The sequence below is a fragment of the Streptomyces sp. M41 genome (genome assembly GCF_043673425.1).
Lineage (GTDB): Bacteria > Actinomycetota > Actinomycetes > Streptomycetales > Streptomycetaceae > Streptomyces.
The window spans coordinates 1-57,671 of the sequence record NZ_JBIMKE010000020.1 but is presented as its reverse complement, the minus strand read 5'-3'; the positions used below and the strand labels follow the sequence as shown (position 1 = coordinate 57,671).

General features: G+C 71.3%; 49 protein-coding genes and 1 riboswitch (1 of these 50 running past the window's edge). Of the genes, 17 read left to right on the top strand and 32 right to left on the bottom strand.

From position 1 onward, the window contains the following. Positions 1-523 carry the 3' portion of an alkaline phosphatase D family protein gene (locus ACHBTE_RS23360; protein ID WP_394725984.1) on the top strand. Its footprint begins 1,139 nt before the window's first position, so 523 of the gene's 1,662 nt are visible here — the last part of the coding sequence; its start codon lies off the left edge, out of view; it ends in the stop codon at positions 521-523. Positions 524-589: 66 nt separating this feature from the next. On the opposite strand, the gene ACHBTE_RS23355 is transcribed toward ACHBTE_RS23360, so the two are convergent. Beyond that, positions 590-1,159: a dienelactone hydrolase family protein gene (locus ACHBTE_RS23355; RefSeq protein WP_394725983.1), complete on the bottom strand. Its 570-nt coding sequence runs from the start codon at positions 1,157-1,159 to the stop codon at positions 590-592. A gap of 95 nt (positions 1,160-1,254) precedes the next feature. Here ACHBTE_RS23355 and ACHBTE_RS23350 point away from each other — a divergent pair, with 95 nt between their 5' ends. Beyond that, positions 1,255-2,373, top strand: coding sequence for a mechanosensitive ion channel family protein (locus ACHBTE_RS23350; RefSeq protein ID WP_394725982.1), 1,119 nt, complete (start codon positions 1,255-1,257; stop codon positions 2,371-2,373). Between the two features lie 18 nt (positions 2,374-2,391). Here the strand turns inward: ACHBTE_RS23350 and ACHBTE_RS23345 are convergent, their stop codons facing one another. The 6 genes from ACHBTE_RS23345 to ACHBTE_RS23320 form a co-directional block, all read right to left on the bottom strand. Continuing rightward, positions 2,392-3,132 (bottom strand): SDR family NAD(P)-dependent oxidoreductase, encoded by a 741-nt coding sequence (locus ACHBTE_RS23345; RefSeq protein WP_394725981.1) that lies wholly within the window; start codon positions 3,130-3,132, stop codon positions 2,392-2,394. A 38-nt stretch (positions 3,133-3,170) separates the two neighbouring features. Then, positions 3,171-4,754, bottom strand: a complete 1,584-nt coding sequence (locus tag ACHBTE_RS23340) for a Na+/H+ antiporter (protein WP_394725980.1) — start codon at positions 4,752-4,754, stop codon at positions 3,171-3,173. Between the two features lie 84 nt (positions 4,755-4,838). Continuing rightward, positions 4,839-5,399, bottom strand: a complete 561-nt coding sequence (locus ACHBTE_RS23335) for a GNAT family N-acetyltransferase (protein ID WP_394725979.1) — start codon at positions 5,397-5,399, stop codon at positions 4,839-4,841. Further along, positions 5,396-6,340: an RluA family pseudouridine synthase gene (locus ACHBTE_RS23330; protein ID WP_394725978.1), complete on the bottom strand. Its 945-nt coding sequence runs from the start codon at positions 6,338-6,340 to the stop codon at positions 5,396-5,398. The genes ACHBTE_RS23335 and ACHBTE_RS23330 overlap by 4 nt, the downstream gene beginning before the upstream one ends. A 79-nt stretch (positions 6,341-6,419) precedes the next feature. Then, on the bottom strand, positions 6,420-7,025 hold the full coding sequence (gene lspA / locus ACHBTE_RS23325; protein ID WP_394725977.1) for a signal peptidase II: 606 nt from the start codon (positions 7,023-7,025) through the stop codon (positions 6,420-6,422). A gap of 90 nt (positions 7,026-7,115) precedes the next feature. Further along, entirely contained in the window at positions 7,116-9,437 is a 2,322-nt protein-coding gene (locus ACHBTE_RS23320; RefSeq protein ID WP_394725976.1) for a TraR/DksA C4-type zinc finger protein, read from the bottom strand. 594 nt (positions 9,438-10,031) lie between these two features. On the opposite strand from ACHBTE_RS23320, the gene ileS reads away from it, so the two are divergent. Then, a complete protein-coding gene (gene ileS, locus ACHBTE_RS23315; RefSeq protein ID WP_394725975.1) occupies positions 10,032-13,175 on the top strand; it encodes an isoleucine--tRNA ligase in 3,144 nt (1,047 codons plus the stop codon). A 220-nt stretch (positions 13,176-13,395) separates the two neighbouring features. Here ileS and ACHBTE_RS23310 read toward each other — a convergent pair whose 3' ends face one another. The 16 genes from ACHBTE_RS23310 to rsmH form a co-directional block, all read right to left on the bottom strand. After that, on the bottom strand, positions 13,396-14,523 hold the full coding sequence (locus ACHBTE_RS23310) for a DivIVA domain-containing protein (RefSeq protein WP_394725974.1): 1,128 nt from the start codon (positions 14,521-14,523) through the stop codon (positions 13,396-13,398). 55 nt (positions 14,524-14,578) lie between these two features. Continuing rightward, positions 14,579-14,866 (bottom strand): YggT family protein, encoded by a 288-nt coding sequence (locus ACHBTE_RS23305; protein WP_004001943.1) that lies wholly within the window; start codon positions 14,864-14,866, stop codon positions 14,579-14,581. Between the two features lie 56 nt (positions 14,867-14,922). Then, entirely contained in the window at positions 14,923-15,564 is a 642-nt protein-coding gene (locus ACHBTE_RS23300) for a cell division protein SepF (protein WP_394725973.1), read from the bottom strand. A 122-nt stretch (positions 15,565-15,686) separates the two neighbouring features. After that, the gene (locus ACHBTE_RS23295; protein ID WP_394726075.1) at positions 15,687-16,406 is read right to left on the bottom strand and encodes a YggS family pyridoxal phosphate-dependent enzyme; all 720 of its coding nucleotides are present in this window, start codon (positions 16,404-16,406) and stop codon (positions 15,687-15,689) included. A 6-nt stretch (positions 16,407-16,412) separates the two neighbouring features. Next, complete coding sequence (pgeF, locus tag ACHBTE_RS23290; protein ID WP_394725972.1) at positions 16,413-17,141, bottom strand: peptidoglycan editing factor PgeF; 729 nt, start codon at positions 17,139-17,141, stop codon at positions 16,413-16,415. 10 nt (positions 17,142-17,151) lie between these two features. Further along, the gene (gene ftsZ, locus ACHBTE_RS23285) at positions 17,152-18,369 is read right to left on the bottom strand and encodes a cell division protein FtsZ (protein WP_394725971.1); all 1,218 of its coding nucleotides are present in this window, start codon (positions 18,367-18,369) and stop codon (positions 17,152-17,154) included. 287 nt (positions 18,370-18,656) lie between these two features. Further along, on the bottom strand, positions 18,657-19,454 hold the full coding sequence (locus tag ACHBTE_RS23280; RefSeq protein ID WP_394725970.1) for a cell division protein FtsQ/DivIB: 798 nt from the start codon (positions 19,452-19,454) through the stop codon (positions 18,657-18,659). Between the two features lie 24 nt (positions 19,455-19,478). Further along, positions 19,479-20,570 (bottom strand): undecaprenyldiphospho-muramoylpentapeptide beta-N-acetylglucosaminyltransferase, encoded by a 1,092-nt coding sequence (murG, locus tag ACHBTE_RS23275; protein WP_394725969.1) that lies wholly within the window; start codon positions 20,568-20,570, stop codon positions 19,479-19,481. 6 nt (positions 20,571-20,576) lie between these two features. Beyond that, entirely contained in the window at positions 20,577-21,935 is a 1,359-nt protein-coding gene (ftsW, locus tag ACHBTE_RS23270) for a putative lipid II flippase FtsW (protein ID WP_394725968.1), read from the bottom strand. 103 nt (positions 21,936-22,038) lie between these two features. Continuing rightward, complete coding sequence (murD, locus tag ACHBTE_RS23265) at positions 22,039-23,463, bottom strand: UDP-N-acetylmuramoyl-L-alanine--D-glutamate ligase (protein WP_394725967.1); 1,425 nt, start codon at positions 23,461-23,463, stop codon at positions 22,039-22,041. Next, positions 23,445-24,518 (bottom strand): phospho-N-acetylmuramoyl-pentapeptide-transferase, encoded by a 1,074-nt coding sequence (mraY, locus tag ACHBTE_RS23260; protein ID WP_394725966.1) that lies wholly within the window; start codon positions 24,516-24,518, stop codon positions 23,445-23,447. Before mraY ends, murD begins: the two co-directional genes overlap by 19 nt. Beyond that, entirely contained in the window at positions 24,515-25,930 is a 1,416-nt protein-coding gene (gene murF, locus ACHBTE_RS23255) for a UDP-N-acetylmuramoyl-tripeptide--D-alanyl-D-alanine ligase (RefSeq protein WP_394725965.1), read from the bottom strand. Before murF ends, mraY begins: the two co-directional genes overlap by 4 nt. A gap of 4 nt (positions 25,931-25,934) precedes the next feature. After that, positions 25,935-27,464, bottom strand: a complete 1,530-nt coding sequence (locus ACHBTE_RS23250; RefSeq protein WP_394725964.1) for a UDP-N-acetylmuramoyl-L-alanyl-D-glutamate--2,6-diaminopimelate ligase — start codon at positions 27,462-27,464, stop codon at positions 25,935-25,937. A gap of 226 nt (positions 27,465-27,690) precedes the next feature. Continuing rightward, positions 27,691-29,670: a peptidoglycan D,D-transpeptidase FtsI family protein gene (locus ACHBTE_RS23245; RefSeq protein WP_394725963.1), complete on the bottom strand. Its 1,980-nt coding sequence runs from the start codon at positions 29,668-29,670 to the stop codon at positions 27,691-27,693. Further along, on the bottom strand, positions 29,667-30,263 hold the full coding sequence (locus ACHBTE_RS23240; protein WP_394725962.1) for a septum formation initiator family protein: 597 nt from the start codon (positions 30,261-30,263) through the stop codon (positions 29,667-29,669). Before ACHBTE_RS23240 ends, ACHBTE_RS23245 begins: the two co-directional genes overlap by 4 nt. Before the next feature lie 78 nt (positions 30,264-30,341). Then, a complete protein-coding gene (gene rsmH, locus ACHBTE_RS23235; RefSeq protein WP_394725961.1) occupies positions 30,342-31,298 on the bottom strand; it encodes a 16S rRNA (cytosine(1402)-N(4))-methyltransferase RsmH in 957 nt (318 codons plus the stop codon). 417 nt (positions 31,299-31,715) lie between these two features. Between rsmH and ACHBTE_RS23230 the strand changes: the two genes are divergently transcribed. The 4 genes from ACHBTE_RS23230 to ACHBTE_RS23215 all read left to right on the top strand — a co-directional run bounded on the left by ACHBTE_RS23230 (position 31,716) and on the right by ACHBTE_RS23215 (position 37,341). Further along, complete coding sequence (locus ACHBTE_RS23230; RefSeq protein WP_394725960.1) at positions 31,716-32,264, top strand: beta-class carbonic anhydrase; 549 nt, start codon at positions 31,716-31,718, stop codon at positions 32,262-32,264. A gap of 282 nt (positions 32,265-32,546) precedes the next feature. Further along, positions 32,547-33,587 (top strand): AAA family ATPase, encoded by a 1,041-nt coding sequence (locus ACHBTE_RS23225; protein ID WP_394725959.1) that lies wholly within the window; start codon positions 32,547-32,549, stop codon positions 33,585-33,587. After that, a complete protein-coding gene (locus ACHBTE_RS23220; protein WP_394725958.1) occupies positions 33,587-34,960 on the top strand; it encodes a DUF58 domain-containing protein in 1,374 nt (457 codons plus the stop codon). Before ACHBTE_RS23225 ends, ACHBTE_RS23220 begins: the two co-directional genes overlap by 1 nt. Beyond that, positions 34,957-37,341 carry a DUF3488 and DUF4129 domain-containing transglutaminase family protein gene (locus tag ACHBTE_RS23215; RefSeq protein ID WP_394725957.1) on the top strand — a complete coding sequence of 795 codons (2,385 nt, stop codon included), beginning with the start codon at positions 34,957-34,959 and terminating at the stop codon, positions 37,339-37,341. Before ACHBTE_RS23220 ends, ACHBTE_RS23215 begins: the two co-directional genes overlap by 4 nt. A gap of 748 nt (positions 37,342-38,089) precedes the next feature. Here ACHBTE_RS23215 and ACHBTE_RS23210 read toward each other — a convergent pair. The 3 genes from ACHBTE_RS23210 to ACHBTE_RS23200 all read right to left on the bottom strand — a co-directional run bounded on the left by ACHBTE_RS23210 (position 38,090) and on the right by ACHBTE_RS23200 (position 40,564). Further along, on the bottom strand, positions 38,090-38,485 hold the full coding sequence (locus ACHBTE_RS23210) for a DUF3040 domain-containing protein (RefSeq protein ID WP_019758916.1): 396 nt from the start codon (positions 38,483-38,485) through the stop codon (positions 38,090-38,092). 291 nt (positions 38,486-38,776) lie between these two features. Then, positions 38,777-39,604, bottom strand: a complete 828-nt coding sequence (locus ACHBTE_RS23205; RefSeq protein ID WP_394725956.1) for a class I SAM-dependent methyltransferase — start codon at positions 39,602-39,604, stop codon at positions 38,777-38,779. 363 nt (positions 39,605-39,967) lie between these two features. After that, entirely contained in the window at positions 39,968-40,564 is a 597-nt protein-coding gene (locus ACHBTE_RS23200; RefSeq protein WP_394725955.1) for an SAV_6107 family HEPN domain-containing protein, read from the bottom strand. 167 nt (positions 40,565-40,731) lie between these two features. On the opposite strand from ACHBTE_RS23200, the gene ACHBTE_RS23195 reads away from it, so the two are divergent. The 5 genes from ACHBTE_RS23195 to ACHBTE_RS23175 all read left to right on the top strand — a co-directional run bounded on the left by ACHBTE_RS23195 (position 40,732) and on the right by ACHBTE_RS23175 (position 46,845). Continuing rightward, the gene (locus tag ACHBTE_RS23195; RefSeq protein WP_394725954.1) at positions 40,732-41,556 is read left to right on the top strand and encodes an ATP-binding cassette domain-containing protein; all 825 of its coding nucleotides are present in this window, start codon (positions 40,732-40,734) and stop codon (positions 41,554-41,556) included. Next, positions 41,528-43,612 carry a YhgE/Pip family protein gene (locus ACHBTE_RS23190; protein WP_394725953.1) on the top strand — a complete coding sequence of 695 codons (2,085 nt, stop codon included), beginning with the start codon at positions 41,528-41,530 and terminating at the stop codon, positions 43,610-43,612. The genes ACHBTE_RS23195 and ACHBTE_RS23190 overlap by 29 nt, the downstream gene beginning before the upstream one ends. A 23-nt stretch (positions 43,613-43,635) precedes the next feature. Beyond that, positions 43,636-44,265 carry a TetR/AcrR family transcriptional regulator gene (locus tag ACHBTE_RS23185; protein WP_394725952.1) on the top strand — a complete coding sequence of 210 codons (630 nt, stop codon included), beginning with the start codon at positions 43,636-43,638 and terminating at the stop codon, positions 44,263-44,265. Between the two features lie 395 nt (positions 44,266-44,660). After that, positions 44,661-45,275 (top strand): DUF4126 domain-containing protein, encoded by a 615-nt coding sequence (locus ACHBTE_RS23180; protein WP_394725951.1) that lies wholly within the window; start codon positions 44,661-44,663, stop codon positions 45,273-45,275. A 55-nt stretch (positions 45,276-45,330) separates the two neighbouring features. Next, positions 45,331-46,845: a phytoene desaturase family protein gene (locus ACHBTE_RS23175; protein WP_394725950.1), complete on the top strand. Its 1,515-nt coding sequence runs from the start codon at positions 45,331-45,333 to the stop codon at positions 46,843-46,845. Positions 46,846-46,879: 34 nt separating this feature from the next. Here the strand turns inward: ACHBTE_RS23175 and ACHBTE_RS23170 are convergent, their stop codons facing one another. The 6 genes from ACHBTE_RS23170 to ACHBTE_RS23145 all read right to left on the bottom strand — a co-directional run bounded on the left by ACHBTE_RS23170 (position 46,880) and on the right by ACHBTE_RS23145 (position 52,164). Next, positions 46,880-47,851: a hypothetical protein gene (locus tag ACHBTE_RS23170; protein ID WP_394725949.1), complete on the bottom strand. Its 972-nt coding sequence runs from the start codon at positions 47,849-47,851 to the stop codon at positions 46,880-46,882. A 57-nt stretch (positions 47,852-47,908) separates the two neighbouring features. Further along, the gene (gene metF, locus ACHBTE_RS23165; RefSeq protein ID WP_394725948.1) at positions 47,909-48,832 is read right to left on the bottom strand and encodes a methylenetetrahydrofolate reductase [NAD(P)H]; all 924 of its coding nucleotides are present in this window, start codon (positions 48,830-48,832) and stop codon (positions 47,909-47,911) included. A 260-nt stretch (positions 48,833-49,092) separates the two neighbouring features. Next, positions 49,093-49,758 carry a thiamine phosphate synthase gene (thiE, locus tag ACHBTE_RS23160; protein ID WP_394725947.1) on the bottom strand — a complete coding sequence of 222 codons (666 nt, stop codon included), beginning with the start codon at positions 49,756-49,758 and terminating at the stop codon, positions 49,093-49,095. A 351-nt stretch (positions 49,759-50,109) separates the two neighbouring features. Further along, the gene (locus ACHBTE_RS23155; RefSeq protein ID WP_394725946.1) at positions 50,110-50,475 is read right to left on the bottom strand and encodes an Rv2175c family DNA-binding protein; all 366 of its coding nucleotides are present in this window, start codon (positions 50,473-50,475) and stop codon (positions 50,110-50,112) included. Positions 50,476-50,551: 76 nt separating this feature from the next. After that, positions 50,552-51,781: an NAD(P)/FAD-dependent oxidoreductase gene (locus tag ACHBTE_RS23150; protein ID WP_394725945.1), complete on the bottom strand. Its 1,230-nt coding sequence runs from the start codon at positions 51,779-51,781 to the stop codon at positions 50,552-50,554. A 32-nt stretch (positions 51,782-51,813) separates the two neighbouring features. Then, positions 51,814-52,164, bottom strand: coding sequence for a hypothetical protein (locus tag ACHBTE_RS23145; RefSeq protein WP_394725944.1), 351 nt, complete (start codon positions 52,162-52,164; stop codon positions 51,814-51,816). Between the two features lie 52 nt (positions 52,165-52,216). Beyond that, positions 52,217-52,328, top strand: a riboswitch (TPP riboswitch). Here ACHBTE_RS23145 and thiO point away from each other — a divergent pair. From thiO to ACHBTE_RS23120, 5 genes are all read left to right on the top strand, one after another. Further along, positions 52,326-53,492 (top strand): glycine oxidase ThiO, encoded by a 1,167-nt coding sequence (gene thiO, locus ACHBTE_RS23140; RefSeq protein ID WP_394725943.1) that lies wholly within the window; start codon positions 52,326-52,328, stop codon positions 53,490-53,492. (Overlaps the previous riboswitch by 3 nt.) Then, positions 53,489-53,725 (top strand): sulfur carrier protein ThiS, encoded by a 237-nt coding sequence (thiS, locus tag ACHBTE_RS23135; protein ID WP_394725942.1) that lies wholly within the window; start codon positions 53,489-53,491, stop codon positions 53,723-53,725. The genes thiO and thiS overlap by 4 nt, the downstream gene beginning before the upstream one ends. A gap of 3 nt (positions 53,726-53,728) precedes the next feature. Further along, positions 53,729-54,523 (top strand): thiazole synthase, encoded by a 795-nt coding sequence (locus ACHBTE_RS23130; protein WP_394725941.1) that lies wholly within the window; start codon positions 53,729-53,731, stop codon positions 54,521-54,523. 119 nt (positions 54,524-54,642) lie between these two features. Further along, entirely contained in the window at positions 54,643-56,589 is a 1,947-nt protein-coding gene (pknB, locus tag ACHBTE_RS23125; protein ID WP_394725940.1) for a Stk1 family PASTA domain-containing Ser/Thr kinase, read from the top strand. A gap of 115 nt (positions 56,590-56,704) precedes the next feature. After that, on the top strand, positions 56,705-57,598 hold the full coding sequence (locus tag ACHBTE_RS23120; protein WP_394725939.1) for a deoxyribonuclease IV: 894 nt from the start codon (positions 56,705-56,707) through the stop codon (positions 57,596-57,598). The last annotated feature ends 73 nt before the right edge of the window (positions 57,599-57,671 follow it).

Genomic DNA, 57,671 nt, shown 5'->3' with positions numbered 1-57,671 from the left:
GGAGCTGCTCAAGCCGCTCGCCAAGCTGCTGGGCCTGCCGCAGGAAGGGCTCGCCCTCAACACCGACCAGTGGGACGGCTACACGGACGACCGCCGCGAACTCCTCGCCCACCTGCGCTCGAACGCCGTCCGCAACACCGTCTTCCTGACCGGCGACATCCATATGGCGTGGGCCAACGACGTGCCGTACGACGCCGGTACGTATCCGCTGTCCGCCTCCGCCGCCACGGAGTTCGTCGTCACGTCGGTCACCTCCGACAACCTCGACGACATCGTGAAGGTCCCCGAGGGCACGGTCTCCGCGGTCGCCTCACCGCTCATCAGGGCCGCCAACCGGCACGTCCACTGGGTCGACACCGACCGGCACGGCTACGGCGTCTTGGACATCACGGCGGACCGGGCGCAGATGGACTACTACGTGCTGTCCGACCGGACGAAGGCGGACGCGACCTCCAAGTGGACCCGTTCCTACCGCACCCGCAGCGGCACCCAGAAGATCGAGCGGACGTACGACCCGGTCTGACCCGACCCGCCCAGGAGGCCCTCCAGCGGACTGGAGGATCTTGAGGGTCTATAGGGCTAGAGGGGCCTAGAGGGTCTCGAGGAAGCCGAGCGCCACCCGCCAGGTGGCCTCGGCGGCCTCCTCGTCGTAGTCCGGCAGGCCGGGGTCGGTGTAGAGATGACCGGCCCCGGCGTATCTGTAGACCTCGACGTCGGCGCCCGCCCTTCCCAGCTGGAGATACCAGGCGCTGAGCCAGTCGTCCGTCTCGAACGGGTCCGGCTCGGCGACATGCAGCTGCACCGGCAGCTCGTCCACCGCGGCGTTCGGCGCGATGTCCGACGTGCCGTGCAGGAGCAGCAGGCCACGGGCCTTCTCGTCGCCGAGCGCGAGGGTCTGGGCGATGGAGGCGCCGAACGAGAACCCTGCGTACACGAGCCCTCGCTCGGAGTAGGGCGCGGCGGCCAGCACGGCCCGCTTCAGCAGCTCGTCCTTGCCGGTCCGCTCGTTGAACTCCATGCCCTCCTCGACCGTCTCGAACGTGTGCCCCTCGAAGAGGTCCGGCGTCCACACCTCGTGTCCGGCGGCGCGCAGCCGGTCCGCGGCCTGGCGCACCGCGGGCCTGAGGCCATAGGTCGAGTGGAAGAGCATGATGTTCATGAGGCCATGGTGCCAGCCGGGTACGACAACGCCGTGACCACCGCCTCATGGACGCACATGTTCATGACCCCCCTTGGCTGGTTACGTTCGAGGGCATGGAGAACATAGTCCGCCCGCTGATCGTGATCGGCGGCTCGGTTCTGCTCACCCTGATCATCGGGTGGGCCTCCGACCGTCTGATGCGCAAGGCCGACGAACGGCACAGTGAGACCCCGCTGTGGGGTCTGCTGCGTCGCGCCCGCATCCCCTACCAGCTCGTTCTGTGTACGGCCCTGCTCAGAGGGTCCTACGACGAGGCGCAGCTGCTGGTGGCGCACCGGGTCGCCCTCGGCCGGGTGCTGACGCTGGTGCTGATCGGCGCGGCGGCCTGGCTGGCGATCCGTATCGCGGCGGCCGTCGTGGAGACGACGTACACGCGCTATGCCCGCGCCCACCGTGACGCGGCCCGCGTCCGGCGGGTGCGCACCCAGGTCTCGCTGATCATGCGGGTGGTGACCGCGGTCGTCGGTGTGGTGGCCGTGGCGGCGATGCTGCTGACGTTCCCGGCGTTCCGTGCGGCCGGTGCCTCGCTGCTGGCCTCGGCAGGCATCCTCGGCATCGTCGCCGGTGTCGCGGCGCAGTCCACGCTGAGCAATATGTTCGCCGGGTTCCAGATCGCCTTCGGTGACATGGTGCGCCTCGGGGACACGGTCGTGGTGGACGGCGAGTGGGGCACCGTCGAGGAGATCACGCTGACGTTCCTGACCGTGCGGACGTGGGACGAGCGCCGGATCACCATGCCGGTGTCGTACTTCACCTCGAAGGCGTTCGAGAACTGGTCGCGCGGCGGCGCCCAGATGACCGGCACCGTCTTCCTGCACGTCGATCACGCGGCGCCGATGGAGAAGATGCGCGACAAACTCCGCGACATCCTGCGCGAGTGTCCGGCGTGGGACGGCCGGGACTACGGGCTGGTCGTCACCGACTCGACGCCGAGCACGGTCGAGGTGCGGGCCCTGGTGACCGCGAAGGACGCGGACGACCTGTGGACGGTCCGGGTCACGGTGCGCGAGCAGCTGATCCGCTGGCTGGCCGACGAGCACCCGTACGCCCTGCCGCGCGTCAACGCGGCGGACGCGGCCCTGCCGCCCGGCTTCCCGGTCCCCGGCCGGATCCCGGCCCGCCGCGCCTTCCAGCACGACCACCAGCCGGCGGCCAGGCCGGAGCGCCCCTGAGCGCCCCGGCCCGCCCGGTCAGTGGCCACGCTCGGCGCCACCGTTGACCTGGATGATCTGCGAGGTGATGTGCCCGGCGCCGTGGGACGCCAGCCAGTGCAGGGTCGCGGCGACGTCCCCCGGCGTGGCGGCCCGCCCGGTCGACGTCTCGGCGACGAGCCGGGCACGCCGCTCCTCGTCCATCGCGCCGCCGAAGAACTCGGTGTCCTCGACATAGCCGGGCGCGACCACGTTCACGGTGATGCCGCGCGGACCCAACTGCCGGGCCAGAGCATGGGCGTACGGATGCAGCGCCGCCTTGGACGCCGCGTACGCCACGTTGCCGGAGCCCCGGAAGGCGGCGATGGAGCCGATGAACAGCACCCGCCCGCCGGGGTCGGCGAGCCGGTCCTTGAGCGCCTCGGTGAGCAGGGCCGCGGTCAGGGTGTTGAGGCCGAAGTTCAGCGTCCAGTTGTGCAGGACGACATCGAGCGGTTCGTCGCTGTCCACCTTGGGCTCGAGGTGACCGGCGCCTCCGGCGCTGTGGATCAGCACGTCCACCGTGCCGAGCTCCGCGGCCACGAACCGCTCCACGCCCCGCACGCCGCGTGGCTTGCTCAGGTCCGCCGCACAGGTGAGGGCGCCGGGGACCCCGGCCTGCTCCAGCACCTCGGCGCGCCGGCCGAGCAGCAGCACCTGATCCCCGTCCGCCGCGAACAGCTGTGCCGCCGCGAGCCCGATCCCCGTACCCCCACCGCTGATCACCACATTGCGAGCCATGATCAGAGCCTACGAAGGGACCGTCGGCGACGCCCACTTCAGCGCAGACTGCGCACGTCCAAATGCCGCAGCACCCGGTCCACCACCTCCGGATCGGCCCCCGGCTCACTGCGGGCCGCCACGATCTCGTGCCGCGCCGCGCTGAGCATCTCGGCCTGGATCCGCCGCACCCGCTTCAGCCGCCGCACCCGGTGCTCATAGGCCTCCTTGCGCTCCTCCTCGCCGAGCTCCGGGCTGATCCGCACCCCGATCTCGAACGCCCTGCGCAGCATCTGCTCGGACAACTCCTCGGGCAGCTCCTCGGCGTCCTCGATCTCCCGCAGCCGTCGTTTCGCGGCCGTGGCCGCCCGCACCGCCAGCTGCTTCTCGAACTCCTTCTCCCGCTCGCTGTCGGCGCGCACCCCGAGCCGTTTCACCAGCCACGGCAGGCTCAGCCCCTGCACCACCAGCGTCGCCATGATCACGCCGAACGCGATGAACACGATCTCGTTCCGGTCGGGGAAGGCGGCCCCCGAGTCCGTCTCCAGCGGGATGGCCAGGGCCAGGGCAACCGAGGCGACGCCGCGCATCCCCGCCCACCACATCACGACGGTCTCCCGCCAGCTCATCGGGATCTCCTCGTAGTCCCGCTCGGCGTGCATCCGTTTGGCGAGCCAGGTGGCCGGCAGCAGCCACAGCAGCCGTACCAGGACGACGACCACGACCACCACGGCCGCCCAGGTGAGCATGTCGCTCCACCGGCCGGACGCCGTCCGCAGCGCGTTGTGCAGTTCGAGCCCGATCAGACCGAACGCGACGCCGGTGACGAGGGTGTCGACGATGTCCCAGAAGGTGTGCCCGGCGAGCCGTGTCATCACGTCGTCGGGGTCGGTGGCGTACTCGGCGAGGAAGAGGGCCGTGACCAGCACGGCGAGCACACCGGAGCCCTGGAGCTCCTCGGCCATCACATAGGAGGCGTACGGCACCAGCAGCGTCAGCCCGATCTGGAGGGTGGCGTCGCCCAGCAGGTCCATCAGCTTGTTGGCGCCCCACCCGAGGGCGAGCCCGACGGCCAGCGCCACCACGGCGGAGAGGAACAGATCGAGTCCGGCCTGCCACGGCGAGAAGCTGCCGCTGACGACGGCGGCGATCGCCACGTGGTAGAGCACGATGGCCGTCACGTCGTTGAAGAGCCCCTCGCCCTCCAGGATGGACACCATGCGCCGCGGCAGCCCGAGTTGTCCTGCGACCGCGGTGGCCGCCACGGGGTCGGGCGGCGCGACCAGCGCGCCCAGGGCGAACGCGGCGGCCAGGGGCAGCCCCGGCACGATCGCGTGGGCCGTGGCGGCCACGCACAGCATCGTGACGAACACCAGCGCCACGGCCAGCAGAAGAATGGGCCGTACGTTCGCCGCGAACTGCCGCCAGGAGGTCCGTCGTACGGCGGCGTACAGCAGCGGCGGCAACAGCAGCGGGAGAATGAGGTCGGGCGGGATCTCGACGTTCGGTACGAACTCGAGCAACGCGAGGACGATCCCGAGCAGCGTCATCAGCACCGGCGCCGGCAGCCCGAACCGGTCCCCCACCGGGACGCTCACCAGGGCCCCGAGCAACAGCACGAACAACAGGGCCAACTGATCCACGGTCAGCGCTCCGGGAAGGTCGACATTCACACGACAGGACTCAAGCCTGCCACGCCGACTTCCTCACCAGCTCTTACAGCCCGGCTACAGAGCGCGCCGCATCGCCCGGTGCGGTATCCCGGCGTCCGGGAACTCTGGCCCGTACGCCACGTACCCGAGCCGCTCGTAGAACCCCAGCGCATGCGTCTGCGCGTGCAGATCGACGGCCGCGAGCCCACGCGCGCGTGCCGCCTCCTCGACGGCCCGCACCAGGGCGGCCCCGACGCCGAGCCCGCGCGCCGCCCGGGTCACGGCGAGCCGCCCCAGCGACCCCACCGTCGGATCGCCGTCGACCTTCGCGGCTGCCGCCTCACCGTGCAGCAGCCGGCCCGTGCCGAGCGGCAGCCTGTCCTCGCGGACGGCCAGGACATGGACGGCACCGGCGTCGTAGGCGTCGTACTCGATCTCCTGCGGGACGCCCTGCTCGACGACGAAGACCTCCTTGCGCACCGCGAAGCACGCCTCACGGTCGGCGGGGCCGTCGGCGACCCGCACGGCGTACGGCCGGCCGTTGGCGTCGGACGGGCCGACGGATGAGCCGGAAAGGGCGGACGGGCCGGAGAGGGCGGACGGGCCGACGGACGGGACGCTCCGGGGAGCGCTCATGCCCAGGTCTCCTCGCGGACCTGGTCCAGGGCCTTCTGGAGGTCGGCCGGGTAGTCGCTGGCGAACTCCGCCCACTGCCCGTCCCCGGGGTGCTCGAAGCCCAGTCGCACGGCGTGCAGCCACTGGCGGGTCAGCCGGAGCCGCTTGGCGAGCGTCGGGTCGGCGCCGTAGGTCAGGTCGCCGACGCAGGGGTGCCGGTGGGCGGCCATATGGACGCGGATCTGGTGGGTGCGGCCGGTCTCCAGCTTCACATCGAGCAGCGAGGCCGCGCGGAACGCCTCGATCAGGTCGTAGTGCGTGATCGACGGCTTGCCTTCGGCCGTGACCGCCCACTTGTAGTCGTGGTTGGGGTGGCGGCCGATCGGCGCGTCGATGGTGCCGCTGGTCGGGTCGGGGTGGCCCTGGACCAGCGTGTGGTACCGCTTGTCGACCGTGCGCTCCTTGAACTGGCGCTTGAGCGACGTGTACGCGTACTCGGACTTGGCGACGACCATCAGTCCCGAGGTGCCCACGTCGAGCCGGTGCACGATGCCCTGGCGCTCGGCGGCACCGGAGGTCGAGATCCGGTAGCCCGCCGCGGCGAGGCCGCCGATGACCGTCGGTCCGGACCAGCCGGGGCTCGGGTGGGCTGCGACGCCGACCGGCTTGACGATCACCACCACGTCGTCGTCGTCGTGCACGATCTCCATGCCTTCGACCGGCTCGGCGACGATCTGCACCGGCGCGGGCGCCTGCGGCATCTCCACCTCGAGCCAGGCGCCGCCGTGCACGCGCTCCGACTTGCCGACCACCGACCCGTCGACCATGACCTTCCCCGCCGCGGCGAGCTCGGCCGCCTTGGTCCGGGAGAAGCCGAACATCCGGGAGATGGCGGCGTCGACGCGCTCGCCCTCCAGGCCGTCGGGCACGGGCAGGGTACGGATCTCGGGAATCGTGCTCACCCATCGAGTATGCCGGACGGCGCCGACACCCCCGTACGGAGCCTGTGGACAACTCGGGCGGGCGGCCCCGGGCGCGGACTCAGTCCTTGTGGACGGTGCCGTCCGGGTCCAGGCCCTTGAACGACAGCAGCACGATCAGGATGCCGCCGCACACGATCGCCGAGTCGGCCAGGTTGAACACGGCGAAGTGCTTGGGCGCGATGAAGTCGACGACCGCGCCCTCGAAGACGCCGGGCGAGCGGAAGATCCGGTCGGTGAGGTTGCCGAGGGCACCGCCGAGCAGCATGCCCAGCGCGATCGCCCAGGGCAGGCTGTACAGCTTGCGGGCGAGCCGGGCGATCACCACGATCACGGCCGCCGCGATCACCGTGAAGATCACGGTGAAGGCCTCGCCGAAGCCGAAGGCCGCGCCCGCGTTGCGGATCGCCTCGAACTTCAGCCAGTCACCGATGATCTCGATCGGCGGGTGGTGCTCCAGCTTCTCGACCACGATGATCTTGCTGATCAGGTCCAGGAGGTACGCGAACGTGGCCACCCCGAAGAGCACGGCGACCCGGCGCCGGCCGCGGGGCCGCTCCGCCGTGCCGTCCGCGGCGTCCTTCGCCTGCCCGTCGGGCTGCTCCGGCTCGGCTCCCCCCGCCTCAGGGGTGTCCGGCGTACCGATGATGCGCTCCGCCTCTGCCACGTGAGTCCCTCAACCTAGGTACCTGACTGAGGACGAGAGTACGGCACGTCCGAAGGCACCCGCGTACCGGCCAGTACCGCTCAGAACGGCTCAGTACCGCCGTTCCTGCTTCTGCTTGCACTCCACGCACAGGGTCGCGCGCGGGAAGGCCTGCATCCGTGCCTTGCCGATCGGGTTGCCGCAGTTCTCGCACAGGCCGTAGGTTCCCGCGTCGAGCCGCTCCAGGGCCCGCTCGGTCTGGATGAGCATCTCGCGCGCGTTGGCGGCGAGCGCCAGCTCGTGCTCACGCGTGATGTTCTTGGCGCCGGTGTCCGCCTGATCGTCGCCGGCTCCGTCCCCCGAGTCCCGCATCAGACCGGCCAGCGACCGCTCGGACGAGGTGATCTCGTCGCGCAGCCGCGTCTCCTCCGCCTGGAGCTCCGCGCGCGCCTCCTCGACCTCCTGCGGGGTCCAGGGGTCCTCACCGGGGCGCACCGCGAGGTCGCCGGGCTCCGCCGCGGCGATGCGTGCCTTGGGAACGGCGGTCTTCGCCGTCGTGGCCGTGCCAGGAGTCTTCTTCGCAACCACCGTCGTGGCTCCCGTCTGCTCCGCGGCCTGCGCCGCGCCCGCCTTCTTGGCCCTGCTCTCGACGACGGCCCTCTGACCGGCCGTTCGCTCCACACCCACACCCTTCGCGGTGGCCCGCTTCCTGACCGCCCGCCCTTGAGAGGCGCCCTTCCCGGCGGCACCCGCCTTCCCACCCGCGACGCCCACCACTACGTCGCCGGCTCCCTCTCCAGCGCCCTTCCTCCGGCCGCCCTTGACCCCGGCCGCCGCCTTACGGGCCCCACCCCGCCCGCCTGCCTCCCCCTCGACGGCCGCCTTCGTCCCGCTGCCTTCCAGGACGGCTTTCCTGGATGCCGCCTTGTTGCCGGTGCCCTTGCCCGCCGCCTTCTCGGTCACCGCCGCCCTGGCCGCGTCTCCTTCGGCCGCCTCTGCCGTGTCCGCCGCCGCTGCGACCGCCGCCTTCTTACCCGCGCCCTTACCGGCCGCCGCCTTCCCGGTCACCGCCGCCGTGGCGGCCACATCTTCGGCCGCCGCCCTGGCCGCGGCTCCTTCGGCCGCCTCTGCCGTGCCCGCCGCCGCTGCGACCGCCGCCTTCTTACCCGCGCCCTTACCGGCCGCCGTCATCTCGCTCACCGCCGCCTTCTCGGTGGCCGCTTTCCCGGTCGCCGTGCTTTTGGCCGTGCCCTTACCGGCCGCCTGACCGGTCGCAGCCGCCCTGGCCGCCGCCTTGTCGGTCGTTGCTGCCGTGGCCGCCGCTGCTTCGGCCGCCGCCTTATCGGTCGCCGCTTTCCTGGCCACCGCCTTCTTGCCGGTGCCCTTGCCGGCCGCCGCCTTGTCGGTCGTTGCTGCCATGGCCGCCGATTCTTCGGTCACCGCTGCCGTGGCCGCCGCCCTGGTCGCCGCCACCTTTTCGTCGGCCGCTTTCCCGGCCGCCGCCCGCCTGGTGGCGGCCTTCTCTGCCGTCGCCTTCCTGGTGCCGGCCCTTTCCGTCGCCTTCTTGATGGCCGCTTTCTCTGTCGACGCCTTCTTGCCCCCGGCGCCCGCCGCCACCGCATCCCCACCGACCGCTGCCGCTGCCCGACCGCCCGCCTTTTCCCCGACGACCGCCTTCACGGCCGGCTTCTTCACGGCACTTTCCTTCGCCACGGCCCTCTTGACCGCGCCCTTCTTGGCGGCGCTGCGCTTAGCCTTGCTGCGCGTCACCGCGCTGCTCTCAGCCTCACCGCTCGTCGCCACGCCGCTCTTTGCCGCATGCCTGTCGGCAGCGCTCCTTTCGGCAGCGCTCTTCCTGGCCGACGCCTTCGCGCTCACGGCGCCCACGGCGCCCACGCCAGCAGTCCCCTCACCGCCAGCCACCCCTGCGGTGGCCTTTTTGGCGGTGGCCTCCTTGGCGGTGGCCTTCTTGACCGCGACCTTCTCAGCGGCGCTCTTCATGGCAGTGGCCTTCTTGGCAGTGGCCTTCTTGGCGGTGGCCTTCTTGGCCGCAACCTTCTTGACCTCAGCACTCCTGCCACCGGGCCCCATCCCCGCGGCCCGTCCTCCCCGTCCCCCGCTCCCCTCCCCCTCGACCGCCTTCTTGGCCGGCGCGCCCTTGGCCCCGGCTGCCTTCCTCGACACGGCCTTCCTCGCCGCCTGCGCCCCGCGCGCCCCAGCCCCGCCCCCGGCGGCTCCCCGGACCGTCTTCACCGGCTTCTCGCCCCTCGCCCCCGCGGAAACCGACCGTGCGCTCTTCTTTCCGCCCACATCCTTGGCCGCACCGCCGGAGGCCCTGGCACCGCCGGAGGCACCCGCACCGCCGCCGGAGGCACTCGCATGTGTGGACCTGCTCGACGCCGACTGCTCTTCGGCGGTCTTCTTCGCCACCATGCCGCGGCCCCTTCACATATTGTGATCTTGCTCGCGAATCGTGCTGGGACGATAAATCGACTTGAGTCCCGCGGCAACGGGGCACACCGCCCGATTCGCCCGCCTCGCGCATGTCGCGCGGGAGACCTGCATCCGTTGTGCCCAGCTCCCCGCGGGGTATGCCGCCGAGTCGAACGTCCCAGAATCCGAACACACGTACCGCCCCATTCGGGTCATCCCGGCGAGAAGACCACCCCTTCCCCCACGTGCCGGAAATCCGGTCGGCCGCTGTCGCCCCGGCGCCGTACACTGGGCGGAGCGAAAAGCGTGGATGGGGACGAGTAGCGGCGTACGCAGCCCAGAGCGACCCGGGGACGGTGGAAGCCCGGGGGCGAGCGCGACGTGAAGATCACCCCGGAGCCGCCGGAAGAAAGCCCGCACCGGGCGAGTAGAACCGGTATCGCGACCCCAATGAGGGGGCTCACCGACGCACACCCCGCGTCGGCGGGTCAAGGAGGGTGGTACCGCGGGAGCGCGCCGAAACCGGCGTACGGAAAGACTCGGCTCTCGTCCCTCCGGACGGAAGGCAGCAAGTCCGCCGGAGGAAGCCCGCTGATGACATCGCCGACGTACCGCCAGGTACCCGCCCAGGTCGACCTGCCCGCCCTCGAGCACGCCGTGCTCGACTTCTGGCGCGAGCAGAAGATCTTCGCCAAGAGCCTGGAGCAGTCCGAGGGCCGCCCCGAGTGGGTGTTCTACGAGGGCCCGCCCACCGCCAACGGCATGCCCGGCGCCCATCACATCGAGGCCCGCGTCTTCAAGGACGTCTTCCCCCGCTTCCGCACCATGCGCGGCTACCACGTGGCCCGTAAGGCCGGCTGGGACTGCCACGGCCTCCCGGTGGAGCTGGCGGTCGAGAAGGAGCTCGGCTTCAGCGGCAAGAAGGACATCGAGGCGTTCGGCATCGCCGAGTTCAACGCCAAGTGCCGCGAGTCCGTGCTGCGCCACACCGACGCCTTCTCCGACCTGACGACCCGCATGGGCTACTGGGTGGACCTCGACGACGCCTACGTCACGATGGAGCCCGAGTACATCGAGTCCGTCTGGTGGTCCCTGAAGGAGATCTTCAACAAGGGGCTGCTGGTCCAGGACCACCGCGTCGCCCCCTGGTGCCCCCGCTGCGGCACCGGCCTGTCCGACCACGAGCTGGCGCAGGGCTACGAGACGGTCGTCGACCCCTCGGTGTTCGTCCGTTTCCCGCTCACCTCCGGCCCGCTCGCCGGCGAGGCCGCGCTCCTGGTGTGGACGACCACGCCCTGGACCCTCGTCTCCAACACGGCCGTGGCCGCGCACCCCGAGGTCACCTACGTCGTGGCGACCGACGGCGAGGAGAAGCTCGTCGTAGCCGAGCCGCTTCTCGCCAAGGCCCTCGGCGAGGGCTGGGAGACCACCGGCCAGACCTTCACGGGCGCCGAGATGGAGCGCTGGACGTATCAGCGGCCGTTCGAACTCGTCGAGTTCCCCGCCGAGGCGCACTACGTCGTCAACGCCGAGTACGTCACCACCGAGGACGGCACGGGTCTGGTCCACCAGTCCCCCGCGTTCGGTGAGGACGACCTCAAGGTCTGCCGCGCGTACGGCCTGCCGGTGGTGAACCCGGTCCGCCCCGACGGCACCTTCGAGGAGGACGTCCCCCTGGTCGGCGGCGTCTTCTTCAAGAAGGCGGACGAACAGCTCACCGAGGATCTTCAGCAGCGCGGTCTGCTCTTCAGGCACATCCCGTACGAGCACAGCTATCCGCACTGCTGGCGCTGCCACACGGCGCTGCTCTACTACGCGCAGCCGTCCTGGTACATCCGCACAACCGCCGTCAAGGACCGACTTCTCGACGAGAACGAGAAGACCAACTGGTTCCCCGACACGGTCAAGCACGGCCGCTTCGGCGACTGGCTGAACAACAACATCGACTGGGCCCTGTCCCGCAACCGCTACTGGGGCACCCCGCTGCCGATCTGGCGCTGCGAGGACGACCACCTCACCTGCGTCGGCTCCCGCGCGGAGCTCAGCGAGCTGACCGGCACCGACCAGTCCGGTCTTGACCCGCACCGCCCGTTCATCGACGACGTCACCTTCGCCTGCCAGAAGGACGGCTGCGGCAAGACGGCCACACGCGTGCCGGAGGTCATCGACGCCTGGTACGACTCGGGTTCGATGCCGTTCGCGCAGTGGGGCTACCCGTACAAGAACAAGGAGCTCTTCGAGAGCCGCTACCCGGCGCAGTTCATCAGCGAGGCCATCGACCAGACGCGCGGCTGGTTCTACACGCTGATGGCCGTCGGCACGCTCGTCTTCGACAAGTCGTCGTACGAGAACGTCGTCTGCCTCGGCCACATCCTCGCCGAGGACGGCCGCAAGATGTCCAAGCACCTCGGCAACATCCTCCAGCCGATCCCGCTGATGGATCAGCACGGCGCGGACGCGGTGCGCTGGTTCATGGCGGCCGGCGGCTCACCCTGGGCAGCCCGCCGCGTGGGCCACGGCACGATCCAGGAGGTCGTCCGCAAGACGCTCCTGACGTACTGGAACACGGTCGCCTTCCAGGCCCTGTACGCCCGTACGTCGAACTGGGCGCCCTCCGCGGCCGACCCCGCCCCCGCCGACCGCCCGGTCCTGGACCGCTGGCTGCTGTCCGAACTGCACGCGCTGACCGACCAGGTGACCCAGTCCCTGGAGGCGTACGACACCCAGCGCGCCGGCAAGCTCCTCTCGGCGTTCGTCGACGACCTGTCTAACTGGTACGTCCGCCGCTCGCGCCGCCGCTTCTGGCAGGGCGACAAGGCCGCGCTGCGCACCCTGCACGAGGTCGTCGAGACGGTCACCAAGCTGATGGCCCCGCTGACCCCGTTCATCACCGAGCGGGTCTGGCAGGACCTGGTCGTCCCGGTCACGCCGGGCGCCCCGGAGTCGGTGCACCTGGCTTCCTGGCCTCAGGCCGACCTGTCGGCGATCGACCCCGAGCTGTCCAGGCAGATGGTCCTGGTCCGTCGGCTGGTCGAGCTGGGGCGCGCCACGCGCGCGGAGTCGGGCGTCAAGACCCGGCAGCCGCTGTCCCGGGCCCTGATCGCCGCGACGGGCTTCGACGCCCTCGACCGTGAGCTGCACGCGCAGATCACGGAGGAGCTGAACGTGAGCTCGCTGGCGTCCCTCTCAGAGGTCGGCGGCAGCCTGGTCGACACCACGGCCAAGGCCAATTTCCGCGCCCTGGGCAAGCGGTTCGGCAAGCGCGTCCAGGACGTGGCGAAGGCCATCGCGAACGCGGACGCGGCGGTGCTGTCCCTGGCCCTGCGCGAGGGCACGGCGTCCGTGGAGCTCGACGGCGAGACGGTCGCGCTCGCTCCGGACGAGGTGATCATCACGGAGACCCCGCGCGAGGGCTGGTCGGTGGCCTCCGACTCGGGTGCGACGGTCGCCCTGGACCTGGAGATCACGGAGGAGCTTCGCCGGGCGGGCCTGGCCCGGGACGCGATCCGCCTGATCCAGGAGGCCCGCAAGAACAGCGGCCTGGACGTTGCCGACCGCATCGCCCTGCGCTGGACGGCGACGGACGAGGCCACGATCGCGGCGCTGACGGAGCACTCCGGGCTGATCGCCGACGAGGTCCTGGCCACGGACTTCGCCCAGGGCGAGGCGGACGACAACTACGGCTCCCCCTTCGAGGACGAGGGCCTGACCCTGACGTTCCGCCTGCGCAAGGCGTAGCGAGGCTCGGCCGGGCATGCGAAGGCCCGGGACCGCCAAAGAATCTTGGCGGTCCCGGGCCTTCGGCGTTGTGTACGTCGGACACCGCACGCGACTGCCGAACAAACGCCGCAGGCCGGCGTGCACGGGCGTGCGCACGCGTGGCAAAAGGGCGGGGCCCCGGATCGAATCCGGGGCCCCGCCCTGAACGCTGCCGACGCCTACGGCGTACTACCAACCGTCAGTTGTCGTCCTCGTCGATGAGGAACCCGCGCATCGGCGAGGGAGCCTGGCCCATCGGGGACGGACCCTGCGGCCGGACCGGTGCCATGGGCTGGGTCATCGCCGGGGACATCTGCTGCTGACCGCCGTAGGACGGGGCAGCCGGGGACGGGCCGCCGCCCATCGTCTGGTTGCCGCCGTACGACGGGGCGCTCGCGCCGGCCGGAGCCATCGAGGGCGCCGGGGACGGCGGGAGGGACGCGGTCGCCGGAGTGCGCGGCGGGGCGAGCGAGTCGTCCGCCTGGGTCTCCAGCTGACGCAGCTGCGACTCGAGGTAGGACTTCAGCCGCGTGCGGTACTCGCGCTCGAAGCCGCGCAGGTCCTCGACCTTGCGCTCCAGCGTGGCGCGGGCGGACTCCAGGGAGCCCATCGCGACGCGGTGCTTCTCCTGCGCGTCCCGCTCCAGGGCGTCGGCCTTGGCACGGGCGTCACGCTCGAGACCCTCGGCACGCGAACGCGCCTCGCCGACGATCTTGTTGGCCTCGGAACGGGCCTCCGCGATCGCCTGGTCGGCGGTCTGCTGGGCGAGCGACAGAACGCGCGCAGCGCTGTCGCCGCCGGGGCCGCCCTGACCGGGACCGCCCATCGGGCCACCCATGGGACCGCCCATCGGGCCGCCCATCTGCTGCATGGGGGGCTGGCCCATCGGCCCCGGACCCTGGCCCATCGGACCGGGACCCTGCGGGCCACCCTGACCGCCGGGGCCGGCGGGCAGCTGCGGGGCACCGCTCGGCAGCTGGGGCGGGCCACCCATGGGGCCACCCATCTGCTGCTGCGGCGGGCCCGATATCCCAGCGGGGACGGGAGCCCCGGGACCGCGCATGCCCTGCTGAGGCATGCCGCCCTGCTGCTGGTCCTGCGGTCCGCCGGGACCCTCCGGCGGCTTGCGCATGTTCTGCTGATTCTGGGCAGCAGCACGCGTGGCCGCGGCCAGCTTGGCGCGCAGGTCCTCGTTCTCGCGGAGCAGTCGGGTCAGTTCGGCTTCGACCTCATCGAGGAAGGCATCGACCTCGTCCTCGTCATAGCCTTCTCGGAGGCGGACGGTCGTGAACTGCTTGTTCCGCACGTCCTCGGGGGTCAACGGCATCTCTTCACCTCAACGTAGTCGTCGGCAGTCGGCAAGACCGTATCTGTCACATCGCTCACATCGCGCTCCGTACGAGCGTGATCAGGATGTAGACGATGATCATCAGTACGAAGAAGGACAGGTCGAGCGCCACGCCCCCGAGACGCAGCGGCGGGATAACCCGCCGCAGAAGCTTCAACGGTGGATCGGTGACAGTGTAGGTGGCCTCCAGAACGACCACCATCGCCTTGCCGGGTTGCCATGAGCGGGCGAACTGGAAGACGTAGTCCATGACCAACCGGAAGATGAGCACGATGAGGAAGACCATCAGCGCGATGTAGAGAACCTGCAGGACCACGCTCATGACTGGTGCTTCCCTCTCCCCTGTTCGTTGTCGTGCGGTCTTTCCGGTGGTGCGTCTCAGCTCTGGTTGAAGAACCCGCCCTCTGCGATGCGGGCCTTGTCCTCCGCCGTGACATCGACGTTAGCAGGCGACAACAGGAACACCTTCTGCGTCACCCGCTCGATGCTGCCGTGAAGACCAAACACCAAACCCGCCGCAAAGTCGACAAGTCGCTTGGCATCTGTGTCATCCATCTCAGTCAGATTCATGATCACCGGGGTGCCCTCACGGAAGTGTTCCCCGATGGTACGGGCCTCGTTGTAGGTCCGCGGGTGAAGGGTGGTGATCCGGTAAGGCTCTCGTTCCGACACGACCTTGGGCATGATCACCGGTGCGTTCTTCTCCAGACTTGCGCGTTCTTGTGTGATGGACGCCACGGGCGCGATACGCGCGGGACGTCCGGATTCCGCGGGAAGCGAAGCCGATCGGGCGACCGGTTCACGCGGCGCGGGCGGCTGTACGATTCGTACCTCTTCGTCCCTTTGGGACTGATGTGCACTGTGCGACTGGTGGGACGGCTCGTGCCGTCGGTGGTCGCGCTCGGGCTCCGGGTCCAGTTCGGGCTCGAAGTCGTCGTCGGGATCGAACCCCCGGCCGTCGTACCCATCGTCCTCCACGAGGCCGAGGTAGACCGCCATCTTGCGCATCGCGCCGGCCATGCTCTGAGTCCTCCGCTCTGTGGTGGATCGACTGCCAAGTGCCCGCGATCCACGCGGTCGTTACGCCCGCCTTTCGGCGTTATTGACCATATTTTCTGCTGTGGTCCGACTTCTTGGCGACGTTACCCGAGCCCGGGGCGGACTCCGAGTACCGCAGTGCCGACGCGCACATGTGTCGCACCGGCGGCCACAGCCTCTTCGAGATCCGCACTCATCCCTGCCGACACCATGTTCGCAGCAGGATGGGTTCGGCGCAGGGCGGTCGACAAATCCATCAACCGCTCGAACGCCGCCTGTTGGCGCCCCGCGAACTCGCCGGTGAGAGGGGCGACGGTCATGAGGCCGTCGAGCCGGAGCCCCGGCGCCTTCGCCACCAGGCCGGCCAACTCCTCGATCCCGCCGGGCGCCACACCACCCCGTTCGCCCCGCGCGCCCTCCCCCGCATCCAGGGCCACCTGGATGAGGCAGCCCACTTCGCGCTCCTGCCGTACGGCTTCCTTCGACAGCGCCGTCACCAGCTTGGAACGGTCGACGGACTGCACCACATCCGCATAACCGACCACGGATCGCACCTTGTTGGTCTGGAGCTGGCCGACAAAGTGCCACGCAAGGGGCAGATCCGAGCAGGCCGCGGCCTTCGGCGCCGCGTCCTGGTCGCGGTTCTCGGCGACATGGCCGACGCCGAGCTCGGACAGCATCCGCACATCGCTCGCGGGATAGGTCTTGGTGACCACGATCAGCGTGACCTCTGCGCGGTCACGCCCGGCGGCGGCACAGGCCGCGGCGATGCGGTCCTCCACCTTCGCCAGATTTGCGGCGAGTTCGCCTTTACGGTCCGTCATGTCCATTCAGTCCAGCCAGACATAGCCCGCGAGCCGACCGGTGGTGCGGTCGCGGCGGTAGGAGAAGTGGTCGCTCGACTCCCGTGTGCACACCGGTGACTGCTCCCGGTCGCCCACACCGAGTCGCGCGAGCTGGGCGTGCACTCCGGCGGTCACATCCACCGCCGGCGTACCCCAACTCGTTTCGGCGTACGCCGCCGGCTCGACGGCGGCCACCTCGGCGCGCATCGCCTCCGGCACCTCGTAGCACCGGCCGCACACCGCGGGTCCGGTGCGGGCGACGATCCGGGCGGGGTCGGCGCCCAGTTGCGTCATCGCGCGTAGCGTGGCCGGGACGACCCCGGCGATCATGCCGGGCCGGCCGGCGTGGGCCGCGGCCACGATCCCGGCGACCGGGTCGGCCAGCAGGACCGGCACGCAGTCGGCGGTGAGGACGGCGAGGGCGAGACCCCGCTGGGCCGTGACCACCGCGTCGACCTCGGGCACCGGACGATCACGCCATGGTCCGTCGACCACCGCGACGTCCGTCCCGTGCACCTGGTTCATCCAGACCACCCGGGTCATGTCGAGCCCGAGGGACTTGGCGGCCAGTTCGCGGTTGGTGGTCACGGCGTCGGCGTCGTCACCGACCGCCCCACCCAGGTTGAGCTCCTCATACGGAGCGGCGCTCACCCCGCCCCACCGGTCGGTGAAGGCGAAGTGCGCGCCGCTCACGTTGTCGCGCTGTGCTATCACGTCAGAAGGATCACTTAAGGAAGTCCGGGACGTCCAGTTCCTCCGCCGCGCTGTCGGCGTAGGTACGCGACGGCGGGACCGGCGGGGCGACCGGGATGTCGGCGACCGGGTCCGCCTGGGCGGCGGGCTCGGGGTCCTCCTTCGGCGTGACGCTGCCGAGCGAACCGAAGGACGGCCGGCTCTCCGGCTGCTGCTGCCGTGCCGGAGCGGGCTCCTCGCGCCGGGGCGCGGAGGACGAGGACGAGGTCGAGCCGAGGACGTTGTCCCGGCGGGCCGGCGGCTGACCGCCGTCGAAGCCGGCGGCGATCACGGTGACCCGGACCTCGTCGCCGAGCGCGTCGTCGATCACCGCGCCGAAGATGATGTTGGCCTCGGGGTGGGCGGCCTCGCTGACCAGCTGGGCCGCTTCGTTGATCTCGAACAGGCCGAGGTCGGAACCGCCGGAGATGGAGAGCAGCACTCCCCGGGCGCCGTCGATGGACGCCTCCAGCAGGGGGGAGGAGATCGCCATCTCGGCCGCGGCCACCGCGCGGTCGTCGCCGCGGGCCGAGCCGATGCCCATGAGGGCCGAACCGGCCTCGGACATGACCGACTTGACGTCGGCGAAGTCGAGGTTGATCAGACCCGGCGTGGTGATGAGGTCGGTGATGCCCTGGACACCGGAGAGCAGGACCTGGTCGGCCGACTTGAAGGCGTCCAGGACCGAGACCTGGCGGTCCGAGATGGACAGCAGCCGGTCGTTCGGGATCACGATGAGGGTGTCGACCTCTTCGCGGAGCTCGGCGATGCCGTCCTCGGCCTGGTTGGCGCGGCGCCGTCCCTCGAAGGTGAACGGACGCGTGACCACGCCGATGGTGAGGGCGCCCAGGGAGCGCGCGATGTTGGCCACGACGGGGGCCCCGCCGGTGCCGGTGCCGCCGCCTTCACCGGCTGTCACGAAGACCATGTCGGCCCCCTTGAGGACCTCCTCGATCTCCTCGCGGTGGTCCTCGGCGGCCTTGCGGCCCACGGCCGGGTTGGCTCCGGCGCCGAGTCCGCGGGTGAGTTCACGGCCGACGTCCAGCTTGACGTCGGCGTCGCTCATCAACAGAGCTTGCGCGTCGGTGTTGATGGCGATGAACTCGACGCCCTTGAGACCGACCTCGATCATCCGGTTGATGGCATTGACACCACCGCCGCCGACACCGATGACTTTGATGACTGCGAGGTAGTTCTGCGGTGCTGCCACGTCGAAGGCCTCTCGCCTCGAGTTACGGGTCGTCGGATCACGGGAAGCGGTGAGCTTTCGTGAACCGCGACTGATGCCGAATGGGACGGTCCGTAGCGCCGACCCGAACCCTAACCCTGAAGTTTAGGGTTACCAGTGTGTCTGTTCCTTGAAGTCTTCTGAACAGGACACTAAGTCGACAAGTGGCGCACGTTCAACGAACACGCCGAACCTCCCGTTTTTCTTTTCACCCTATGTGATCAGCCGTGTCGCTGCCCAACCAGGGTGCTGGCCTGCTCGGATGTGCGTCAACTCCCCGCTGACGCGGGGGCGGTGGGAACGCTGACGTCGAAGTACCGCGCATCCGGCGAGGCTTTCATGAGAGCGGTGAGTGTGCGGGCCTTCGAGGCCCCCTTCTCGCCACTCCCCCAGGCCACGGTCCGGCCGTCGCTCAACTCCAGTGAGATGGCGTCATAGGAACGGACCTTGACGACCAGGGTGTGACGTGCGACGGCCGCCGGAACGGCGTCGGCGACCCGCACCGCCTCGCGCACCAGACGGTCCTCGCCGAAGCGGCGCAGGCTCGCGGCCGAGGAGCCCGAGCGGGCCGGCGTCAATTCCAGTGCGGGCACGCCTTTAGGGGGCTCGGAAACCGTGGCGAAACGGACACCGTCATCGTCCACTTCGACGAACTTTCCGCCCTTTTGCACAATCAGAACCGGACTACGCTCCACCACTTTCAGGCCGATTCCATGCGGCCAGGCGCGGACCACGTCAACCGCGTCAATTCGGGGCAATTTCCGGCGCAGTCGCGCCTCGATCGCTTCGGTGTCGACGGAAATCAGCGGCGCCCCGACCGGGACATCGGCGGCGGCACGGACCTGAGCGGGGGTCAGCACCCGGGTGCCGGAGACCGACACCTTCTCCACGCGCGTCCACTGGGAGCCGTACAGGAGCCAGACGGAGCCGGCACCGAGGAGCACGAGCAGAATGGCCAGGATGATGATCGTACGAAGGCGGGAGAGCCTCAACCGCCGCCGAGGGAGGGGCGGGTCGGACGACTCCTGCTGGCGTTCACCGCGCTCGGCGGTGGTCGGTCCGGCCACGCTCCCTGCCCTCCGTCAACGGTCCTAACGTCGGTGCGAGGCGATCGCCTCGTACACCATGCCGACGAGCAGGTCGTCGGCGTCCCGGCGGCCGAACTCGCTTGCCGCGCGGGACATCTCGTACAACCGGTGCGGGTCGGCGAGCACGGGCAGGACGTTCTGCTGCACCCACTCGGGGGTGAGTTCCGCGTCGTCGACCAGCAGGCCGCCGCCCGCCTTGACCACCGGCTGGGCGTTGAGCCGCTGTTCGCCGTTGCCGATGGGCAGCGGGACGTAGGCGGCCGGGAGTCCGACGGCGGAGAGCTCGGCGACGGTCATCGCGCCGGCGCGGCAGAGCATCAGGTCGGCCGCGGCGTACGCGAGGTCCATCCGGTCCAGGTAACTTACCGGGACATAGGGGGGCATTCCCGGCATCTGGTGTACTTGCGGCAGTTCGTTCTTCGGTCCGACCGCGTGCAGGATCTGGATTCCGGCCTGCTGGAGCCAGGGCGCGACCTGCTGGACGACCTCGTTGAGACGGCGTGCGCCCTGGGAGCCGCCGGAGACCAGCAGCGTGGGCAGGTTCGGGTCGAGTCCGAACGCGGCGCGGGCCTGCGGGCGCATCGCGGCCCGGTCGAGCGTGGCGATGGTCCGGCGCAGCGGGATGCCGATGTAGCGCGAGTTGCGCAGCTTGCTGTCCGGGGTGGAGACGGCGACCTGGGCGGCGTACCGCGAACCGATCTTGTTGGCCAGGCCCGGGCGGGCGTTGGCCTCGTGGATGACGATCGGCACACCGAGGCGCTTGGCGGCGAGGTAGCCGGGCAGGGCCACGTAGCCGCCGAAGCCGACGACGCAGTCCGCCTTGGTGCGCTCCAGGATCTGCTCGGTCGCCTTGATCGTGCCGCGCAGCCGGCCCGGCACGGTGATCAGCTCTGGGGTCGGCTTGCGCGGCAGGGGTACGGCCGGGATCAGCGCGAGCTCGTAGCCCCGCTCGGGTACGAGCCGGGTCTCAAGGCCGCGCTCCGTGCCCAGGGCCGTGATCCCCACGGTGGGGTCCTGCCTGCGCAGGGCGTCCGCGAGGGCGAGCGCGGGCTCGATGTGGCCGGCGGTCCCCCCACCGGCGAGTACGACATGCACCGAAATTCACCGCTCTCCGGACGGACGCGCCGCCGAGGCACGCCGTCGCATCGTGTTCCATCTCCGAGGCTCCCGGCCGGAGCCGGAGCCTCCCGCACGCTTTCTACCAAAGCGGGGTTGCCGCATAGAAAGCGCCGCCCGCGCAGCGGGCTCGTCGCGCGCGAACGCGATCAGCAGCCCGATGGCGAACATGGTCGGCAGCAGGGCGGAGCCCCCGTAGGAGAACAGCGGGAGGGGGACTCCGGCGATCGGCAGCAGACCGAGCACCGCACCGATGTTGACCACGGCTTGCGCGGTGATCCAGGTGGTCACACCTCCCGCGGCGTACCTCACGAAGGGGTCCTCCGTGCGTCCGGCCACGCGGATACCCGCATAGCCTAGAGCCGCGAAGAGGGCGAGCACCGACAGCGTCCCTGACAGGCCCAGTTCCTCACCGGTGACGGCGAAGATGAAGTCGGTGTGGGCTTCGGGCAGTTGGCCCCATTTCTCCACACTCGCCCCTAGCCCGGAACCGAAAATGCCGCCCGAGGCGAGCGCATAGATGCCGTGCACGGCCTGCCAGCAGGAGTCACCCGGCCCGGGGTCGGTGGCACCGAGGCACTGGAGGCGGGCCATCCGGTTCTCGCTGCTCTTGATCAGGAACAGCCCGATCGCGCCGGCGACCGACAGCACCCCCACGAACAGCCGGGTCGGCGCCCCCGCCAGCCACAGCAGGCCGAACAGGATCGCCGACAGGATGATCGCCGTGCCCATGTCGCCGCCCAGCATGATCAGCCCGAGCAGCATGAAGGCGACCGGCACCAACGGCACCAGCATGTGCTTCCACTGCGTCAGCAGCCTCTTGTCCTGCTTGCGGGCGATCAGGTCGGCACCCCACAGCACGAGGGCGAGCTTGCCGAACTCGCTGGGCTGGATCTGGAAGGAACCGCCGAGGGCGATCCAGTTCTGGTTGCCGTTGACCGCGACTCCTATCCCGGGGACCTGCACCAGCGCCATCATGAAGACGGCACCGGCGAGGATCGGGTAGGCGAGCGCCCGGTGCAGCTTCACGGGCATCCGGGAGGCGGCGAACAGCAGCCCGGCGCCGATCACTGCGGCCAGCAGCTGCTTGCGGAAGAAGTACGACCCTCCGAGCGACATCTGCAGCGCGGTGATCTGGGAGGCCGAGTAGACCATCACCAGACCGAGCACGGTGATCAGCAGGCTGCCGCCGAAGATCAGATAGTACGCGGTCAGCGGCCGGTCCCACGCGCGGTGCAGGCGGGTGTAGAGCCGTCGTACGGCGTTGTCGCCCGGTGGCCTCGGAGCCACGGGCCGCCGCACGGCCCGCGGTGCGGGAGGCCGTCCCGTACGGCTACCGGGCATCGGCGCTCACCGCCTCAGCGTGGGAGTACGTACCGTCCAGCCACTTCCGAGTCACGCGTCCCTCCAAGGGTCCCGTAGCACCCGCAGTGGCCGAGACCCGGCGTCAGGCGCCCGCGCCGAGTTCGCGAACCGCCTCCGCGAACGCGTCACCGCGCTGGTTGTAGTTGACGAACATGTCCATCGAGGCACAGGCGGGGGCGAGGAGCACCGTGTCGCCGGGCTGGGCGAGCCGCTTCGCCTCCTGGACCGCCGCGAGCATCGCCCCAGTGTCGGTCCGGTCGAGGTCGACGACGGGTACTTCCGGCGCGTGTCGCGCGAGGGCTTCACGGATCAGACCGCGATCCGCGCCGATGAGCACGGCCGCGCGCAGCCGCTTCGCCGCCTTGCTGACGAGCTCCTCGAAGACGGCGCCCTTGGCGAGGCCGCCCGCGATCCAGACGATGGACTCGTAGGCCGCCAACGAGGCTTCCGCCGCATGGGTGTTGGTGGCCTTGGAGTCGTCGATGTACGTGACCCCGTCCACGTCCGCGACGTGCGCGATGCGATGGGCGTCCGGGGTGAAGGCCCGCAGGCCGTCCCGTACGGCCTTGGCGGGCACGCCGTAGGCCCGGGCGAGGGCCGCCGCCGCGAGGGCGTTGGCGATGTTGTGCGGGGCGGGCGGGGTGACGTCGGCGACCTCGGCGAGCTCCTGCGCGTTCTTCTGCCGGTTCTCGACGAAGGCGCGGTCGACCAGGATGCCCTCGACCACGCCGAGTTGGGAGGGGCCGGGGGTGCCGAGGGTGAAGCCGACGGCCCGGCAGCCCTCCTCGACGTCCGCCTCGCGCACCAGGTCCTCGGTGGCCTTGTCGGCGACGTTGTAGACACAGGCGACGCGGTTGCCCTCGTAGATACGGCCCTTGTCGCGGGCGTACGCCTCCATGGAGCCGTGCCAGTCGAGGTGGTCGGGGGCGAGGTTGAGGACGGCGGCGGAGTGGGCGCGCAGGGAGGGCGCCCAGTGGAGCTGGTAGCTGGACAGCTCCACGGCCAGCACGTCGTACCGCTCGTCGCCGAGCACCGCGTCCAGCAGCGAGACGCCGATGTTGCCGACGGCGGCCGTGCGCAGTCCCGCCGCCTCAAGGATCGACGCCAGCATCTGGACGGTCGTGGTCTTGCCGTTGGTGCCGGTGACGGCGAGCCAGGGCGCGGCGTCGGGGCCGCGCAGCCGCCAGGCGAGCTCGACGTCGCCCCAGACGGGGACGCCGGCCCGCTCGGCGGCGGCGAACAGCGGCTTGTCCGGCTTCCAGCCGGGCGCGGTGACGATCAGCTCGGTGCCCTCGGGCAGGGTCGCTCCGTCGCCGAGGCGGACGGTGATGCCGAGCGCCTCCAGTTCGGCGGCCTGCTCACGCGCGCGTGCGTCGTCGCCGTCGTTGACGACCGTGACGTTCGCCCCGCGCGCGTGCAGCGCCTTGGCCGCCGGGATCCCGGAGACGCCGAGCCCGGCGACGGTGACGTTCTTTCCCTGCCAGTCGGTCACTTGTCCGCTGCCCATCCCGCGTAGAAGAGGCCCAGTCCGACAATCACACAGATGCCCTGAATGATCCAGAAGCGGACCACTACGAGTACTTCCGACCAGCCTTTGAGTTCGAAGTGATGCTGGAGTGGTGCCATCCGGAAGACGCGCTTACCGGTGAGCCGGAAGGAGCCGACCTGGATGACCACCGACATGGTGATGAGGACGAACAGTCCGCCGAGGATGGCGAGCAGCAGCTCGGTGCGCGAGCAGATGGCGAGACCCGCGAGCGCGCCACCGAGGGCCAGCGAACCGGTGTCGCCCATGAAGATCTTGGCGGGGGACGTGTTCCACCACAGGAAGCCGAGGCAGGCGCCCATCAGCGCCGAGGAGACGACGGCGAGGTCGAGTGGGTCGCGCACCTCGTAACAGGCCGTGGGGTTGGCCAGCGTCTGCGCGTTGGCGCAGGACTCCTGGAACTGCCAGACGCCGATGAAGGTGTAGGCGCCGAAGACCAGCACGGAGGCGCCGGTGGCCAGGCCGTCCAGACCGTCGGTCAGGTTCACGCCGTTCGACATGGCGAGGATCATGAACAGCGCCCAGACGACGAACAGCACCGGGCCGATGGACCAGCCGAAATCCTGCACGAAGGAGAGCTTGGTGGAGGCCGGGGTGTTGCCGCGGTTGTCCGCGAACTGGAGCGAGAGCACCGCGAAGGCGATACCACCGAGCAGCTGGCCGGCCATCTTGGCCTTGGCCCGCAGACCCAGCGAACGACGCTTGACGATCTTGATGTAGTCGTCCAGGAAGCCGACCAGACCCATGCCGGCCATCAGACCGATCACCAGGATGCCGGAGAACGTCGGCGGCTTTCCGGTGATCAGCTTGGACAGGAAGTACGCGACGATCGTCGCCAGGATGAAGGCGATACCACCCATGGTCGGCGTACCGCGCTTGCTGTGGTGCTCGCGCGGGCCGTCGTCCCGGATGTACTGGCCGTAGCCCTTGCGGGCCAGCAGCTTGATCAGCAGCGGTGTGCCGACCAGGGTCAGGAACAGACCGATGACACCCGAGAACAGGATCTGATTCATCATCGGGCGGCGACCTCACCCTCGGCACCGCCCGCGAGCAGCGCCTCGGCGACGCTCTCCAGACCGACCGAACGGGACGCCTTCACGAGCACGACGTCCCCTGGGCGCAGCTCGCTGCGCAACAGGTCGACCGCCGCCTGTGCGTCGGACACGTGCACCGACTCCTCACCCCACGAACCCTCGTTATATGCGCCCAGTTGCAGCCAGGACGCTTCCCTGCCCCCGACCGCGACGAGCTTGCCGACATTGAGCCGGACGGCGAGCCGTCCGACCGCGTCGTGCTCGGCGAGCGCCTCGTCCCCGAGCTCGGCCATCTTGCCGAGCACCGCCCACGTACGACGCCCCTTGCCCATCGCCGCAAGGGCACGCAGAGCGGCCCGCATGGACTCGGGGTTCGCGTTGTAGGCGTCGTTGACGACCGTCACGCCGTCCGGGCGCTCGGTGACCTCCATCCGCCAGCGGGAGAGGGAGCCCGCCTCGGAGAGCGCGGTGGCGATCTCTTCCGCGGACATGCCCAGCTCATGGGCGACGGCGGCCGCGGCGAGCGCGTTCGACACGTGGTGCTCACCGTACAGGCGCATCGTCACATCGCTTGCACCGGAGGGTGTGTGAAGGGTGAAAGCAGGCTGTCCGCTGTCCGTGAGTCTGGCGTTCTCGGCGCGTACGTCCGCTTCGCCTGACTCTCCGAACAGGATCACCTTGGCCTTCGTACGGGACGCCATGGCCCGTACCAGGGGATCGTCGGCGTTGAGGATCGCGGCGCCGCCGTCGTCGGCCGACGGCAGGGCCTCCACGAGCTCGCCCTTGGCCTGCGCGATCTGCTCGCGCCCGCCGAACTCGCCGATGTGGGCGGTGCCGACGTTGAGCACGAGCCCGATCCGCGGGGGCGTCAGATCGGCGAGGTAGCGGATGTGGCCGATGCCGCGGGCGCCCATCTCCAGAACCAGGAACCTGGTCTCCTCGGTGGCGCTGAGCGCGGTCAGCGGCAGCCCGATCTCGTTGTTCAGCGAGCCCGGCGTCCACACGGTCGGCGCCTTGCGCTGGAGCACCTGGGCGATCAGGTCCTTGGTGCTGGTCTTGCCCGCCGAGCCGGTCAGGGCCACGAGGGTCGCGCCGAGCCGGCGTACGACATGACGGGCGAGGGCGCCGAGGGCCTTCTGCACGTCCGCCACGACGATCGAGGGGACCCCGACGGGACGCGAGGCCAGGACGGCGACGGCACCGGCGGCCACGACCTGCGCGGCGTAGTCGTGGCCGTCCACGCGCTCGCCGACGAAGGCGGCGAAGAGGCTGCCGGGCTCCACCTCACGGGAGTCCCGGACGACGGAGCCGGTGACCTGGACGGCCGGATCCGGTATGTCGTACGTCTGCCCGCCGACGACTTCTGCGATCTCGGCGAGAGAGAGGGCGATCACAAGTTCATCCCTGGGTCTTCTGGATAGCTTCGCGAAGCACCTGGCGGTCGTCGAAGGGACGGACCACCCCGGCGATGTCCTGGCCCTGCTCATGCCCCTTGCCCGCGACCAGCACGGTGTCGCCGGGCTCTGCGCGGGCGACGGCCGCGGCGATCGCGGCGGCCCGGTCCTCGAAGACCTGGACCTCGCCACGCTCGTGTACCGGCACGGACGCCGCGCCCTGGAGCATGGTTGCAAGGATCGCCAGAGGATCTTCGGAGCGGGGGTTGTCGGAGGTCAGTACGGCGGTGTCGGCGAACCGGGCCGCGGCGGCGCCCATCGGGGCGCGCTTGGTCCGGTCGCGGTCCCCGCCGCAGCCGAGCACGACGTGCAGGCTGCCCTCGGTGACCTTGCGCAGGGCCTTGAGCACCGATTCGACGGCGTCGGTCTTGTGGGCGTAGTCGACGACCGCGAGATAGGGCTGCCCGGCGTCCACACGCTCCAGCCGGCCCGGCACGCCCGGTACGGCGGCGATGCCGTCGGCGGCGGTCTGCGGGTCGAGGCCGGCCACGGCGAGGGCGACGATGGCGGCGAGGGTGTTCGCCACGTTGAAGGGGCCCGCGATCGGTGACCTGGCGGCGATCCGCTCGCCCTTGGGCCCGATCACCGTGAACGTCGAGTCCAGCGGGCCGATCTCCACGTCCTCGGCGCGCCAGTCGGCGTCGGGGTGGCCCTCGGCGGAGAAGGTGACGACCGGGACGCCGGCCTCCTTGGCGAGCCGGCGGCCGTACTCGTCGTCTACGTTGACGACGCCGAGTTTGCTGCGTTTCGGCGTGAACAGCTGTGCCTTGGCCCGGAAGTAGTCCTCCATGTCGGAGTGGAACTCCATGTGTTCCGGGCTGAGGTTGGTGAAGACGGCGATGTCGAAGACGCAGCCGTCGACCCGGCCGAGGACCAGCGCGTGGCTGGAGACCTCCATGGCGACCGCCTCGACGCCGCGCTCGCGCATGACCGCGAACAGGGCCTGGAGGTCGGTGGCTTCGGGGGTGGTGCGTTCGGACTTGATGCGCTCGTCGCCGATGCGCATCTCGACCGTGCCGATGAGGCCGGTGGCGCGGGCCGTCTTCAGGCCGCCCTCGACGAGGTAGGCCGTGGTGGTCTTGCCGGAGGTGCCGGTGATGCCGAGCTGGAGCAGATCGCGGCCGGGGTGGCCGTAGATCGTGGCCGCCAGTTCGCCCATGCGGGCCCGCGGGTTCTCCACGACGAGGACCGGCAGGCCGGTCGCGGCGGCGCGCTCGGCGCCGGTCGGGTCGGTGAGCACGGCGGCGGCACCGAGGCCGGCGGCCTGCGTGACGAAGTCGGCGCCGTGCAGGCGGGCGCCCGGGAGGGCGGCGTACAGGTCGCCGGGGCGGACGGCGCGCGAGTCATGGGTGATGCCCGTGATCTCTACGGCCTGGTCCGAGCGGTCCGGCGGGGTGGTACCCAGCTGGTCGGCGAGCTCCGCGAGGGGTGTGGCGGACACCTGCACCGGCCTGGGCGGCCCCGGGTATGTCACGGGATGCCCCTTCTGGGTGGTTTGGGACTGATCAGCGTGTGGCACGGCGGTGAGCGTACCGGGCGTACCCGCCTGCGAGCGAAGTGAGGGGCCGGGGGTGCCCTGGTTTCCGGGCTGAGGGGTGATCGTCGTCACGAGGTGGTTCCTGGCTGCTCGGTGCTGATCAGGGTGGTCGGGGCCATCGGGGTGGTCGGGGGCCGGTGGCCGGGCGTGCGCTTCGAGGGGGTCAGGGCTTGTAGCCCACCGGGAGCTTCGCGGGCTTGGCCCCGGTCGGGGGGACCTGGAGGGTCTTCAGGGCGAATTCCATGACCTTCTTGTAGATGGGTCCGCAGATCTGGCCGCCGAAGTAGTTCCCCGCGGTGGCGTTCTGGATCGCGCAGTACACGGTGATCCTGGGCTTGTCCGCGGGCGCGAAACCGGCGAACGACGACGTGTAGCCGCGGTATCTGCCGGTGGCCGGATCCACGCGGTTCGCCGTACCCGTCTTGCCCGCGACGCGGTAGCCCGGGATGCGTGCCTTGGTGCCGGTGCCCTCCCGGTCGTCCACCACCGACTCCAGCATCCGGGCGAGGGTCTTCGCCGTCTTGGCGCTGATGACCCTGCTCTTCTTGGGCTCCGGGGCGGGGGTGAACTGTCCGTCGGGTCCCTTCGTGCCGCGCACCAAGGTGGGTTCGACGCGTACGCCGCCGTTGGCCACCGTGGAGTAGACGGAGGCCGCCTGCATCGCGTTGATGGAGACGCCCTGGCCGAAAGGAATCGTGTACTGCTGCGAGGTCGACCAGCTGTCCGGGGCGGCGAGGATGCCCGGTGTCTCGCCGGGGAAACCGAGGCCGGTGACGCTGCCGAAGCCGAACCTGCGGAGGTAGTCGTACAGGACCCGGTTGGCCTGCCGCTGCGTCTTGCCCAGCTGGCCGGTGGCGAGAATGGTGCCGATGTTGCTGGACTTGGCGAGCACGCCGTTGAGCGTGAGGTACCAGGTCTCGTGGTCGATGTCGTCCTTGAAGAGCCGGTCGCCGCGGTGCAGCCGGTTGGGCACGACCACATGCGTACCGGGCGAGGCCACGCCCTCCTCCAGTACGGCGGCCATCGAGATGACCTTCGCGGTGGAGCCTGGCTCGTAGGCGTCCTGGACGGCGGCGTTGCCCATGTTGGCGCTGCTGGCCTCGGAGAGGTCGTTGGGGTCGAAGCCGGGCGCGTTGGCCATCGCGAGGACCTGGCCGGTGCGGGTGTCCTGGACGATCACATAGCCGCGGTCGGCCTTCGACTTCTTCACCTGCTCGCTGATCGCGTTCTGCGCGGCCCACTGGATGTCGCGGTCGATGGTGAGCTCGACGTCGCTGCCGGGCACGGCGGGCGTCTCGGTGGAGTTGACCGTGGGCACCTGACGGCCGCCGGACTGGGCGTAGCGGATCTCGCCGTCCTTGCCGGACAGCTGCTTGTTCAGCTGCTGTTCGACGCCGCCGCCGCCCTTGCCGTCGGCGTTGACCCAGCCCAGTATCCCGGCGGCGAGCTCGCCGTTGGGGTACACGCGCTTGCTGCTGGCGACGGACAGGACGCCGCCGAGGACGTTGACCGTGCCCTTGTCCTTGTCGGCCTTGGTGGCCAGCGCGTTCTTCAGGTCCTTGATCTGCTTCCAGACCTGCGGGGTCTGGCGGCTCGCCAGCAGGGTGTAGCGCAGGTTCTTGTTCTCGGGCCGGAGCTTTCTGACGATCGCCTCCTGCTCCTGGCCGAGAATGGGCGCGAGCAGCGCCGCCGCCTGCTCGGGGCCGTCGTCGATCTTCAGCTGCTCACGGCTGAACAGCGTGGGGTCGGCCGTGATGTCGTACGCGTCCACGCTGGTCGCCAGTGCCACGCCGTTGCGGTCGGTGATGCCGCCGCGCACGGCGGCCAGGGTGTAGCCCACATACCGGTTCTTCTCGGCCTTGGCGGCGTAGGTGCTCGCGTCGACGCCCTGGACCTGGAGCAGCCGCACGACGAAGGCGAGCAGGACGAGGGTCAGGGCCAGGCTGACCATGCGCAGCCGGGGCCGGGGGCTGCCGAGCCGGATGACGCCGGAGGCGCCGGGGCGGGGCCGGGCCGGGCGGCGGACCGGGCGGGCGCCGGAGCCCGGGCGCCGCTGGGAGCCGCCGGAACGGGCGGGCTTGGCGGGGCCGGGTACGCGGCGGCGCGGCGGTTGCCGTTCGTGATGATCGACCACTTCCGTCACCTGCCGGGGGTCGGGTACGGGGAGGACTGGGCCAACGGGGTCTGCTGCACGGCGGAGGGCGGGTAGCCGGGACCGGCGGTGGCTTGCGGCGACTCCTGGCGAGGCCCGGTGGAGGCGCCCGTGGAGGCCAGTGCGGAGGGTGTCGTGCCGGGCGCCGGGGTCGCTGTGGGATCGCTGATCAGGGCCTCGGGAGGGACGACGAGGGAGCTGTACGCGGCGTTCTCGTCGGCGGGCGCGGGGCTGGGCACGCCCTGGACCTTGCCGTCGGGGCCGAGGAAGGCGGGGTCGCCGCCGGGGACCATGCCGAGTTCGCGCGCGCGGCGCTGGAGGGCGTCGGGGGCCGAGTAGGCGTCGATGTCCCGCTGGAGGGACTGCTCCTCGTCGGTGAGGGACTTCGTCTCCCGCCGCAGGTCCTCCAGCCGGAAGGCGCCTTCACTGAGGGCGGAGTTCAGCACCAGGAGCCCGATGAGGCCGCCGCCGAGCAGGAGGACCACGAGGAGGACGAAGGGCGTACGGGCGGCCCGCGCGCGTCCTGCGGGGATCAGCCGGGCGAGCTTGGCGGCCCGGCCCTTCAGTTCGGGTTTCCTACTCACTCGCCCTCCCCCGGGTCCGGTTCTCCGGCTCATGGGTGTGAATCCTGGATCCGGACACCCGCCCCTGCCTCCCGCCCGTCATTCGATGGACTCCCTGATGCGCTCGGCGCCCCGCAGACGCGCCGGTGCGGCGCGCCGGTTCTCGGCGACCTCTTCCTCGGTGGGAAGTTCGGCACCGCGCGTCAGCAGCTTGAGCCGGGGTTGGTAGCGCTCGGGGACGACGGGCAGTCCGGGCGGGGCGGTGTTGGCGGCGCCGGCCGCGAAGACCTGCTTGACCAGCCGGTCCTCCAGCGAGTGGTACGACAGCACGGCGATCCGTCCGCCGACGCCGAGGGCCTCGACCGCGGCCGGGATCGCGCGTTCCAGGACGGAGAGCTCGCCGTTGACCTCGATGCGCAGGGCCTGGAAGGTGCGCTTGGCCGGGTTGCCGCCGGTGCGCTTGGCGGCCTGCGGGAGCGCGTCGCGGATCAGCTCCACGAGGCGGGCGCTGTTGCTGAACGGCTCCTTGTCGCGCTCGCGCACGATCGCGGCCACGATCCGCTTGGCCTGCTTCTCCTCGCCGTAGGCACGCAGGATCCGGACCAGCTCACCGGGCGGGTAGGTGTTGAGGACCTCGGCGGCGCTGACGCCGGTGGTCTGGTCCATGCGCATGTCGAGGGGGGCGTCCTGGGCGTAGGCGAAGCCGCGGTCGGCCTCGTCGAGCTGCATGGAGGAGACGCCGAGATCGAACAGGACGCCCTGCACGCGCGCGATGCCGAGCCTGGCCAGGACGTCCGGGAGCTCGTCGTAGACGGCGTGCACGAGGGTGGCGCGTTCGCCGTACGGGGCGAGCCGCTCGCCGGACAGGCGCAGTGCCTCCTTGTCGCGGTCGAGGGCGACGAGGCGGGCCTCGGGGAACTGCTGGAGGAGGGCCTCGCTGTGGCCGCCGAGGCCGAGCGTGCAGTCGACGACCACCGCTCCCGGCTGCTCGAGGGCGGGGGCCAACAGGTCCAGGCACCGCTGGAGCATCACCGGGACGTGTCGACTCTGGCTCAAGGGGCCCTCTCAGATCCGGCAGGGCCGTACGCACCGCCGGGTCCCCGCCCGCTCGAAGGGGAGGCCGGCCGGCGCCGGAAGCGTCAGCCGACCGGGAGCGGGAGGAGGCCGAGCCGTACGTACGCGCCGCGCACGCGGGGAGAGCACCGGAAAATCGCCGGGTCTCCGGGGGAAAACAAGTCCAGCAGGGAGAGTCGCCTCCCGCTTCGCGTCACTTTAGTCCACGGTGTCTCGCGGTCAATCAACCGGCCTGCGCGTCGCCGATTCGGGTTCGGGCGACGCCACGCAGCGGACGAAATCCCTCGTACGGGCGCACTCACACCACCCCTGTGGGTTAGCTCACAGCAAGGGCCGATGGCGTCCTTTGTCCCCTCTCACGACGAGACCCTTGCGAAAGTGACCAGTACGGTCATGGGTATGACGACTTCTGCATCGGTTCCCACTGGTCCCCAAGGTGCGACAGCCGACCGCGGCACGGTCACCGACCGTCTCGTCGAGGCGAACGAGCGGTACGCCGCCGCCTTCACCGACCCCGGCATGGACGCCCGTCCCGTGCTCCAGGTCGCCGTCGTCGCGTGCATGGACGCCCGTCTCGACCTGCATGCCGCGCTCGGCCTGGAACTCGGCGACTGTCACACCATCCGCAACGCCGGTGGTGTGGTCACCGACGACGTGATCCGCTCGCTCACCATCAGCCAGCGCAAGCTCGGCACCCGCAGTGTCGTGCTGATCCACCACACCGGCTGCGGCCTGGAGACCCTCACCGAGGACTTCCGCACCGAGCTGGAGCTGGAGATCGGCCAGCGGCCCGCGTGGGCGGTGGAGTCCTTCCAGGACGTCGACCAGGACGTACGGCAGTCGATGCAGCGCGTGCGGACCTCGCCGTTCCTGCTGCACACCGACGATGTGCGGGGCTTCGTCTTCGACGTGAAGTCGGGTCTGCTGCGCGAGGTCGACCCGGCCTGAGCGTCCGCGCCCGACCCCTGAATGACCTCGCGCCAGACCGCGTAACCATCCGCCGGACCTGTCGTTTCGCTGTCATTTCGGGCTCGGGCGCGCACAAAAGTCCGTAAGACCCGACATATCGCAGGCAGTTGTCCACAGGCGAGTGACACGAAACGGTAACGGCAGCAAGAATGCGAGTGTGACAACACGCGGAACCTTTCACGCGTGGTGTCCGTGTTCCAGGGGTGGGCCGGTCCGCGTCGTAGAGCGTCGGCCCGGAAAGAACGGGCCGAGGAGGGCCGGGTGACGACCTATGACGATCGAGCGAGCCTCACTGATCTGACCGCCACTGTGGAGCGTGTCCGCAGTTCGGTGGAAGGAGTGATCGAGGGCAAGCCCGAGGTCGTACGGCTTTCGCTGACCGTACTGCTCGCCGAGGGACATCTTCTGATCGAGGATGTCCCGGGCGTGGGCAAGACGATGCTGGCGAAGGCGCTGGCGCGGTCCATCGACTGCTCGGTGCGGCGGATCCAGTTCACGCCCGACCTGCTGCCGTCCGACATCACGGGTGTGTCCATCTGGGACCAGCAGCGCAAGGACTTCGAGTTCAAGCCCGGCGCGATCTTCGCCCAGATCGTGATCGGCGACGAGATCAACCGCGCCTCGCCGAAGACGCAGTCCGCGCTGCTGGAGTCCATGGAGGAGCGCCAGGTCACGATCGACGGCCAGACCTACGAGCTGCCGAGCCCCTTCATGGTGGTGGCCACGCAGAACCCGGTCGAGATGGAGGGCACGTACCCGCTGCCCGAGGCCCAGCGCGACCGCTTCATGGCCCGTGTCTCCGTCGGTTACCCGAGCGCGGAGGCCGAACTCCAGATGCTGGACGTGCACGGTGGCGTCTCGCCGCTGGAGGACCTTCAGCCGGTGGCCCATGCTCACGAGATCGTGAAGCTGATCGACGCCGTCCGCGGCGTCCATGTCGCCGAGCCGGTCCGCCGGTACGCGGTGGACCTGGTCTCCGCCACGCGCACCCACCCCGACCTCAGACTCGGCGCCTCTCCGCGCGCGACGCTGCATCTGCTGCGCGCGGCGAAGGCATCCGCAGCCCTGAGCGGGCGGGAGTACGCGCTGCCGGACGACATCCAGGCCCTGGCCGTGGCCGTCCTGGCGCACCGCCTGCTGCCCACCGCGCAGGCCCAGCTGAACCGCCGCACGTCCGAGCAGGTCGTCCAGGAGATCCTCCAGCGCACCCCGGTGCCCTCGGCACCCCAGCAGCAGAGCAACTTCGGCGGCCTCGGCCGGGGTGCCACGGCGTACGGCCAGCAGCCGCCGCGGAGGCTGTGATGACGTCCGGCGCGACGGGCCAGGCCGAGGCGGACCGAGGTGAGCAGAGCGGGCTGCGCACGGCACTGGCCGGTCTGACCACGCGCGGACGCTCGTTCCTGGCCGCCGGCATCGCCGCCGCGGTCTGCGCCTATGTCCTCGGCCAGAGCGACCTGCTGCGCGTCGGACTGCTGCTCGCCGTGCTGCCGCTGGTGTGCGCGACCGTGCTGTACCGCACCCGCTACCGGGTCGCGGGCAGCCGCCGGCTCTCCCCCGCGCGCGTGCCCGCCGGCAGCGAGGCCCGTGTGCATCTGCGGATCGACAACGTCTCCCGGCTGCCCACCGGCCTGCTGATGCTCCAGGACCGGGTGCCCTACGTCCTCGGCCCGCGTCCGCGTTTCGTGCTGGACCGGGTGGAGGCCGGTGGCCGCCGCGAGGTGTCCTACCGGGTGCGCTCCGACCTGCGCGGACGCTATCCGCTGGGCCCGTTGCAGCTGCGCCTGAGCGACCCGTTCGGCATGTGCGAGCTGACCCGGTCCTTCTCGACGTACGACTCCCTCACGGTCATCCCGCGCGTGGAGCCGCTGCCGCCGGTCCGCTTCAGCGGCGAGGCGAAGGGCTACGGCGACGGGCGGCAGCGCTCGCTCGCGCTGGCCGGCGAGGACGACGTGATCCCGCGCGGCTACCGGTACGGCGACGACCTGCGCCGGGTGCACTGGCGCTCCACCGCCCGCTACGGCGAGCTGATGGTGCGCCGCGAGGAGCAGCCGCAGCGCGCCCGGTGCACGGTGCTGCTGGACACCCGGGGCCTCGCCTTCCGGGGCGCGGGCCCCGACTCGGCCTTCGAGTGGGCCGTGTCGGGCGCGGCCTCCGTGCTGGTGCACATGCTGGAGCGGGGCTTCTCGGTGCGGCTGCTGACCGACACGGGCAGTTCGGTGCCCGGCGAGGGCGCCGACGGGTTCGCGGGGGCGAGCCAGGAGTCGGCGGACGCGGCCGGCCTGATGATGGACACCCTCGCCGTGATCGACCACTCCGACGGCACGGGACTGTCGCGGGCGTACGACGTGATGCGGGGCGGCAACGAAGGGCTGCTGGTCGCCTTCTTCGGCGACCTCGACGAGGAGCAGGCGGCGGTGGCCGCCAGGATGCGCCAGCGCAGCGGGGGCGCGGTGGCCTTCGTGCTGGACAGCGGGGCCTGGATGCGGGAACCCGCCGATGCGCCACAGACGTTGGACGGGGACGAGGAGCGGCTGCGGCTGCTGCGGGAGGCGGGCTGGACGGCGCTGAGCGTGCCGCGGGGCGCTTCGGTGAACGAGCTGTGGCGCCAGGCGGACCGAGCGCGCAATGACGCCGCCGCGATCAGCGGCGCCGGGGGCGAGGGGGGACGGGCATGAGCGGGCGGACACGGATGGCGCTGTGCGCGGCGGCGGCCACGCTGATGGCGTCCTGCGCCCTGCTGCCGCTGGTCTCCCCGGTCACCTGGCTCTTTCAAGCGACGTTCCTGCTGGCCGTGCAGATGGGCGCGGGCATGGCGGCCCGGCGGGTCCCGCTGGCCCGCCCGCTGACGGTGGCGGTACAGGCCCTGGTCACGCTGATGCTGCTGACGCTGACCTTCGCCAACGACCAGGCGATCATCGCGGTGATCCCCGGCCCGGAGGCATTCCAGCACTTCGGCGAACTGTTGCGGGCGGGCGCCGACGACGTCAGCCGGTACTCGATCCCGGCGCCGCTGTCGGACGGCATCCGGCTGATGCTCATCGGCGGGGTGCTGATCATAGGGCTCGCGGTGGACACCCTCGCGGTGACGTTCCGCAGCGCCGCCCCGGCCGGGCTGCCGCTGCTCGCGCTCTACTCGGTGGCCGCGGGGCTGTCCGACGGGGGCGCGGACTGGCTGTGGTTCCTGATCGCCGCCGCGGGTTATCTGATGCTGCTCCTGGCCGAGGGTCGCGACCGGCTCTCGCAGTGGGGCCGGGTCTTCGGCGGGGCACCGCGGACGCCGGGCGGGGAGCCGCCCGACGCGGTGGCGCCGGTCCGCACCGGGCGGCGCATCGGGGTGGTCGCGCTGGGCATCGCCCTGGCGGTGCCGCTGGCGCTGCCCGCGATGAACGGCGGCCTGCTGGACGCCGCGGGCACGGGCGTGGGCTCCGGCGGCGGGCGCGGGGGCACGATCTCCGCGGTGAACCCGCTGGTGTCCCTGCGCGACAGCCTGAACGTGGACGAGGACCGCCAGGTCCTGTCCCTGAAGACAGACGCCAAGGACACTTCGGGCCTGTACCTGCGGATCGTGTCCCTGGACGACTTCGACGGCACGACCTGGCAGCCGTCGAAGCGCAGCATCGAGGCCGTGCCGAACGAGTTCCCGACGCCCATGGGTCTCGCCCCCGACGTGCGCCGCGCGGAGATCGAGACGACCATCTCGGCGGCGGAGTGGTACGGGCAGAACTGGCTGCCGATGCCGTACCCGCCGAGCGGCGTGGACATCAGCGGCAACTGGCGCTACGAACCGCTGGGCATGACCGTCGTAGGCGACCGCCGGCAGACCACACGCGGCGCGACGTACACCGTGCGCAGCCTCGATGTGCGGCCGACGGCGAAGCAGCTCGCCGCCGCGCCGGCCCCGCCGGCCGCCCTGAAGCGTGAGTTCACCGAGCTGCCCGACACGTTGCCCACGGTGGTCGCCCGGACCGCGCGCAAGGTCACCGACGGTGCGAACAGCCACTACGAGCAGGCGGTCAAGCTCCAGGACTACTTCGCCGTCACCGGTGGCTTCCAGTACGACACGGATGTGAAGGTCGGCAGCGGCCGGCAGGCGATCGCCCGCTTCCTCGAGGACAAGCAGGGCTTCTGTGTCCACTTCTCGTTCGCGATGGCCTCGATGGCCCGCTCGCTGGGCATACCGGCCCGGGTCGCGGTGGGCTTCGCGCCCGGGACCCCGCAGGGCGACGGCTCCATCTCGGTGGGGCTGAAGGACGCCCACGCCTGGCCGGAGCTGTACTTCGAGGGCGTGGGCTGGACCCGCTTCGAGCCGACGCCGACCCGTGGATCCGTCCCGTCGTACACCCAGTCGGACGCGCCCGGCACGACGCTGCCTGAGGTGGCCCGGCCGACGCAGTCCGCCAGCGCGGGGCCCTCCGACGTGCCATCGGCGAGCGAGAGCTGCGCGGGGCAGAACCCGCAGCTGTGCGCGAGCGAGTCCCCCGAGGCCGCGCTGCCCACGGGCGGGGACGGCCCGAAGTGGTACGCCCTTCTGGCCTGGACGCTCGGGGGGCTGGCCGCGCTGCTGATCCCGACGGCACCGATGCTGTGGCGGCTGCGCACCAGAGCGGCGAGGCTGGGGGCACACGGCCGCACCGAAGCGGACGTGGCGCTCCACACCTTGGCAGTCTGGCGGGAACTGACAGACACCGCCTGGGACTTCGGCATACCCCCGGACGACTCCCAGACCCCCCGCAAGGCCGCGGCACGCATCGTCCGCCTCGGCCACCTCGACCCACCGGCCGCCGCCTCGGTGCACCGGGTCGCCGACGCGGTGGAGCAGGTCCTGTACGCCCCGAGCCCCCGCCTCACTGCGGGGATCGCGGACGATGTCCGTACCGCCCTGTCCGACCTCCGCTCCAGAGCCGGCTGGACGACGAAACTACGGGCCCTGCTGGCCCCGCGGTCCGCCGTGCGGGTGGTCTGGGCACTGTCGGACTGGTGGACCACGGTCAAACACCGCGCCGCCACCACCCGCCCGACTCTGCGCAAGCCGTCCACTCCCGCTCAACGGGGGTGACGGCTCGCTGCGGGCGGGGGTGACCGCTCGCTGCGGCGGGGGCGTGTGGCTGGGCGGTCCCGCACGGGAGGCTCCGGGGGGCGGACTTCGCGTGCGGCTCCGTGGGGGCGGGCTTCACACGGTTCCGGGGAGGCGGGCTTCACACGGTTCCGTGAGGGCGGGCTTCGCGCGGGAGGCTCTGAGGAGCGGACTCCACCGGCGGCTCCGTCGTGGCGGGACTTCGCGCGGGGCCGGTGGGGGCGGGCCTAGCTTCGCGCGAGAGGCCCGTAGGGCGCGCGGGATACCCGGGCTGCGCGCGCAGCTCCGAGGAACAGCCTCCACCCGGGGGGGGCTCCGAAGGGGCAGCCTCCGCGCCCGATGTCCGGGGCCGGCGGCGCACGGCAGACTCAGCGGGGCGGCCTCCACGCTGGGCCTCTGTCGTGGCTCATGCGGGAGGCCCGTAGAGGCAAGGCTTCAGGCGGGAGGCGCCTGTGGGGCAGGCTCCGTGCCGGATGACCAGGGGCCGGCTTCGCTCGGAGGCTCAGTGGGAGGGGGAGTCTCCGGCCGACGGGCGCCCAGGGGCGGGTCCGCACCCGGGGTGCTTCATGGGTGTCCCAGGTGCCACCAGTGATACCGCGGTCGTTTCTGCGCGCCTGTTCCTGCCCTCAGCCGCCTCCCCGCGCCCTGCGATGCACGCCGGGCACACGTCAGGGGGTGACCACCCTTTCGGTGGTCACCCCCTGCGTATGGCTAGGAGCTGCTCGTCGAGCTAATGGCCGCCCTGTTCGTCGCGGCGGCGCTGCCAGCGCTCTTCGATACGGTTCATCATCGAGCGCTTCTGACGGGGCTGACGGCGGGCATGCGGGCCACCGCTGCTGGGCTGCTCGCCCGGCTTGGGGGCCTTGCGCCAACCGGTCACGGCGAGTACCGCACAGCCCAGCATGACCAGGAAGCCCACCACGCTGAGCCAGACCTGCTTGGCCACCATTCCAGCCATGAGGAGCGCGATACCCACGAGGAAGCCCGCGACCGCCTGGTAGACCCGCCGCCGGGTGTACGTACGCAGCCCGCTTCCCTCAAGCGCCGACGCGAACTTGGGATCTTCGGCGTACAGCGCTCGCTCCATCTGCTCGAGCATTCGCTGCTCGTGCTCCGAGAGCGGCACGGAGTCCTCCTCATCGTGCAGTCGCCGGGGCGACCCGGGGGGTCCCTTCAGGATAGGCAGGGAATCGCCCCCGTGAAACCCGCCCCTCTACGCCAATTGGCCAACCGGGCTCCGGCATGGGCGTCCCGGCTCGCTGAGATCTTCATTCCCCAGCGGCCGACCCGTCATGCCGGAACGGTCTCCCTCGATCATACGGCGCTGAGCGCCCGATCGGGGGGCCTGTGGCGTACTCCATGTGCAGCCCCGTCCCTGATCAACGGCGCACCCTGCGGTCCGTACGGGGAAGACGACTCAGGCCCCGGCGGTCTGCTGGGTCTCGCCGAGTACGTGCAGTTGGGTGGCCACCGAGTGGAAGGCGGGCAGTTCGGCCGCCGCCTCCTCCAGTTGCAGCAGCGCCTCCAGGGCGCCGGGCTCGGTGTCCACCAGCACCCCGGGAACCAGGTCGGCGAAGACCCGCACCCCGTGCACGGCACCGACCCGCAGGCCGGCGCTCTCGACCAGCCCGGTGAGCTGCTCGGTGGTGAAACGCCGCGGCACGGGGTCGCCCTGGCCCCAGCGGCCGTCCGGGTCCTGAAGGGCCTGCTTGGCCTCCTTGAAGTGACCGGCGAGGGCTCGCGCCAGCACGGCACCGCCCAGCCCGGCGGCGAGCAGGCTGAGGACGCCCTCCGCGCGCAGGGCGGCCACGGCGTTGCGGACGCCCTCGGCGGGGTCGTCCACGTACTCCAGGACGCCGTGGCACAGCACCACGTCGTAGCCGCCGCGCTCGACGACGTCGAAGAGGCCGTGGGCGTCACCCTGGACGCCCTTCACCCGGTCGGCGACCTCCGCCTCGGCGGCGCGCCGCTCCAGGGCGAAGAGTGCGTTCGGGCTGGGGTCGACGACGGTGACGCGGTGCCCGAGGCGGGCCAGGGGCACCGCAAAGTTGCCGCTGCCGCCGCCGGTGTCGAGGACGTCCAGCGCCTGACGGCCCGTGGCCTTGACCCGGCGGTCCAGGGCGTCCTGGAGGACCTCCCAGACCACGGCGGTACGGAGGGAGGCGCGGGGCCGAGAGGGGTCGGAGCGCAGCGACGCCGTTTGAGGATGGCGGTGGGAGACGGGCGGGCGCATCGGGTCCGACACGGCAGATGACTCCTCGGCACGGCACCGCCACGTGCGGGGCGGAGCGAACGGGCTGCCTCCCCGCCCGGGGCGCGAGAGGGAAGGCTTCAGGCGCCCTCCACCCTATTGCCTACGCCGGCCCACCCGACCATCACGGTGGGACGCGGCGCCCCGCCCTCGGCCCCGCGGGCGGACGCGACCACGCTGAAGGCACGGCCACCGAAGCGCCCGAGGCACGGCCGCCGAGGGGATCCGACGCACGGCCGCCGAAGGGCGCGACGCACGGCCACCGAAAGCCCCGAATATGCGCGCCCCGGTCCAGGCCGCCCTGCCGAACGCCCGAACACCCGGCCGTCGGAACGCCGGGACGCCCCGCCACCGCCTTCAGCCCGCGTCCGGCATCTCCTCCCGCGTGTGACGGGGCCCGCCGGTCCCCTCCGTTCCCGCTCCCGCTCCCGCGTCCGATTCGGTGTCCGTGCGCGGCTGGGGCAGGACCGGCTGGAGGACCAGCATCCGCTCGACGAGGCGCAGGAACATCGCCACGTCGCGTATCAGGTCGTCGGCGTCCCGGCGGTTGGCCGCGCCCTGTATGCCCGCCTCGGCGCGGGCCCTGCGCCGGGCGCCCGAGGCGAACAGGGTGCTCCACTCGGCGAGTTCGGGCGCGATCTCGGGGAGCACTTCCCAAGCGCTCCGGATACGAGCCCGGCGCTTGGGCGAGGTCTCCGGCCGCCCCCGGGCCGCGAGCACGGCGGCTGCGGTGCGCAGGGCGGCGAGATGGGCGGTGGCGTAGCGCTCGTTCGGTGTCTCCAGGACGGTGGCCTCGTCCAGTCCGGCACGGGCCTGGGCGAGCAGGTCGAGGGCGGCGGGCGGGGCCGTGGTCCGGCGGAGCACGGGGTGCACGTCGCTCGCCGGACCGGTCAGTGAGGGGGCAGGGCCGGTGGCGCGGCGCCGGCGGGCGGCTGCTGCGTGATAGCTGGCCATGACGAACCTCCTGTCGTCTTCGTGACGGCACGTCCGATACGGGGTGCCGTATGTGCCCATCGTGAGGTATGGCACTGACAATCCGATCTGACCTGCGCTTTTGCGTCGATCGCGAGTTCGGACTAGTTTTTGCACTGACCAGTCAGTTCAAATCTGGAGGGGCAGGGATGGGGGGAACCGTGACCGGAGTCGGCGTCACGGCCCAGGGCCTCGGTCTGGAGGGACCCCGCGGATGGGCATTCCGCGGGGTCTTCCTCGACGCCGAGCCCGGCTCGCTGATCACCGTCGAAGGACCGTCCGGCAGTGGCCGTACGTGTCTGTTGCTCGCGCTCACAGGGCGGATGAAGCCCACCGAAGGAGCCGCCACCGTAGGAGGGACCCCGCTGCCCAAGCGCATGGCGGCGGTACGGCGCGTCAGCGCACTGGCCCATGTTCCCGGTGTGACCGATCTGGAACCGGCCCTGACCGTCACCGAACACCTCCGGGAACGCGCGCTGCTGCAACGGCGGTTCGGGGACTCGGTGCGCGGGCTGCTTCGGCCGCGAGCCGAGCGGCGGACCGAGGAGAAGCTCCGTATCGAGGCCGCGCTGACCGCCGCGGGCCTCGACCTGGAGACGCTGCCCAAGGGCCCCCGTACGGCCGTACGGGATCTGGAGCGGTTGGAGGCGCTGCGGCTGTCCGTCGCCCTGGCGTTGATCGGGCGTCCCCGGCTGCTCGGCGTCGACGACACCGACCTGAAGCTCTCGGACGCCGAGCGGGCCGAGGTCTGGGCACTGTTGAGGTCGCTCACCGAGGCCGGGACCACGGTCGTGGCGGTGTGCACCGAGGCCCCCGACGGCACGGTCCGTGTCTCGACCGCGGCGTCCCAGGAGTCCGCCGCGCCTTCGGCCGTCCCCGCGGACGAGGCCGGCAAGTCCCAGGAGAACGCCAAGTCCCAGGAGAACGACGGAAAGGAGGCCGCCGATGCGATCGCCGAGGCTGGCCGCGCTTGAGCTGAGGCGCTTCGGCCGGGGGAAGCTGCCGCGCGCCGCCCTGGTCGCGCTGCTGGTGCTGCCGCTGCTCTATGGCGCCCTGTACCTGTGGTCGTTCTGGGACCCGTACGGCAGGCTCGACCGCATTCCCGTGGCGTTGGTGAACGACGACAAGGGGGCGAAGGTCGGGGGCGAGAAGCTCACCGCGGGCGACGACATCTCCGAAGGGCTGCGCGAGAGCGACGTCTTCGACTGGCGTGAGGTGAGCGCGTCACAGGCCCGCGAGGGCGTCGAGGACGGCACGTACTACCTGTCGCTGACCATGCCGGCCGACTTCAGCGAGCGGATCGCCTCCAGTTCGGGCGACTCGCCGGAGACGGGCGCCCTTCAGGTGCGTACGAACGACGCGAACAACTACATCGTCGGCCAGATCTCGCGGACGGTCTTCGGTGAGGTGCGCGAGGCCGCGTCCACCAAGGCGTCACGGTCGTTCCTGGACCGGATCTTCGTCTCGTTCTCCGACATCCACGGAGCGACGGTGAAGGCCGCGAGCGGTGCCGACAAGCTCGAGGGCGGCATCGGGAAGGCGGAGAAGGGCTCCAAGGACCTCGCGGACGGGCTGACGGAGGCCAAGGCGGGCAGTGGCAAGCTGTCCACCGGCCTGAAGAAGCTCGACAAGGGCGCGGCCGACCTGGAGGACGGCTCCAGGAGGGTCGCGGAGGGCACCCGCGCGCTGGCCGACCGGGTCAACGGCATCGACAAGAAGATCGGCCCCTTCCTGGCGGACAACGAGGAGACCATCGGGGACACCGCCCGGCTGGTCGCCGACGGCTCGGCGGCGGTCCGCAACAACCTCGACGACCTGGTGGAGCGGGCTCCTGGCGCCGCCAGGCGCGCACATGCGGCGTCCGACATTCTGGATGCCGTCCACAAGTCGCGCTGCGAGGACCCCGTACTCCCCGACCCGGCCTGCTCCGACCTGAAGAAGGCGAAGCAGTCGGCCGCGGACGTGGCGACGATCGCCGACGACCTCAACGCTCTGATCAGCGGCCACGACGGCGACCTGAAGAAGCTCGACAAGAACCTCGCCGTCCTCCAGAAGCAGGCCCGGGACCTCGCCGACCGCGCGCCCCGCCTCTCCGAGGACCTCGACGACGCCGTCGCCAAGATCAACAAGCTGAACGGGGGTGCCGCGAAGGTCGCCGCGGGCGCCAAGAAGCTGCACGCGGGGATCGGTTCGGCCAAGACCGGCGCGACCGAACTGGACAGCGGCGTCGGCGAGCTGAAGACCGGCGCCCATGACCTCAACGGCGGCATGTACAAGCTCGTCGACGGCTCCGGGAAGCTCTCCAACGGCCTGCACGACGGCGCGAAGCAGATCCCTGACTACGACAAGAAGGACCGCGACCAGCGCACCGAGGTGATGGCGGACCCGGTCCAGCTCGTCTCCCGGGACATGCACAAGGCACCCAACTACGGCACCGGTTTCGCCCCGTACTTCATCCCGCTGTCCTTGTGGGTGGGCGCGATGGTCGCCTACATGCTGATCGCGCCGATGAACCGGCGGGCGCTCGCCGCGGGCGCCTCGGCCTGGCGGATCGCGCTGGCCGGCTGGCTGCCCGTGGTGGCGATCGGCGTGCTCCAGACCCTGGCCCTGATGTCGGTGCTGCACTGGGCGGTCGGGCTGGAGATGGTGCGGGCGGCCGGGACGGTGGCCTTCCTGTTCCTGGTGACCGCGTGCTTCGCGGCGATCGTGCAGTGGCTGAACGCGCGCTTCGGGGCGGCGGGGCGGATCCTCGTCCTGGCGCTGCTGATGCTCCAGTTGACGTCCGCGGGCGGCACGTACCCCGTGCAGACCAGCCCGGGCTTCTTCAACGCGCTCCACCCCTTCCTGCCGATGAGCTACGTCGTCGACGCCCTCAGGAGGCTCATCACGGGCGGCGGTCTGGGACCGGTGTGGCAGGCGTGCGTGGTGCTCGCCGCCTTCACCGCGGGCGCCGTCGCGCTGACCGCGCTGTCGGCCCGCCGCCGGCAGGTGTGGACGCTCGACCGGCTCCACCCGGAGCTGAGTCTGTGAACGCGCGCGGGACAATCAGGGCCATGGAAAGCAGCAGCGCCGCGTCGGGCGGCAGCACGCGCCGTGAGGCCACCCGGCAGAAGCTCTACGAGGCGGCCGTCACGCTCATCGCCGAGCAGGGCTTCTCCGCCACCACGGTGGACGAGATCGCCGAGCGGGCGGGAGTGGCGAAGGGCACGGTCTACTACAACTTCGCGAGCAAGTCGGTCCTCTTCGAGGAACTGCTGCGCCACGGAGTCGAACTGCTCACCGCCTCCCTCCGCGAGGCGGCCGAGCAGACCGCCCGGGAGGGCGGCAGCAAGGTGGACGCCCTGGACGCGATGATCCGCGCGGGGCTGGTCTTCATCGACCGCTACCCGTCCTTCACCCAGCTGTACGTCGCCGAGCTGTGGCGCACCAACCGGGCCTGGCAGTCCACGCTGATGGTGGTCCGGCAGCAGGCCGTGGCCGTCGTCGAAGGGGTACTGCGCGACGGCGTGGCGAACGGCGAGTTCAGCGAGGAGATCGACGTCACGCTGAGCGCCTCCGCCCTGGTCGGCATGGTCCTGGTCGCCGCGCTGGACTGGAAGTCCTTCCAGCCGGAACGGTCCCTGGACGACGTACACGCGGCGCTGTCGCGGCTGTTGCAGGGCCGGGTGAGCGGCTGCCGCTGAAGCCGCCGGCGCACACACGAAGGCGCCGGTCCGACGTGGCCGCGTCCCCCGCGGGCCGGCGTCGAACCGGCGCCTTCTCGTGCTCCCCCGTTCCCCCGTACCCCCCGTGCTCCCCCGTTTCCCCCGCCGGACCCCCGTTCGGCCGTTCCCCCGGGTCCCCCGTCTCGCTCCCGCCGACCCCTGGCCGGCGGAAGGAGCGGATCCGGGGTAGCTCCGTTCCGGCGCCCCGTGTCGCCGGTGCCGGAGCCGAACCCCTTCTCCGTGCCTCCACTCTCTCGTCGAGGCAGGTCGCGACCCATCCGCGCGCGTACTCATCTCGGCGACTAGGTACGGGTACTCAGAGCTGCGCACTCATCCCCAAGTCCCGGTGCCGGCCACTGGTTACGATCGCCTCCGTGTCTGTACTCCCTTTGGTGTTCACGAGCGGCTGGGCCAGCGGCATCAACGCCTACGCCGTGGTGCTGCTGCTCGGCATGTTCGGCGCGACCGGACTGAGCGACGAGGTGCCCGAGGCGCTGCAACGGCCCGACGTGCTGATCGCTGCCGGTGTGCTGTTCCTCTGTGAGGCGGTGGCCGACAAGATCCCGTACGTCGACTCGGCGTGGGACTCGGTGCACACCGTGATCCGGCCGGTCTCCGGCGCGGTCGTCGCGGCGCTGCTCGCCGGCCAGAGCGGGTCGGTGCCGGAGCTGGCGGCGGGTGCGGTCGGCGGTTCCACGGCGCTGCTGAGCCATCTGGTCAAGGCCGGGACGCGGATGGCGGTCAACACCTCGCCCGAGCCGTTCAGCAACGTCGTGGTGAGCATCGCCGAGGATCTCGGGGTCGCCGCGATCATCACCTTCGCGATCTTCCACCCGGTGGCCGCGGCCGTCGTCGCGGGCACGCTGCTGCTCGCGGGGCTGTTCCTGCTCTGCTTCCTGGTCTCGCGGATCCGGCGGTTCCTGCGGCGCCGGGCCGAGCGGCGGGTGGAGAAACGGCTCGCGCGGTCCATGGCGCAGGGGCCCGGCTGAGCCGTCGTCCGAGGTCAGTGCGCCGTTGTCAGTGCCGGCCGATAAAGTCCCACGCATGGCACGGATTGCGGTGATCGGCGCCGGGATGGGCGCGATGGCGACCTCTGCCCGGCTGGCCGTCGCGGGCCACCAGGTGGCGGTGTACGAGCGTACGGAGACGTACGGCGGAGCGGTGCGCCGCTTCGAGCGCGACGGCTTCGCCTTCGACACGGGCCCGGGGCTGCTCCCCCTCCCGGCGGTCTACCGCGATCTGTTCATCAAGACCGGCAAGGAGCCACTGGAGGACTGCGTCGAGCTGGTCCAGGTCGACCCTTCGGCGCGGCATGTCTTCGCGGACGGCACCGAGGTGTCCCTGCCGAACGCCTCGCGCGCGGGAGTGGTGGCCGCCCTGGAGGGGGCGCTGGGATCCGGCACCGGCGAGCGCTGGGGCGACTTCCTGGTGCGCGCCCGCGAAGCCTGGGACCGCACCCGCAGACCGCTGCTGGAGGAGCCCCTGTGGCCGAACTGGCGGGTGCTGGCCGACCGCGAACCCTACCCCTCGGTCCCTCACAAGAGACTCCTGCGCACCCGCCGGGCCGGCACGCTCGCCGAGGTCGGCGCCTGGGAGCTGCGCGAGGCCCGGCTCATCGCTCTGCTGGAGAGCCATGCGCTCGCGTACGGCCTGGACCCGCGGGCGACGCCGGCGAGCGCGGCGGTGCTGCCGTACCTGGAGCACGCGTTCGGGACCTGGTATGTGCGGGGCGGCATACGGGAGTTGGCTCGGGCCGTGTACGAGCGGTGCGTCGCCAGGAAGGTCGAGTTCCACTTCGGCGCCGAGGTGACCGCTGTCCTGGAGAAGGACGGCCGGGCGGCAGGGCTGGAGCTGAGCGACGGGTCGACGGCCGAGGCGGACTTCGTGGTCGCCGGCGTCGCTCCCGGGGTGCTGGACCGACTGGTGCGGGGCACGGCGTTGCGCGGCGAGGACGAGATCGCGCCGCAGCAGGGGGCGGCCAGTCGTCTGACGGTGCTGTTGGCCCTGCGGGGCGGCCGGCCGGAGGGCACGGCGCACCGGACGGTCGTCCACGCGGAGGACCGCGAGAGCGAGCTGGACGCCCTCTTCGGCACCGCCCCGGGCATGGCCACGCGGCCCACGGTCACCGTGCTGCGGCCCGACGACGCGGCGCTGGTGCCGGACGCCGGCCATGAGGCGGTCGCTCTCACATCGACGGTGCCAGCGCAGCCCGACCGGGGCTGGGCGGAGTCGGAGGTCTTCGCCCGGCATGCCGAGCACATGATCGCGGTCGCCGAGCGTACCGTGCCCCAGTTGCGTGACCGTCTGCTGTGGCACGAGGTGCGCACCCCGGCCGACATCGCGCAGGAGACGGGCGCCGTGGGCGGAGCGGTCCCGGCGCCGGCGCTGGCCGCGGCCGGCGGGCGGCTGCTGCACCCGTCCAACAGCACTGCCGTTTCGGGCCTGTTCACCGTCGGCGGCTGGTCCCACCCCGGGGGCGGTCTGCCGCACGCCGGTATGTCGGGTGCGCTGGCGGCGGGGCTGATCGTGGAAGGGCCGGAGTTCAGAGGCTCGCAGTGACTGGCCGCCCGGCCTGTGCGGAGCCGGCTGTACGTCAGAAGCGGTACTGCTCGTCGTACCCGTTCCCCTGGCCCTGCTGCTGGCCGTTGCCCTGGTAGGGGTACTGCTGCTCGGGCGGGAGTTCGCCGCCGTAGGTCTCGTCGGTGCGCTGCTGCGGGACCCAGACGCCGCTGGACGACGTATCCGAGTAGGTGCCGGTGGCGTACTGGTCCTGGCCGTAGTCCTGTTGGCCGTAACTCTGCTGCCCGTAGGCGTCGTACGAGGCGCCGCCGTAGGTCTGGTTGCCGATGTACGGGTCGGAGTATGCGGCGTACTGCTGCTGGCCGGTGGCGTCGTAGCCGTACTGCTGCTGGTCGTAGCCGGAGTAGCCGTCGTAGGCGTAGCTCTGGTCGGCCGTCGCGTACTGGTCCTGGGGCTGGCCGGCGGCGGTGTACTGCTGGTCGGCGGCGGCGTAGGCAGGGTCGCCGTATATCCCGTAGGAGCCGGTGTCGTCCGGCAGGGGCTGCGGCTCGTAGACGGCGGTCGTCTCGGCGGCGGACGGGCGGTCCGCGCGCGAGGGGGTGAAGACGTCGTCGCGGTCGTAGTCGTCGCCGTAGCCGAGGTCGTCCCGGCCGTACTTGCCGTCGTCGCGGCCGTACCTGCCGTCGTCGCCGAAACCGCCCTCGCCCGCCTCGAGGTCGGAGACCTCCAGGGTCGGCTCCTGGCGGGCCGGCTCGCCGCGGCGCTTGGCGCCGCCCAGGGGGCCCAGCGCCGGTGCGGAGACCGCCCAGCCGGCCGAGAAGCCGCGGCGGAAGGACAGCGTTACGTAGGTCTGGCCGATCGCGAAGGCCGCCGCGCCCAGCCCGATGACGATCACCGACGGGATGAGCACCCCGATCACGACACCGAGGAAGCCGACGAACGCCAGCAGCCGCCAGCGCAGGCGTGCCTTGTACTGAAGCAGTACCTCGCCCAGCAGCCACAGCGCGACGATGCCGAACGCGATGTAGAGGACCGTCCAGCCCATGTACGCCCCTCTCCCAGTGGCCGCCTACGCAGTGTGACGTATATCAGGACGGCCGGTCTAGGCCTGCGGTGGGTGGTGCAGGCCCAGGTTTTCGTAGATTTCCAGGGTCGCCGTGGAGTTGTTGAGCGTGATGAAGTGCAGTCCGGGCACTCCCTCGGCCAGCAACCGTGCGCAGAACTCCGTGGCGAACTCGATCCCGATCGAGCGTACAGCCGCCGGATCGTCCTTTGCTGTGAGGATCCGCTCTTTCAGGGCGTCCGGGAAGGCGGCGTTGGTGAGGGACGGGATCCGCTCCAGCGTCCTGACGCCGGCGATCGGCATGATCTCCGGGATGATCGGGGTGTCACAGCCGGCCGCCGAGACTCGGTCGCGCAGCCTCAGGTAGTCCTCCGGATCGAAAAACATCTGCGTGATCGCGTAGTCCGCGCCGGCCCGGCACTTGTCGACGAAGTGCCGGACGTCGGTGTCCCAGTCGCAGGAGCGCGGGTGCATCGCCGGGAAGGCGGCGACGCCCACACAGAAGTCACCGGACGCCTTGATCAGCTCGACGAGTTCGGCCGCGTAGGTGAGGCCCCGCGGGTGCCGCACCCACTCACCCAGCGGGTCGCCGGGCGGGTCGCCGCGCAGCGCCAGCATGTTGCGGATCCCGGCGTCGGCGTACTGGCCGATGATGTTGCGCAGGTCGGCCACCGAGTGGTCGACGGCGGTGAGGTGGGCGATCGGGGTGAGGGTGGTGTCCGAGGCGATCGCCTCGGTCGCCTTGACCGTGCCCGCGCGGGTGGAACCGCCCGCGCCATAGGTCACGGAGACGAAGTCGGGTCCGACGGCCTCGACCCGGCGCAGCGCGTTCCACAGGTTCCGCTCGCCCTTCGGGGTCTTGGGGGCGTAGAACTCGAACGAATAGGTCGTCTTGCCGGTCGCGAGCATCTCGCGCACGGTACGAGCGTGGTCCGACCTGATGGATGCGGTGCCGAGGGCCATACTCGCAGGTTAACCAGGGGCCCCCGGTCCCCCAACCGGGCGCCGGACATTTGCCCGATTTGTCGGGCTGTTGTCCACTCCTTGGACAAAAACCGGCCAAAGAACGGCCAGCCGACGGACCCGAGGGGCGGAACGGGGCCGGGCGGAGGCCGGGCGAGGCCGTGGATCGACGGCACATGGTCCACGGACTGAGACAAGACTCGATCAGATGTGAGACGCCGTCTCCTCAGGGGTCCGGGCTCCCTCCCCTCGGGCCGGGCCTACGACTCCTTCCGGAGCCGCTGCGCGAACTCCGCCGACGCCGCGGCCGGGTCGTCGGCCTCCGTGATCGCCCGTACGACGACGACACGTCGGGCGCCCGCCTCCAGCACCTGACCGAGGTTGTCGAGGTCGATGCCGCCGATGGCGAACCAGGGGCGGTCGGTGCCGAGGGCGGCGGTGTGACGGACCAGGTCGAGGCCGGGGGCGTGCCGGCCGGGCTTGGTGGGGGTGGGCCAGCAGGGGCCGGTGCAGAAGTAGTCCACGCCGTCCTGGGCGGCGGCTGCGGTGGCCTCGGCCTCGGAGTGGGTAGAGCGGCCGATGAGGACGTCGTCGCCGAGGATCGCGCGGGCGGCGGGGACCGGGAGGTCGCCCTGGCCCAGGTGCAGGACGTCGGCGCCGACGGCATGAGCCACGTCGGCACGGTCGTTGACCGCGAGAAGCTTGCCGTGCCGGGCGCAGGCCTCGGCGAAGACCTCCAGGTGCGCCAGTTCCTCGGCCGCCTCCATCCCCTTGTCGCGCAGCTGCACGATGTCGACGCCGGAGGCCAGCACGGCATCCAGGAACTCCGCGAGATCGCCCTGCCGCTTGCGGGCATCGGTGCAGAGGTAGAGCCGGGCATCGGCGAGCTGGCTCCGGGCGGTGACCCCGGTGACGGTGTCGGACATGCGCTTCCCCCTGTGATCGGGTGCCGGGCGGATGACGTCGGGCGGGAGCCGGACGGTGGCACGGTAACCCGGAGGCGGGCGGAGGCGGCACGCGGTGTCGAGCGGGCCGGGACGGGCCGGCACGGCGGGGCTCGGCCCGGATCCTTGCAGGTGCCCGGGGTCCGGGCAGGACTCACCGGGCCGGCGGCGGCCGGACGGCCCGGGGCTCGCGGCACCCGGCGCCCGTCCGCCGCCGACCAGCTGGCCCCGAGCCGACCGGTCACCCCGAGTCGACGAGTCACCCCGACCCGAAGATCCCAGGGCCGCCCGCACGCCGGACAGCCCTCGGACCAGCGTGGAGATCCGTTCTGATCAGACAGCGAGCGCCTGGGCGCGGCGCTTCACCTCCGTGCCGCGGTTCTCGCTCAGGGCCTGCGCGGGGGTGCCGGGCAGGCTCGGGTCGGGCGTGAAGAGCCACTCCAGCATCTCTTCGTCCGTGAAGCCGTCGTCCCGCAGGAGCGTCAGGGTCCCGGACAGGCCCTTGACGACCTTGTCCCCGTCGATGAAGGCGGCGGGGACGTGCAGCGCGCGGTTCTCACCTCGGCGTACGGCGATGAGCTGGCCCTCCTTGACCAGCTGCCGGACGCGGGTCACCTCGACGTCGAGCATCTCTGCGATGTCGGGGAGGGTGAGCCAGGCGGCCACGAGAGCATCGGTCTTTGCGTCAATCTCGGTCACGGAAACAAGCCTGCCATCTGCCACTGACAGTCGGAAGTCAGGCCGGTCCACCCGGAGGCCCCGTCGCTCCGACGCGCTAAGCCGTCGCCGCCTTCAGCGGCCTCGCCGGGTCCACCAGCAGCGCCGCGTCCATCGGCGTGCCCGCCTCGATCAGCCGCCGTCCCTGGGCGAGATCCCGGGGCCGGCCCACGGCCAGGACGGCGACCAGCCGGTGCTCCCGCAGCCAGCAGACCGCCCAGGCCGGGCCCGACGGATCGCCGCGCCACAGGGTCGTGTCGGCGGCGGCGTGGTGGCCGGCGTACTGGACGAAGCGGCCGAACTGCTCGGACCAGAAGTACGGCACGGGGTCGTAGACCGCGGGGGTCTCGCCGAGGATGTTCGCGGCGACCGTGCGCGGGCCCTGGAGCGCGTTGTCCCAGTGGTGGACCAGCAGCCGTTCGCCGTAGCGGCCGGAGGGGAAGGAGGCGCAGTCGCCGACCGCGTAGACGTCCGGGACGGAGGTGCGCAGACCGTTGTCGGCGACGACCTCGCCGTGCGCGCCGAGCTCGATGCCCGAGCCGGCCAGCCAGGCCGTGGCGGGGCGCGCCCCGATCCCGACCACGACGGCGCCCGCGGGGATACGCGAGCCGTCGTCGAGGACGACCTCGCCGGGGTCGACACGCTCCACGCGCGCGTGGGTGCGCAACGCCGCCCCGCTGTCCTCGTACCAGGCGGTCATCGGCGCGGCGACCTCGGCCGGCAGCGCGCCCGCGAGCGGCCGGCCGGCGGCCTCCACGACCGTCACCGCACACCCCGCCTCGCGCGCGGCCGTGGCGAACTCGGCGCCGATCCAGCCCGCCCCGACGACCACGATGTCGTGCTGCCGGGCGAGCACCGGCCGCAGCCGCTCGGCGTCGTCCAGGGTGCGCAGCAGATGCACGCCGGGGATGCCCTCCGCGCCCGGCAGCCGGATCGGTTCGGCGCCGGTGGCGAGCACCAGGACGTCGTACGGGACGGGCCCGGCCTCGGTGTCCAGTTCGTGGTCGGTGGTGCGCACGCCCAGCACCTCGCGCCCCAGCCGCAGTTCGATGCCGAGGGCGTCGAAGTCGACGTCGAAGGCCGAGCCCTCGGACTTGCCGAGCAGTACGGCCTTGGACAGGGGCGGCCGGTCGTACGGCTGGTGGGGCTCGGCGCCGATCAGCGTGATCGTGCCGGTGAAGCCTTGCTCGCGCAGGGCGACCGCGGTCTGCACCCCGGCCATGCCCGCGCCCGCGACGACCACGCGCCGCGCCTGTGACGTGCCCTGTTGCTGCGTCTGCTCGCTCACCTGATCACCATAGACAACTGACAATCCGTCAGTCAGGGGGGGTGCTCGGTGACCTGTTCCACAACACTCGTCCCCCGGCCGGCCTGCGACTCCCACTCCCAGCTCTCCTCCAGCCGCACCCGGCCGTCCGGAAGGTCCACCACCGTCGACACGCAGTGACCCGAGGACGTGGTCCCGTCCCGCTTCAGCTGGACGTAGCGGAAGTCCAGCCGGTCCCCCTTCCTCGTGCCCACGAGACACCCGCGCACGACATCGCCGCCGGTGTAGTCCGCCCAGATCTCACCGTCCTTCTCGTGGTAGGTGAACCGGGTGCGGGTGCCCACCTGACCTGGGGCTTGGTCGGCCACGGGGGCGAGGACGAGACCGTCGAGCGAACGGGCCACGGGCGAGGGCTCCCTTACTGAGGCGTGCGGCGGCGGGCTAGGGTGGCCAACGTAGAGCACTCGCGGGAGCCCGGACGCACCGGGCTGAGAGGGAGGCTGGCGGCCTCCGACCGTACGAACCTGATCCGGGTCATGCCGGCGAAGGGAGGGGCTGGACGCCCATGTCGCGTACGCGAACGTCAGACGTCCTCGTCATCGGGGGCGGGATCATCGGCCTGGTCACGGCGTGGCGGGCCGCGCAGCGCGGGTTCACGACCGCCGTCGTGGACCCCGAGCCGGGCGGCGGGGCCGCCCAGGTGGCCGCCGGGATGCTGGCCGCCGTCACGGAACTGCACTACGGCGAGCAGACCCTGCTCGGCCTGAACCTCGCCTCGGCCCGCCGCTACCCGGACTTCGTGGCCGAGCTCATCGATCTCACCGGCCATGACCTCGGCTACCGCCGCTGCGGCACGCTCGCCGTGGCGCTGGACTCCGACGACCGGGCCCACCTGCGTGAGCTGCACGCCCTCCAGAGCCGGTCGGGGCTGGACTCCGAGTGGCTGTCGGGGCGTGAGTGCCGGCGCCTGGAGCCGATGCTCGCGCCGGGCGTGCGCGGCGGGCTCCGGGTGGACGGGGACCACCAGATCGATCCGAGGAGGCTGTCCGCGGCGCTGGTGGCCGCCTGCGAGCGGGCCGGTGTGGTCTTCCACCGGGCGTGGGCCGAGCGCTTCGACGTCGTACGGGACCGGGCCGCCGGGGTCACCACGGCGGACGGCACCGAGCTGCGCGCGGGCCAGGTGGTCCTCGCCGCCGGCAGCCGCAGCGGACGGCTGTCCGGCGTTCCGGACGACGTACTGCCCCCCGTACGTCCCGTGAAGGGCCAGGTGCTGCGGCTGACCGTGCCGAAGCGGTACGCGCCGTTCCTGAGCCGGACCGTGCGGGCCGTGGTGCGCGGCAGCCAGGTGTATCTGGTGCCGCGGGAGAGCGGCGAGCTGGTCGTCGGGGCGACGAGTGAGGAGCTGGGCTGGGACACGACGGTGACCGCGGGCGGCGTGTACGAGCTGCTGCGCGACGCCCATGAGCTGGTGCCGGGCATCACCGAACTGCCGCTCACCGAGACACGGGCGGGCCTGCGCCCCGGCTCCCCCGACAACGCTCCGCTGCTCGGTCCGTCCGGCCTCGAGGGGCTGGCCCTGGCCACCGGCCACTACCGCAACGGCGTGCTCCTCACCCCGGTCACCGGCGACGTCATGGCGCACGTCCTGAGCACCGGTGAACTCCCCGACGAGGCCCGGGCGTTCTCGCCCCGGCGTTTCAGTTCCGCCGCACTCACGGAGCAGCCCGTATGAACACTCCGTTCCCCACTCCACCCACCACCCCGGTCACCATCTCGGTCAACGGCGAGCGTCGGCAGATCGAGCCGGGTACGGCTCTCGACACGCTCGTGCGGTCCCTCACCGCGGCACCCTCGGGAGTGGCCGCCGCCCTCAACGAAACCGTCGTCCCGCGCGGGCAGTGGCCGGCGACGTCCCTGAGCGACGGGGACCGCGTCGAGGTCCTCACCGCCGTCCAAGGAGGCTGAACCATGGCCGACGATCCCTTTGTCATCGGCGACCTGTCCTTCGGGTCCCGCCTGATCATGGGCACGGGCGGGGCGCCCAGCCTCGAGGTGCTGGAGCGGGCGCTGGTTGCGTCCGGGACGGAGCTGACGACGGTCGCGATGCGGCGGGTGGACCCGTCGGTGCACGGGTCCGTCCTCTCCGTGCTGGACGGCCTCGGCATCCGGGTGCTGCCGAACACCGCAGGGTGCTTCACGGCCGGCGAGGCCGTGCTGACGGCCCGCCTCGCGCGCGAGGCGCTCGGTACGGACCTGATCAAGCTGGAGGTCATCGCCGACGAGCGGACCCTGCTGCCGGATCCGATCGAGCTGCTGGACGCCGCGGAGACGCTGGTGGACGACGGGTTCACCGTGCTGCCGTACACCAATGACGACCCCGTGCTGGCGCGGAAGCTGGAGGACGCCGGCTGTGCGGCGATCATGCCGCTGGGGTCTCCGATCGGTTCGGGGCTCGGCATCCGCAATCCGCACAACTTCCAGTTGATCGTGGAGCACGCGCGCGTGCCGGTGATCCTGGACGCGGGTGCGGGGACGGCGTCGGACGCGGCGCTGGCGATGGAGCTGGGGTGCGCGGGTGTGATGCTCGCCTCGGCGGTGACGCGGGCGCAGGAGCCGGCGCTGATGGCCGACGCGATGCGGCACGCTGTGGAGGCGGGCAGGCTGGCGTACCGGGCGGGGCGCATTCCGCGCCGGCACTTCGCGCAGGCGTCGTCTCCCGCGGACGGCCTGGCACGGCTGGACCCCGAGCGACCTGCGTTCTGAACGCACGTTCGATGAAAGCCTTTCACCCATGAGGCGTCCGTCACAGCTCGGCTGCAGTCCCGCCCCGATCCCGGTCCGGGGCGGGAGGTGTGTCGGTGACGGCTCGTAGACTCACCCGCGTGGATACGACGCTTCAGGACCCTCTGGTCGGGCAGGTGCTCGACGGCCGGTATCGCGTGGACGCGCGCATCGCGGTCGGCGGGATGGCCACGGTCTACCGGGCCCTGGACACCCGCCTGGACCGCGTGCTCGCGCTCAAGGTGATGCACCCCGCGCTGGCGGTCGACGGTGTGTTCGTCGACCGGTTCATCCGCGAGGCGAAGTCCGTCGCCCGGCTCGCGCACCCCAATGTCGTGCAGGTCTTCGACCAGGGCACCGACGGGTCGTACGTCTATCTCGCCATGGAGTACGTCGCGGGCTGCACCCTGCGTGACGTGCTGCGCGAGCGCGGGGCGCTGCAGCCCCGGGCCGCGCTCGACATCCTGGAGCCGGTGCTCGCCGCGCTCGGCGCCGCGCACCGCGCCGGGTTCGTGCACCGGGACATGAAGCCGGAGAACGTCCTGATAGGGGACGACGGCCGGGTCAAGGTCGCCGACTTCGGGCTGGTGCGGTCCGTGGACACCGTGACCAGCACCACCGGTGCCGTGCTCGGCACCGTCTCCTATCTCGCGCCCGAGCAGATCGAGCAGCCCGGCGCCGCCGACGCCCGCGTCGACGTGTACGCGTGCGGTGTCGTGCTGTACGAGATGCTCACGGGCGACAAGCCGCACGACGGGGATTCCCCCGCCGTGGTGCTCTACAAGCATCTCCACGAGGACGTCCCGCCGCCCTCGGCCGCCGTGCCGGGGCTGGCGTACGAGCTCGACGAGCTGGTCGCCTCGGCCACCGCCCGCACCCCGGACATCCGGCCGTACGACGCCGTGGCGCTGCTCGCGCTGGCCCGTGAGTCCCGCGCCGCGCTGAGCGCGGACCAGCTGGACGCCGTGCCGCCGCAGGCCCACACGGCGGAGCGCAGCAACGCCGACGACCGCACGAGCGTGATCCCGCGCGCGCTCACGATCCAGCGTCCGCTGCCCGTGAACGGGGACGAGCCGGAGTCCGAGGCCGTCTTCAACCGGACCAGCCGGCTGGAGACCCCGCCGCCCCCACCGCCCGGGCCCCGCCGGTCGGGTACCTCGCGCCGGCCGCGCGGCCCGCTGGTCGTCGTGGCCGCCGTCCTGCTGGTCCTCGGCCTCGGCGTCGGCATCTGGTACATCAACTCCGGCCAGTTCACCGAGGTCCCGCCGCTGCTGTCCAAGACCGAGGCGCAGGCCCGGGAGCGGCTGGAGAAGGCCGGGCTCGACATCGGCAAGGTGCAGCGCACCCACAGCGACACCTTCAAGCGCGGCACCGTCATCACCTCGGACCCGAAGTCGGGCGCCCGCATCCGGCACAACGACTCGGTGGGTCTGGTGGTCTCGCTGGGCCCGGAGACCGTGAAGGTGCCGGACCTCCAGGGCTACAAGCTGGACAAGGCACGGACCGTACTGAAGGACGGCGGCCTCGAACCGGGCCGGGTGACCCGGGAGTTCAACGACGACATCCCCCAGGGCTTCGTGATCTCCTCCGACCCGGGCAACGGCACCAAGCTCCGCTCCGGCTCACCGGTCGCGCTCAGCGTCAGCAAGGGCAGCCCGGTGGACATCCCGGACGTCACCGGCGAGAGCCTGGCCGAGGCGAAGTCCGACCTGGAGGGGGCCGGTCTGAAGGTCGAGGTCGCCGCCGGCCGGGTCAACTCCGAGTTCGACGCGGGCCGGGTCGCCCGGCAGTCGCCGGCCAACGGCAAGCAGGCCGCCGAGGGCGACACGGTGACGCTGACGCTCTCCAAGGGCCCGGAGATGATCGAGGTCCCGGACGTGGTCGGCGACAGCGTCGACGACGCCAAGGCAGCGCTGGAAGGCGCCGGCTTCGAGGTCGACGAGGACCGCGGCCTGCTCGGGCTGTTCGGCGACACGGTCAAGAGGCAGTCCGTGGAGGGCGGGCAGCGGGCACCGAAGGGCTCGACGATCACCATCACCATCCGGTGATCGCGATCACCAACCACTGAGAAAGCCCGCACCGGGCTCGCTCCAGGTTCGCTCCGGGCCCGCCCCGTCACCGGCCGGTGATCGGGCGGGCCCGACCGCATGACACCCTGAACGGGTGAGAAGTCAGCAGTCCGGCACCGCCCTCCCGGGCCCCTCCCGCAACCCGATCGGCGGCCATGTCCCGGTGGCCGGCGGCCTCAGCTCCGTCGGGCTCGGCTACGCCCATGACCTCAAGGCCGAGACCGTCCAGGTCTTCGTCGCCAACCCGCGCGGCTGGGCCACGCCCGCCGGGAATCCGCGGCAGGACGAGGAGTTCCGCGCGGTGTGCGCGGCCGAGTCGATCCCGGCTTACGTGCATGCGCCGTACCTGATCAACTTCGGCTCGCACACCGAGGCCACCGTGGAGAAGTCGGTGGAGTCCCTGCGGCACTCGCTGCGGCGTGGCCGGGAGATCGGGGCGCTGGGCGTGGTCGTGCACACGGGCAGCGCGACCGGCGGCCGGGACCGCTCGGTGGCCCTGAAGCAGGTGCGGGAGCACCTGCTGCCGCTGCTGGACGAGCTGACCTGGGACGACGACCCGTTTCTGCTGCTGGAGTCGACGGCGGGCCAGGGCTCCTCGCTCTGCTCCCGCACCTGGGACTTCGGGCCGTACTTCGAGGCCCTGGACGCCCATCCGAAGCTGGGCGTGTGCCTGGACACCTGCCACATCTTCGCGGCCGGCCACGACCTGACCGGCCCGTCCGGCATGCACCAGACGCTGGATCTGCTGGTGGACACGGTCGGCGAGGGCCGGCTGAAGCTGATCCACGCCAATGACTCCAAGGACGTCGTCGGCGCCCACAAGGACCGGCACGAGAACATCGGCGCCGGTCACATCGGTGAGGACCCCTTCCGGGCCCTGATGACCCACCCGGCCACCGCGGGCGTGCCGCTGATCATCGAGACGCCCGGCGGGAAGGAAGGCCACGCGGCGGACGTGGCACGACTGAAGAAACTCCGGGACGCCTAGGTGTATTGATCACGAGCGTTGTTGACACCGGTGGGGCTTGATCATGGCGAAGACCTCCGGTGTGGTGGAGCTG

What these genes read in the sequence shown, in the direction of transcription:
- thiE (WP_394725947.1), bottom strand. Translation starts at nt 49,758, where the DNA reads ATGTCCGACACCGTCACCGGGGTCACCGCCCGGAGCCAGCTCGCCGAT.
- mraY (WP_394725966.1), bottom strand. Translation starts at nt 24,518, where the DNA reads ATGATGAATCAGATCCTGTTCTCGGGTGTCATCGGTCTGTTCCTGACC.
- ACHBTE_RS23355 (WP_394725983.1), bottom strand. Translation starts at nt 1,159, where the DNA reads ATGAACATCATGCTCTTCCACTCGACCTATGGCCTCAGGCCCGCGGTG.
- ACHBTE_RS23220 (WP_394725958.1), top strand. Translation starts at nt 33,587, where the DNA reads ATGACGTCCGGCGCGACGGGCCAGGCCGAGGCGGACCGAGGTGAGCAG.
- ACHBTE_RS23170 (WP_394725949.1), bottom strand. Translation starts at nt 47,851, where the DNA reads ATGGGCTGGACGGTCCTCTACATCGCGTTCGGCATCGTCGCGCTGTGG.
- ACHBTE_RS23190 (WP_394725953.1), top strand. Translation starts at nt 41,528, where the DNA reads ATGCGATCGCCGAGGCTGGCCGCGCTTGAGCTGAGGCGCTTCGGCCGG.
- thiO (WP_394725943.1), top strand. Translation starts at nt 52,326, where the DNA reads ATGTCGCGTACGCGAACGTCAGACGTCCTCGTCATCGGGGGCGGGATC.
- ACHBTE_RS23305 (WP_004001943.1), bottom strand. Translation starts at nt 14,866, where the DNA reads ATGAGCGTGGTCCTGCAGGTTCTCTACATCGCGCTGATGGTCTTCCTC.
- ACHBTE_RS23215 (WP_394725957.1), top strand. Translation starts at nt 34,957, where the DNA reads ATGAGCGGGCGGACACGGATGGCGCTGTGCGCGGCGGCGGCCACGCTG.
- thiS (WP_394725942.1), top strand. Translation starts at nt 53,489, where the DNA reads ATGAACACTCCGTTCCCCACTCCACCCACCACCCCGGTCACCATCTCG.
- ACHBTE_RS23195 (WP_394725954.1), top strand. Translation starts at nt 40,732, where the DNA reads ATGGGGGGAACCGTGACCGGAGTCGGCGTCACGGCCCAGGGCCTCGGT.
- ftsW (WP_394725968.1), bottom strand. Translation starts at nt 21,935, where the DNA reads ATGCCCGGTAGCCGTACGGGACGGCCTCCCGCACCGCGGGCCGTGCGG.
- ACHBTE_RS23320 (WP_394725976.1), bottom strand. Translation starts at nt 9,437, where the DNA reads ATGGTGGCGAAGAAGACCGCCGAAGAGCAGTCGGCGTCGAGCAGGTCC.
- ACHBTE_RS23295 (WP_394726075.1), bottom strand. Translation starts at nt 16,406, where the DNA reads ATGACGGACCGTAAAGGCGAACTCGCCGCAAATCTGGCGAAGGTGGAG.
- ACHBTE_RS23230 (WP_394725960.1), top strand. Translation starts at nt 31,716, where the DNA reads ATGACGACTTCTGCATCGGTTCCCACTGGTCCCCAAGGTGCGACAGCC.
- murD (WP_394725967.1), bottom strand. Translation starts at nt 23,463, where the DNA reads ATGGGCAGCGGACAAGTGACCGACTGGCAGGGAAAGAACGTCACCGTC.
- metF (WP_394725948.1), bottom strand. Translation starts at nt 48,832, where the DNA reads ATGGCCCTCGGCACCGCATCCATCAGGTCGGACCACGCTCGTACCGTG.
- ACHBTE_RS23300 (WP_394725973.1), bottom strand. Translation starts at nt 15,564, where the DNA reads ATGGCCGGCGCGATGCGCAAGATGGCGGTCTACCTCGGCCTCGTGGAG.
- ACHBTE_RS23200 (WP_394725955.1), bottom strand. Translation starts at nt 40,564, where the DNA reads ATGGCCAGCTATCACGCAGCAGCCGCCCGCCGGCGCCGCGCCACCGGC.
- ACHBTE_RS23130 (WP_394725941.1), top strand. Translation starts at nt 53,729, where the DNA reads ATGGCCGACGATCCCTTTGTCATCGGCGACCTGTCCTTCGGGTCCCGC.
- ACHBTE_RS23335 (WP_394725979.1), bottom strand. Translation starts at nt 5,399, where the DNA reads ATGAGCGCTCCCCGGAGCGTCCCGTCCGTCGGCCCGTCCGCCCTCTCC.
- ACHBTE_RS23345 (WP_394725981.1), bottom strand. Translation starts at nt 3,132, where the DNA reads ATGGCTCGCAATGTGGTGATCAGCGGTGGGGGTACGGGGATCGGGCTC.
- ACHBTE_RS23310 (WP_394725974.1), bottom strand. Translation starts at nt 14,523, where the DNA reads ATGCCGTTGACCCCCGAGGACGTGCGGAACAAGCAGTTCACGACCGTC.
- ACHBTE_RS23350 (WP_394725982.1), top strand. Translation starts at nt 1,255, where the DNA reads ATGGAGAACATAGTCCGCCCGCTGATCGTGATCGGCGGCTCGGTTCTG.
- ACHBTE_RS23175 (WP_394725950.1), top strand. Translation starts at nt 45,331, where the DNA reads ATGGCACGGATTGCGGTGATCGGCGCCGGGATGGGCGCGATGGCGACC.
- ileS (WP_394725975.1), top strand. Translation starts at nt 10,032, where the DNA reads ATGACATCGCCGACGTACCGCCAGGTACCCGCCCAGGTCGACCTGCCC.
- ACHBTE_RS23185 (WP_394725952.1), top strand. Translation starts at nt 43,636, where the DNA reads ATGGAAAGCAGCAGCGCCGCGTCGGGCGGCAGCACGCGCCGTGAGGCC.